This is a genomic window from Kribbella sp. NPDC051718, assembly GCF_040681515.1.
Lineage (GTDB): Bacteria > Actinomycetota > Actinomycetes > Propionibacteriales > Kribbellaceae > Kribbella.
The window spans coordinates 1-57,671 of sequence record NZ_JBFAYZ010000018.1; the positions used below are offsets into that span (position 1 = coordinate 1).

Consider the following 57,671-nt stretch of genomic DNA (forward strand, 5'->3'; position numbering starts at 1 on the left):
GCGCCGATGGTACTGCGACCGGTAGGTCGTGGGAGAGTAGGACGTCGCCGGACATTCACACTGTTAAGGGCCACCCACTCGGGTGGCCCTTAATGCGTTCACAGACCTTTTTGACCTTTGCAGACCCTGCCGGCGCAGGTGTCAGAGGTCGTCGGGGGAGATTCCTACCAGAGCCGCGGCGGCGCAGATGTGGATCGGGGTCAGGTCTGCGGGGGCGACGGGTGCCTGGAGCAGAGTGCCGCGTTCGAATGGGGTCAGGCCGATGTCTATGCCGTGCGCGCCGGCCACCAGGCCGCGGACGTAGGTGAGCCAGCCCATCATCGGGATGCCGCGACGGAAGACGCCGGCGGCTGCTGCCAGTTCGGTGTCGGCGATGCTGGCCCATTCGGGTTCCCAGATCGTGACGACTGCACGGAGCACCTGGGCGAAGCGCTCTGACTGGATCAGGGCGTCCTCGTCACTCCAGTGCAGAGTGAGCTGGTCGGAGACCGTCGTGAGGGTGCCGCCCATGGAGAGATCGAACAGCCAGGGGAGTTCACCGGCGCTCTGCAGGTGCAGGCGGGTGGTACTCGAACCGTTCGAGAGGACCTTCGTGGTCGCCTCGACCATTTCTTGCAGGGGCGTGGAGGCGTCCGCCTCGAGCACGTGGAAACCCCAGCGCTCGTCCTGCGTCCACAGGTGGACCTCCGGGAACGCCACAGCGACCGCGGTCAGGGTGCGCCCGACGCGGAGCGCTCGGTGTTCGACCGATTCGTCTCGGTGAGCCCACTGGGCGCGCAGTAGCCAAGATGCCATCTCACGCCCTCCGATCAGCTGCCGGCTGGACCTGTCCAACGGACGGTACGCCGAACGAGGAGGGGTTGGCCAGAGCTCCGCCTACTCCGTGTGAACAGCGGAACCAGGCCTGAACGCCCATCTGCTGACACGACACCCCTCCAGTGTGAACGAACCACAGGTCACGCCCGACCACCGGGGTCTGTTTTCCGCAGCCTCCCGCCCAAAACCGATCCCTCGGCCGACGCAGAACGCCGGCCGGCCAGACCCCGGACCCGTTCAGCCCACGACTCCGGTTGCTCCGCTGTGGTCGCCCGCCTCGGCATCGGTCGATTGCTTGACCGATTTAGCTGCCTTCCGTCGGCTGACCGGCTTTGCTGCCTTTGCGGGAGCCGGGTCAGCAGTCTCGGTGGTGGAGCCAGCGTCGACGGTCTCAGCTGTAGCGGTTGAGTCGGGTTGCGGGACGTCAGCAGCGTCGAGGGTTTGCTCGGCTAGGTCGAGGGTGGGCCGGGGGCCTCGGTAGGAGTCGAGCCAACCGCGGAGGAGCTCTACCCGGGCGGAGTACTCCTCGTTGCCCTTCACGACCGGTGCCTGGTTGTAGGCCATCGTGTCGGAGGAGCGCCGCAGCTTCACGTAGAGACGGGATGAGGACAGCGCGTAACGCTCCATGTCGTCCTGCAGGGCACCGATGACGGTGATGTTCCGGTCGCGGCCGATCTGCTCGAACAGGGCGACGGCCTCGCGCCGGTGCTGGGAGCCGAGGTTCCGGCCCAGCTCGTCCAGGATCAGGAGCAGCGGACGGTCGCTGCCGCCGGCCAGTGCAGCGGCGCAGACGAGCTTCACTGCCTTCTCGTCCATCTGCGCGGTGTTGCCCTTGACGTTGAACGCCGAGAACGGCCCACCCTCGGACCGACGCCACTTCGGCGTAACCGTCCAGCGCCACGGCTTGTCCGGCTCGGCTGGCGGGTCAGGCTCCGGGTACTCGAGCTTCGCTCCGTAGCCGCCGTACTGCTGGTCGAGCCGGTCGAACTCCGCCGACACCAGTCGCAGCCGCGCCTTGATTCCGTCCGCCAGCGACGAGCGGTGGGCACGCGCAGTGCTCTCCGCTTCGCCGAGTCCCTCGCGGGCCCGCTCCAAAGCTGCATTGCGCTCAGCCCGTTGGCTGGCGATCTGCTGTTGCTGCAGGCTGTCGAACGTCTCGTGCTGCGCGAGGTGGCTTGCCAGCGTCCGTTGCAGGGCCGGTACCAGGGCGACGCGAGCGCCGAGCGTCCCGTTCGACCAGCCGTCGGCGCCGTTGAGGATCTCCCACAGCTCGGACGGGATCTCTTCCCGCGAGCGCGCGTTCGGGAAGCAACGGCGTACGACATCGTCGAGTTGGGTGCAGGCTTGGTGGTTCCAGTCGGCCGTCGTACGGCGCTGAGCCGCGTCATCCGGCAAGGCGACCAGGAACTCAGAGGCCTCCGCGGCGCTGCCGCCCCAGGCGGTGGTCCGGCTGACCAGGTCGAGCCCAGTCTGCTCTTCCAGGAGCACGAGCCGTCGCCCAGCGAGCTCGTCGAGGATGCGGTCGTGATCCCGCCGAGTGGCTTCGAGGTTCTTCAGTCGCTCGTCGCGGACGAGTTGCTGCCCGGCGGCGGCCTCGGCTGATTCCTTGGCTGCTTGCAAGGCGGGCGCGAGGGTCTCGCGATCGGTCTCGTGCTGGTCGTTCGCCTCACGCAGGGCGAGGATCTGCTCTTGTACGTCCGCAGCGGTCCCGAGCGCGCGGGCGGCCGCAGTACGCCGCTCAGCTTGGTCCACTCGTGCGCGAGCCTGCTCCAATGCGGCCGACGCGGCAGACCGTGCCTCGACGGCTGCGTCGAGTCGGCGGCGGGCCGCTTCGATGCGGGCAGTGCGACCGGTAATCGCTTCCTCGAACTGCCCGACGGCGACCACGCCGGCGGGCTCGTCGATGATCTCCTTCGCCGAACGCGCGGCGAGAGCCGCGAAGAACCCGTCCAGCTTGAATCGCTTGTCCGCCGACGCCGGTCCGCCCTTGAAAGCGGCAGCGTCCGGCCGGTTGGCGAGCACGAGCAGGAAGCCCGGATAGCCGGCGTCACTCAGGGCCGACGTTGCGATCGCGACGTCCGACGCGTCGACGACAACGGCTTCCCGGTATGGGGCCAGCCGCGGCTCCCACTCCGCACGGTCGGCCGTCGCGAGCTCGGTGATGTCGGTGAGCGCGCCGCACTCGATGCCGGCGTTCGCCAGCACCTGTTGCTGCGGAGCAGAGACGGTTTGGCCGCTCTCGGCTTCGCGGAGGTCGGCGGTCGCCTGGTCGACGTACGAGCGTGCTGCGTGATCGCGTCCGATGTGCTCCTCGAGGACGGCGCGGGCTTCGTCTTGCTCCTCGGCGGCTGCCGTCAGGTCGCGTCCGTCGGCTGAGCGTCCGGCATCGAGGAGTCTGCGGTGCTCCTGGCCGAGGCGCTCGAGCTGCTCGCGTACTGAGCGTTGTGCAAGGTCGAGTTCGCGGTCGCGGGCGTCGAGTTTGTCGCGCTCTTGACGGGTGAGCTGGACGTCTCGGAGCAGATTCTCTTCGCTGCCGAACGCCTCGATCTCGGTGTCGACGGTCTCGCGTCGCGCCTCCTGCTCGGCGACTCGCTCGTCTAGCACGCCTAGTTCTTGGAGGATCTCGCTGTTGCGGGCGTCGCCGTCGACGAGGTGCCGGGCGCAGCGGGCTCGCCAGGATTCGCGGGCGGAGGCGAGGGCTTCGCGAGCGGCGGCGCGCTGCAGGATCCCTGCCTCGACGGTGGCCATCTCCTGTTCCCAGCGCTGGAGGTCGGCCGCTGCCTGCTTGGTTGCTTCGCGTTGCGTGTGCTCGGCGGAGCGATGGGCCTGCTCTTGCTCCAGCTCGTGGTCGAGGCCGGTAAGGGTGGCGATCGCGTTGAAGATGCGCGCGGGGCCGAGCTCGTTCAGCGGCTCGGCGAGGAGGTTGGCGGTCGGCGATGAGCGGACAGAGGTCGAGAGGAACGACACGCAGCGGACCTGGCCGCCGTACAGGACTGTGGAGAGCTTGTTGGCGTGGAAATCGGTGCGGCCGTTGGAGTGGGGGAGTGCGGCCCAGAGCGCGTCGGCGCCGGCTGCGCGCTCGGCTTCGGTGACGCCGTACGGGACGTGCAGGCCGCTCTTCCAGCGCAGGTCCAGGTATGACGCTTTGCGGTTGATCCTGATCCAGACGGTGATGGCGGCCGCTTCGATCTCGGCCAGCTCGGTCAGGTCCGGGTCGGAGAAGACGCCGACGATGTAGCCGCGGTCGACGTTGGACCAGGTGCCTTCCTGGCCGGCTGCTTCGGCGGTGAAGAGCAGCTCGGCGGCGCCGGGAGCGCCGCTGGTGAGGCGCCATTGGTCGTCGGCGTGGAGGAGCGAGAGGGCGGCGATCCAGGAGGACTTGCCGGCGCCGTTGGAGTCGACCGGGCCTTGGCCGGCGACGGTGACGAGGCCCTGGCCGACCATCGGGATCGGGTGGGTCGACAGCCGGGACAGGTCGACGACCTGGACGCCGAGCAGCACCTTCGAGCCGAGGATGTCGTACGGCCCGTCCTCAGCCGGGGTGGGGGTGCTCATGCCGCTCCTTCTTCTTCGGTGATGCCTTTGCGAGCGCGGATGGCCTCCGCGATCGGGCTCGACGGGGCGGCCGCGAGAATCAGCTGATCCTGCAGGCGACGCCGTGCGGCCGGGGTGAGGCGTTGGAGTTGCGGGCCCGGGATGTAGCTCGGGCCGCCGGAATGGTCGCCGGACAGTTGGATCAAGCCGGCGGCGCGGAGTCGCTGGAGGGCGAGGCGACGCTCCTCGCTGCTGATCTTGGTGGTGCGGAGCTCGTCGACCGTCGTCGGACGGGCGGACTTCCAGCTGTCGCCGGTGAGGATGCCTTCGCTGCGGGGGATCGCTACCGAGTGGACGAGGACCAGTACTAGTACTGCGCGGTCGACCACCGAGAGCGGTTGCCAGCCCTGCGCCGTCAAGGTCTCGGCGATGTCGTCGGCGTATCCGGCGGTCCAGTGGGTGCCGTCGACATGCACCAGCGTGCGCCCGATCAGCTTCAACATCTTCTGCACCTGACGGCGCAACGTCACATCCCGCAGCCCGGCCAGCTGTACCTCAGCCACCGGGTGAGCCGCATATTGCACCGCGCTGAAAGCTGCCAGTACTTCGTCCCTGCTCCGATCACTCAGATCCTGCAACAACTGATCGAAAAGAGCATGCTGCTCGCTCATAGTTCCTCCACAGCCGCAGGTTCTGAAGGAAGTGGGTCCGGCTCTGCCTCAGGCTCTGTCTTTGGAGTCAGTACTGCAGTTGGTGGGTCGGGGAGGATTCGGCAGAGTTCTCTTAGGCCGGTTTGGGAGGAAGGGCCCCAGGTGGTTACTCGGGGGCCCAGGCGGACTTCGCCTGCCTTTTCGTTCCAGAGGAGCCAGCTGGTGGCGTGTAGGCGGCGGAGGCTGCCGATGATGAGGGTTAGGTCGCTGGATTGTTCGGGGCGGCCTCGGAGGCCGGCGTAGACGGCCTTGATTTGGGTGAGGGTGCCGGTGGTGCCGGGCCAGGGGGAGGAGCTTCGGTCTTGCCAGCAGCAGGTTACGCAGATGGCTAGGACTCGGGCCGTCTCGTTGGGCATTTCTACGGCTACCGGAGGCATGCCTAGCTCTTCGAGGACGCCGTGGCCGGCGCCTTCGGGGAGGGTGGGGAGCATCCAGATTGTGCTGCCGTCGGGTTCGGGGGCTCGGGTGAGGCCGGGGACGGCTGGGGTGTCTGGGGAGACTTGGAGGGGGCCGGCGGACTGGACTTTGGCCCACCAGAGGGCGGTGTAGGAGCGGCCGCTCTCGACTGCTTCTGAGGTCATCGGGTCACCCGCCGGAAGGTTCCCTCGGTGGCCCAGGGGGTGCCGGCCGTGGGATCGATTCGCATGCCGTCGCCCCAGACGAGTTCGTAGTCGAGTTCGTCGTGGAGGTGGGCCGCGGTCAGCTCGGCCAGGACTCGGCGGGCGGTGACCCAGTCGCCGGCGTCGTCGACCACATCCACGATGCTTACGCAGGAGCGGCCCGCCAGGATTCGCTCGGCTTCGGCGCGTAGGTCCTCACGGTCGGTTGCAGCGGCGGACTCGGGCGCGTCCGTCTCCGAGGAAGGGCGAGGGGGTGCCATTCGCGCGGTACCGGTTCGGCGGCCGGACTCGACTGCCTCGAGCATGCCCTCTGGTGAGAAGTCGGGCGCGGCCGCGTCGAACAGCAACCCGTCCAAGACACCGGCCAGTACTTCCGTATCGCTGCTCCGCGTAAACGTCAGCCAAGTCTCGATCGGCAGCAACCCCAGCGCCCGCGTAGTACCGGCTCGTTCGACCAATCGCCCGGCCGCCAGCTGAACGGCATCCGCATACGCAGCCAGCGACATCCGCAGCTGCGTGCACACCTGGTGCAACCCGGGCCACCGCTCGAGCACGATCCGGTGGACCTTCTCGGCCTGCTCGATCAGGCGCTCGTTACCCCAGGCGAGCTGCGCGTTCTCCCGCAGCTGAGCAGTCGTGCTCGTCGACACCAGGATGGACAGCTCGTTCCCCAGCAGCCGGAACACCTTCGTCAGCCGCTGGATCGACGCCTGCCCTTGCTCCTCGACAGCCCGCGGATCGCTCACGCTGTGTGCCTCGAGGGTCAGCAGTTGGTGCAGCTCCGCCTGCCCACCCTGCACCGACATCCGCTTGAGGAACATCAGCATCACGTACGGCGCGAAGGCCGCCCGGTGACGCAACTCGTTGGGCCGGTCCACCAGCTTGGTGATCGCACCGTACTGCCGCAGTACTTCGAAACGCCGCACGATCACCTCATGCGGCCACCCACGGCAGGCCAGCGCGGCCTGCTCAACGGTCAGCCCATCGCTGCCCGCCTCCGCGAACGCGTCCAGGATCGCCTGGTCGGCGTCCAGCAGCTCCGGGTCGACGATCATCGCGCCGGCCTCCCGGGCGAGCACGGCGAAGACCTGCCGATAGACGCGCAGGACAGCCGCTTCGGCCTCCGCGTCCAGCAATGTCGCGTCCATGCTTCTCCTCCCGTGGCCGCCCCCGAAGACAGCCAGAGAACGGACTTTATCGACGCCGGCCGACGGATCGAAATCGGCACTCGCCGGGCCTGTGGACAAACTCGTCCGGACAAACCCGGCCAGGCGGGCCGCCCGCCGCAGCTCAGTCCCGCGAGCGGCGGCGGAAGGCCACCAAGGCGAGTGGCGCGAAGACGGCCGTGAACAGGAGTGACCAGGCGATGGACGCGAGCACCGGGTGCTGGAGCGGCCACTGAGCGTCCGGTGAGGGTGCCAGGCCGTTGCCCCACAGCTGGCGGCAGGCCGCGGTCAGCGCGGACACCGGATTCCACTCTGCGATCAGCTGCAGCCAGCGGGGCATGTCCTGGGTCGGCGCGAAGGTGTTGGCGACGAAGGTGAGCGGGAACATCACGGTGAACATGAAGCCGTTCACCGCCTCCACCGAGCGCATCAGCGACCCGACCCAGATGCCCAGCCAGATCATCGAGAAGCCGAAGAGCAGCAGGAGCAGGTACCCGAGCACGCCGTTGAGCAGTCCGTCGCGGATCCGCCAGCCGATCAGCAGGCCGGTCACGCTCATCACCACGATGCCGATACCGGAGTGGATCAGGCTCGACAGGCTCCGCCCGACGAGCACGGACGAGCGGGATATCGGCAGCGACTTCAGCCGGTCGACGATTCCCTTCTCCAGGTCGCTGGTGAGTCCGATGGCCACGATGGCGGAGGAGAAGATGATGGTCTGCGCCATGATCCCCGGCAGCAGGAACTCCCGGTACGACGTACCAGGCACGTCGATCGAGCCGCCGAACACGTAGGCGAACAGCAGGACGAACATCACCGGCTGGATCGTCACGTCCAGCAGCATCTCCGGCATCCGCCTGATGTGCAGGAGATTGCGCCAGACCACGGTCAGCGACTGTTGCAGCAAGGTGCGCTGATGGATCGGCGGCCTGGTCATCACGGCGGTCATCGGACGGCCTCCTGCTCGGTCAGCGTCTCGGTGGTGTCGGTCGACTCGGCGCGGTGACCGGTCAGATGCAGGAAGACGTCGTCGAGGCTCGGTCGTTTCAGGCCGAGGTCGTCGACGTCGATCCCGCTGTCGGCGAAGACGCCCGCGATCCGGGTCATGTCGGCCAGGCCGGCCGCCGGCGCCGTGAGCCGCCGGCTCACCTCCTCGACGTGCACCTCGGGCGCATGTTGTCGCAGGAGCTCGGCGGCGCGTGGAAGGTCCGAAGCCGCCGCGACCGTGACGACCACACTGGCCCGGCCGGCCTCGTCCTTGAGCTGCGTCGGCGTGCCGGCCGCGATCACCTTGCCCTTGTCGATCACGACGATCTCGTCGGCCAGATGGTCGGCCTCCTCCAGATACTGAGTCGTCAGCAGCAAGGTGGTGCCGTCCCGGACCAGGCCGCGCAGTACCTCCCACAGGTCCGCGCGGCTGCGTGGGTCGAGTCCGGTCGTCGGCTCGTCCAGGAACAGCACCGGCGGCGCGGCCACCAGGCTGACCGCGAGGTCCAGCCGTCGACGCATCCCGCCCGAGTAGGTCTTGGCCACCCGGTCGGCCGCGTCCGTCAGCAGGAACCGCTCGAGCAACTCGTCGGACAGCTTGCGCAAGTACTTGGTCGGCAATCCGTAGAGCCTGCCGATCAGCCGGATGTTCTCCCGGCCGGTCAGCAGCTCGTCGATCGTCGCGGACTGACCGGTCAGGCCCATGCTGCGGCGCACTTCCGCGGGTTGCTTGAGCACGTCGTAGCCGGCCACCCGGCCGGTCCCGCTGGTGGGCACGCTGAGCGTCGTCAGCATCCGCACCGTGGTCGTCTTGCCGGCGCCGTTGGGACCGAGCAGGCCCAGCACCGTTCCTTCGGGGACGACGAAACTCACCCCGTCGACGGCACGGTTCGTGCCGAACTGCTTCACCAGATCGATCGCTTCGACTGCGGGTCCGTTGGACATGGGCTCACCCTAGAGCGCCCTACCGACAACCGGCCGACCCTTTTCTGCACGCAGAAAAGCGGATGACGCCGGGCGCTGCGTTCCCTACCATCCGAAGCATGATGAGACTGCTCGGCTAGTGCGTCCCCAAACGCTCTAGCCGACCCCAGCACACCGACCGGTGCGGATGCCCACGAAGGCGTCCCCGGGCGCGGTCTGCTGTTCTCATTCACCGGAGTCACCCCATGGCACCGTCATTTCCCGACGCCTTGCCGATCGGAGCGCAGCACCCGCGTGGCCGCGCCCTGCTCGCCGTTCGCAAGGATTCCGTCCCCGGCCGGATCCTGGTCGAGGGGAGCTGGGAGCACAGCCAGCTGCTCAGTACCCCGACCGTCATCGAAACCTTCTATTACTGTCCGGAATTCTGCGAGCAACCACAGACAGCAGCCCAGATCGCCGCGAGAGCACATGAGGTCTACCGGATCTCACCGAAGATGCTGGCGCGAGTCAGCCGGAGGAGCCGGTCCGACGGTCTCATCTCCATTGCCCGGCTCCCCGAGTGGCGAGCCGAGGAGCTCCGGCTCAACGAGTCTTCGCTGGTACTGGTCGCCGATGGCGTCGAGTACGCCGGCAACCTCGGCACCCTGATCCGTACGGTCGACGCCGCCCGCGCGGACTGCCTGGTCCTCACCAGTCGCCGGGCCCGCCCGAATCATCCCGCTGTATACGCGGCCAGCCGCGGCATGGTGCTCACCACGCCGGTGCTGGAGTTCCAGAGCGTCGTCGAGGCAGCGAGCTGGCTCAGGCGCCACGAGTTCGACGTCCACCTGGCCGACCCCGCGGCAGCCGGGAGCTACAAGGCTCCGGCGTACCAAGGAAGGACAGCGTTTGTGGTTGGGTCGGAAGGCGAGGGGCTGCACCGGAGCTGGCACGAGCAGGGATTCGGAAAGGTGAGCATCCCGATGCTCGGGCAGGCCGATTCGCTCAACGTCGCGCTGTCAGCCGGCATCCTGCTCTTCGAGGCCCGGGCCCGCAAGGAGGGGTGGTGAGGCGGTCGACCCGCGCTCGATCAGCCGGACTTCCAGCGTTATCGGGTCGACGGGATGTTCCTTGCCCTCGATCGTGCCCAGGAGCAGCTGTACTGCGATCGCCGCCTTCCGCGGGATGTCCTGCGCGATCGTGGTCAGCTTGGGCGTGACGTAGGCGCTCAGGTCGAGGTCGTCGAACCCGAGCACGGAAACGTCGGCGGGCACCGAGAAGCCGCTCTCCGCCAGCCCTTCCATGATCCCGATCGCCAGGATGTCGGCGGTCGCGAACACAGCCGTCGCCGCAGGGTGTGAAGCCTTGAGGCCGCGGCCGAGTTCGCGACCGCTGGCATGCGTGGTGGTCGCGGTGACCAGTCGTTCCCGCCAGGTCAGCCCCGCCTCGGCGAAGGCGGCCTGGAATCCAGAGAACCGCTCGTGCACCACGCCGACATCGGAGAACGACGGCCCGGCGAAGACGATCTCCCGATGCCCGAGCTCCAGCAGGTGCCGCGCGGCCAGCAGCGCACCGGTGTAGTCGTCGGACCGTACGCCGGTAGTCAAAGGGTTCGCCGAATAGCTGTCGATCGCCAGCAGCGACACCTTCCCCACCGCGCGAGCAGTGAGCCGGTCGATCTCCTCATCCAGGAACCCGAGTAGCACTGCTCCATCCAGACTCCACGACTGCAGCGCCTCGGCAACCTCCGCCGGCGCAGCGATCCCGCGGAGCAGCAGGTGGTACCCGCCTTTGCGCAGTTCACGCTCGATCTGGCCGACGATCGCCACGTTGTGGGGGCTGATCATCAGGCTGTCCTCGTCGGCGGCCGGCACCAGCAGGCCGATCAGCCGGGACGACTTCGCGGCCAGGCTGCGGGCCGACGCGCTCGGCACGTACCCGCGCTCGGCGACGATCCGCTGGATCCGCTCGATCGTCTCCGGTGAGACCCGGGCGCGCTTGCCGTTCACCACGTTCGAGACCGTCATCATGCTGACCCCGGCCTCGTCGGCGATGTCCTTCAGCGTGACCCGCACAGCGGCTCCTCTCGGTTGTCGCGGCCAGGATACGAGCGCATCCCGCCCCGTGACAGGGCATTGACAGCCGCCCGGAAGCGGCCTTACGGTCCCACCAAGGTGGAGCGCTAAACCTACCATGAGCGAACGGAGTACAAGAGGTGAGCACGCAGCAGTGGTGGCGGGACGCGGCGATCTACCAGATCTACCCGCGCAGCTTCGCCGACGGGAACGGCGACGGCACCGGCGACCTGGCCGGCGTCCGCTCGCGGCTGCCGTACCTGAGCAGCCTCGGGATCGACGCCATCTGGTTCACCCCCTGGTACCTGTCCCCGCTCGCGGACGGCGGGTACGACGTGGCCGACTACCGGGTGATCGATCCGGCCTTCGGTACCGTCGAGGAGGCCGAGCAACTGATCGCGGAAGCCGCCAACCTAGGCATCCGCACGATCATCGACGTCGTCCCCAACCACATCTCCAGTGAGCACGAGTGGTTCAAGGAGGCTTTAACCCAAGGCCCGGGCTCACCGGCGAGGGAACGGTTCTGGTTCAAGGAGAACGAGGAGCAGCCGACCGACTGGGTCTCCAGCTTCTCCGGCGACACCTGGACCAGGACGAAGAACCCGGACGGTACGCCGGGGGAGTGGTATCTCCATCTCTTCACCCCCGAGCAGCCCGACCTCAACTGGAACCACCCCGACGTCCGCCGCGAACACGAGGAGATCCTCAGGTTCTGGTTCGATCGGGGCGTCGCCGGGATCCGGATCGACTCGGCCACCATGCCGGTCAAGGATCCCAGCTTCCCGGAGTACGGCGAGGCCTCCGAGCACCCGTACGTCGATCGCGACGAGCTGCACGACATCTACCGATCCTGGCGCAGCATCGCCGACGAGTACGCCGAACCGCGGGTGCTCGTCGGGGAGATCTGGCTGGCCGATCCCGAGCGGTTCGCCCGCTACCTCAGGCCGGACGAGATGCACACCGCGTTCAACTTCGACCTGATGGGCCGGCCCTGGAAAGCATCCGAACTGCGCGATTCGATCGAGTCGACGTTGGCCGCGCACCGGCCGGTCGATGCGCCGGCCACCTGGGTCCTGTCCAACCACGACGTCACCAGACCGGCCACCCGGTATGGACGGGAGGACAGCTCGTTCTCGTTCCAGGCCAAGCGGTTCGGCGTACCGACTGATCTGGCGCTGGGGCAGCGACGAGCACGGGCGGCCGCGCTGCTGACGGCCGCGTTGCCCGGGTCGCTCTATGTGTACCAGGGTGACGAACTCGGCCTGCCCGAGGTCGAGGACCTTCCGCTCGCCGCCCTGCAGGACCCGATCTTCCACCGCTCCGAAGGCGCCGATCCCGGCCGCGACGGCTGCCGCGTACCGTTGCCTTGGACAACTACCGGACCGAGTTTCGGTTTCAACTCGCAAGGCTTCACCCCCTGGCTACCGCAGCCCGCGGACTGGGGCAGCCACTCCGTCGAGGTGCAGGAACGCGACCCCGGCTCGATGCTCGCCCTGTACCGCGCGGCGCTGCACCTCCGCCGCGAGCTGCCCACCGATTTCGCCTGGCACGACCTCAACACCGACGACGTCATCGCCTTCAGCCGGGGAGAGCGCTTCCGCTGCCTGGTGAACCTGGGCGACGAGCCGATCCAGCTTCCGCCGGACGGCGAAGTCCTGCTCGCCAGCGCCGCCCTCGTTGACGATCGCCTCCCCACCGACGCAGCCGTCTGGCTGACCACGAAGTAGGAGAACCACGCAATGAAGCTCACTCCCATCGCTCTCGTGGTCGCCCTGGCCGCGAGCCTCACCGCCTGCTCCGGCTCCGGCTCCGACACCAAGGCGACGCCCGACGGCCCGGTCACCTTGAAGGTCGCCCGCGATCCGGGCCTCGACAAGGGCGCGATCGCGGCCTTCGACGCCCGGGTCGCGCAGTTCGAGAAGGACAACCCGAAGATCGACGTCGTCCCGCAGGAGTACAACTGGACCGCGACGACGTTCACCGCGCAGCTTGCTGGTGGCACGCTGCCCGACGTCTTCACCGTCCCGTTCACCGACGGCCGCGGCCTGATCCAGCGCAAACAGATCGCCGACATCAGCGGCCTCGTCTCCGCCCTGCCGTACGCGGGCAAGTTCAGCGAGAACGTCGCCAAGGCGGGCAAAGCCGAGGACGGCAAGATGTGGGCCGTCCCGATCGCGGCGTACGGGCAGGCGTTGCACTACAACCGCAGCCTGTTCAAGCAGGCCGGGCTGGACCCCGACAAGCCGCCGGCGACCTGGGACGAGGTCCGTGCGGACGCCAAGCAGATCGCGGACAAGACGGGCAAGGCCGGGTACGCCGAACTGACTACCGACAACACCGGTGGCTGGATCCTCACCACCCTCGACTACGCGTTCGGCGGCCGCACGGAGAAGCTCGACGGCGACACCGCGACTGCACAGCTCGACACACCCGAGATGACGTCCGTACTGCAGCTACTGAAGGACATGCGCTGGACGGACAACAGCATGGGCTCCAACTTCCTCTATGACTGGGGTGGCATCAACCAGGCCTTCGCGTCCGGCCAGATCGGGATGTACGTGTCCGGTGGCGGCAACTACGGCTCACTAGTCACGCAAAACGCGCTCAAGCCGGCCGACTACGGCGTGACGACTATCCCGCTCGCCAGCAACGACCAGGCCGGAGTGCTGGGCGGTGGGACGTTAGCGACGGTCAGTGCCAAGGCCAACGACGGTGTTAAGGCCGCTGCCGTGAAGTGGATCGACTACTTCTACATGAAGAAGCTGGCCGACAAGGACGCCGCAGTACTCGATGCCAAGACTGTTGCGGCCTCCAAGCAACCAGTGGGTGCTCCGCAGCTACCGGTGTTCGACAAGGCGACGTACGACGAGTCACTGGGCTGGGTGAAGGAGTACGTCAACGTCCCGCTCGACCAGATGAAGCCGTACACGGACAAGATGTTCGACCAGCCCCTGCTCACCGAGCCGGTCCGGTCGACGCAGGAGGTCTACAAGCTGCTCGACCCGGTCGTGCAGTCGGTACTGACCAACAAAGACGCCGACATCGCGAAGCTGCTCAAGAACGCCAACGCCGAGGCGCAGACCCTCCTCGACCGGAAGTAGCCCCTGATGAGAAGAGGTCGGGGTAGTGGCCTGAGCACGCTGGTCTTCCTGCTACCGCTGCTACTGGTCTTCGGTGTCTTCTCCTGGATCCCGATCCTCAGGGCTGTGGTGATGAGCTTCCAGGAGACCAACCTGGTCACCCCTGCGACCTTCGTCGGCCTACAGAACTTCAAGGACGTCTTGGCCGACCCACTGCTCTGGACAGCAGTCAAGAACACCCTGTACTTCGCACTGCTGGCCCTGTTGTTCGGCTACCCGGTCCCACTCATCGCTGCAGTCCTGATGAGCGAAGTGCGCCGCTTCAAGGGGCTCTACAGCGCACTGGCCTACCTGCCCGTGGTGATCCCACCGGTAGTCGCAGTGCTGCTCTGGAAGTTCTTCTACGACGCCGGACCCAATGGCGTCTTCAACACCATCCTCGGCGCAGTAGGCATCGGCCCGGTCTCCTGGCTGCAGGACTCGGGCAGTGCGATGCCGGCACTGGTCATCGAGGCGACCTGGGCCGCGGCCGGCGGCACGGTCATCATCTACCTCGCTGCCTTGACCGGTGTCGCCACTGACCTCTACGAAGCAGCCGAGATCGACAGAGCGTCTATCTGGCGCAAGATCTGGCATGTGACGCTGCCGCAGCTCAGAGGCGTCCTGCTGATCACATTCATCCTGCAGGTCGTCGGGACGTCACAGGTCTTCCTGGAGCCGTTCCTGTTCACCGGTGGCGGCCCGGCGAACTCCACGACCACGATCCTGCTACTCATCTACGACTACGCGTTCGCCAACAGTCTCGGTGGCGAGTACGGCGCCGCGACCGCTCTCAGCATCATGCTGGCCGTTGCCCTGGGCATCCTGTCGGCCGTCTACTTCCGCCTGACCCGATCCTGGAGCCGCTCATGAGCAGGGGCATCCTCTCGTCGTCGGACTGGCGCCGCCCCGGCGTACGGCGTACTGCGCGTTCCGTGCACGTGGTCCTTCTAGGACTGCTCTTCCTGGTCGGCCTGGGCCCGATGCTGTGGCTGGCCAAGGCGGCTGTCACTCCAACCCAGGACACCTTGAGAGCGCCGCTCGCGTTGTGGCCGCATGGGATCGACTGGGCCAACCTGTCCACCGCCTGGTCGCGGGTGGAGATCGACAAGTACTTCCTCAACACCGTGGTCCTCGCGGCCGGCTCCTGGTTCGTCCAGTTGCTGGTGGCGACCACGGCCGGCTACGCCTTGTCGGTACTCCGCCCGCGCTACCGCAAGGCCCTGACCGGGATCGTGCTCGCGACGCTCTTCGTCCCGTCCGTCGTGCTGCTCGTCCCGCTGTATCTCACGATCGTCGATCCGCCGTTGCTGAAGACCTCGTTGATCAACACGTTCTGGGCGGTCTGGCTGCCGGCCGGCGCGAACGCGTTCAACATCCTGATCGTGCAACGGTTCTTCGACAACCTGCCCCGGGAGGTCTTCGAGGCCGCCCGGGTCGATGGCGCCGGACCGTACCGGATGTTCTGGTCCGTCGTCCTGCCGATGTCCCGCCCGATCCTCGGCGTGGTCTCGGTGTTCGCGATCATCGCGGCCTGGAAGGACTTCCTCTGGCCGCTGCTGGTCCTGCCCGACCCCGATCTGCAACCCCTGTCCGTCCGGCTCCCCGCGCTGCAGAAGTTCGTCGAACTCGATGTGTTCCTGGCGGCACTCGCGATCTCGACGGTGATTCCGGTGGCGCTGTTCCTGATCTTCCAGCGACTGTTCCTCAAGTCCAACGCACTCAGTGGCGCAGTCAAGGGATAAGTAGTTCCGCCCCCGCTCGACCCTGACAGAAGGGCTCCACAGTCATGCCCAAAAAGACGTTCGTCACGCTCTTAGCCGCATTATTGGCTACCTCGTACCTGCCGGCCTCGGCTGCGGGCTTCACTGCAACAGTGGAGGCGGAGAACGCGTCCCTGGCCGGGGGTGCGGTCGTCGAGACCGACCATGCCGGCTACAGCGGCTCCGGCTTCGTCGGCGGCTTCACCGACTCCCACAAAGGCACTGCAGCGGTCACGGCCGCGGTCACCATCCCTTCGGCCGCTAGCTACGACGTGTCGCTCAGGTACGCGAACGGCACCGGCGCCACCCAGACTCTGTCGCTCTACCGCGCCGGTACGAAGGTCCAGCAACTCACCCTGCCTGCCTCGGCCAACTGGGACAGCTGGAGCGATCTGCACACGACACTGGCGCTCCCAGCGGGCTCCAACCAGCTCAGCTACCGCTTCGACTCGGCGGACTCCGGCAACGTCAATCTGGACAAGCTGGTGGTGACCAGCGCGGCAGCACCCGCCGAGGGCACCCTGGAAGCCGAGTCGGCTGCACTGTCCGGAGGCGCAGTCGTTGCCACCGACCATGCCGGCTACAGCGGTTCCGGCTTCGTCGGCGGCTACACCGACGCCAACAAGGGCAACGCGGCGACGACCTTCTCGGTCTCCGCCGCCACGGCGGGGACCGGCACGGTCGCCCTGCGCTATGCGAACGGCACCGGCGTCGCGATGACGCTGTCGCTCTATGCCAACGCGGTCAAAGTGAGGCAGATCAGCCTCCCGGCCACGGCCAACTGGGACACCTGGGGCACTGCAGGGGAGACGGTCCCGCTGACGGCGGGCGCCAACTCCATCGCCTACAGGTTCGACACCGCCGACACCGGCAACGTGAATCTCGACAACATCACTGTCTCTGCCCCGACCGACCCGCCACCGGCATCCGGTGGTCCGGCGCTGGAGAACGCCTTCTTGTCCGGCGGTACCAGCGTAGGCACGTCGATCTCCGGGTACGCCGGATCCGGCTACGTCACCGGCTTTTCCGCAGTGGGTGCCCGCCTGATCCGCACGGTCAACGTCACCGCCGCTGGCAATGCGTCCACCACCCTCCGCTACAGCAACACGACCGGCTCCACCAAGACCCTCAGCGTCTACGCCAACGGGGTGAAGGCCGGTCAGGTCTCATTGCCCGCGGCAAGTGGTTGGGCAACGGTGCAGCAGTCCCTGTCGCTGCGAGCCGGGCTCAACCTGATCGGGTACCAGTACGACGCAGGTGACAGCGGCAATGTCGCGCTTGACGATCTCGCCGTCGCCGGATCGACGGACCTCGCAGCGCGTGGCGCGACGGTGCCCTATACGGAGTACGAGGCTGAGAACAGCAGTACCAATGGCGTGGTGATCGGGCCCGACCGCACCTATCGGACTGTTGCGTCGGAGTCGTCCGGGCGGCGGGCGGTACGGCTGGACAACGCGGGCAAGTACACGCAGTTCACCCTGACCAAGCCGACCAACTCGATCGTCGTGCGCTACTCGATCCCGGACAACGCGGCCGGTACCGGGATCACGGCGCCGCTCGGTGTGTACGTGGCCGGGGCGAAGGTCAAGGACCTCACGCTGACGTCGGCGTACAGCTGGGTCTACGGCACCTACCCGTTCCCCAATGATCCGGCGCTGGGCAATGGGCATCGGTTCTACGACGAGGTCCGGTCGACGCTGCCGTCGTACCCGGCGGGCACGGTGATCAAGCTGCAGAACGACACCTCGACACCGATCACCGTCGACCTGATCGACACCGAGGTCGTTGCCAACGCTTACACGATCCCCGCCAACTCGATTGATGTGACCGCCTACGGCGCCGTGTCCGGTTCTGGTGACGACACGGCGGCGTTCAACTCGGCGATCAGCGCGGCGAAGTCGGCCGGCAAGACGCTGTGGATCCCATCAGGTGTCTTCGATCTGACCGCTCGGGTGAACGTCGACAACGTCACGATCCGCGGTGCGGGCATGTGGTACTCGACGATCCGTGGCAACGCGGGTCGCGGCGGATTCTTCGCGACCGGCGGCAACGTGCAGCTCGCCGACTTCTACTTCGCCGGTGATGTGCGCTATCGCGACCCGGATGGTTCGGTCACCACGGACGCCGCGCTGGAGGGCAACTTCGGCAGCGGTTCGCTGATCCACAACGTCTGGCTCGAGCACTCGAAGGTCGGTCTGTGGGCCAACAGCGGCACCAACGGCCTGTACGTCGCCGGCGTGCGGATCCGCGACATGTTCGCCGACGGCGTCAATCTCAACACCTTCAGCGGTGACGGCAGCCCGGTCAGCAACAGCCGGGTGGATCAGAGCGTGTTCCGCAACACGGGTGACGACGCGCTGGCGATGTGGTCGTTCAACAGTTCGGTGGCGAACTGCGCGTTCACCTTCAACAACGCGTCGCTGCCGACGCTGGCCAACACAGCCGCGATCTACGGCGGCAATGGCAACCGGATCGAGGACAACTTGTTCTCCGACACCGTCTACACCGCGTCCGGGATCACGATCAGTACGTGGCACTCGGCCCAGCCGTTCAGCGGTACGACGAGCGTCCAGCGCAACACGATCACCCGGGCCGGTGGCTTCAACACCGACTGGAACAGCAGCCAAGGCGGCCTGTGGATCTACGCCGAGGCCCGCGAGATCACCGCCCCGGTGCTGATCAAGGACGTCGACATCATCGACAGCACCTACCAGGGCATCCTGATGAGCTGGCAGAAGAACGTCACCAACCTCACCTTCGACCACGTGAAGATCCAAACCACCGGCACCTACGGCATAGACCTCCAGGTGGCCGGCTCCGCCACCTTCAACTACGTCACGGTCTCCGGCACCCCCTCCGGCGCCCTCAACAACGCCTTCGGCTACACCCTGATCCGAGGCCCAGGCAACTCCGGCTTCTAACCCTCCAACGCTCCCCCCTCCCGTGCCCCTGACCGCCACGGGAGGGCCAGCTCCGTACCTGAGAACAGGACGTCCGCGGGCGAGTGGTGGGGTGCCACGCTCAGCGAGTTGGCGGGTGTGGGCAGATGGGGGACTACTGCCTGTTCTTGCGTACGGGTTTGGGAGGATGAGGTGGTCAGTTGGGCTAGCTGGGAGTGGTGGCGTGGTGTTTGTCGCGGGTGAAGTGGTGGCGCCGGGGGATCCTCGGGTGGTGCTGGAAGGGCAGTGGGGGCATCAGCCGGGGCTGGCGATCACGGTCAACTCCGGGTCGCGGATCTCCTTCACCTTCAACGGGACCGCCGTGCAGGCGTTGTTCGACGTCGGCGGGCTCACCACTGCGCCGCACCTGTGGGTCACGATCGACGACGGCGAACCCACCCTGTACGCCGTACAGCAACCAGTCATCGAATTGACCGCCGAGGTCGGCGTCCACAAGGTCGAGATCGTCGTCAAGGACGTGAACGAACACGCGAACCGCTGGAACCCGCCGTTCGAATGCGCCGTCGTCTTCGCCGGGCTCGTCCTCGACGCCGACACCCGGTTGCGCCTGGCCGGGCGACCGGGTGGGCCGCGACTCGAGTTCTACGGCGACTCGATCACGCAAGGCGTCCGGGCGCTCAGCGCTCACCCCGAGTCGGAGGGTGCGGACGGAACCAAGTCGTTCGCGTATCTGACAGCGCGGGCGCTGGGCGGATCGGCGTACCAGGTCGGGTTCGGTCGGCAGGGTGTCGTGCGGACCGGGAACGGGGAGGTGCCGTCGGGGCTCGAGTCCTTCGGGTGGAACTTCGCCGGGTCGGTGGCCGAGCGGGTCGAGGAGCCGGATCTGGTGGTGCTCAACCTGGGGGTCAACGACGAGACGCTGAGCGCTGCGCAGTACGGGGAGTACCTGCGGGTGGTGCGATCGGCGTACGGGAACAGCGAGATCGTTGCCCTCAGCCCCTTCAGCGGCAAGTACGCCAGCGAGATCGAGGCGGCGGTGAAGACGGCTGACGATCCCAGGATCCGGTACGTCGGTACCGACGGCTGGATCACCGAGGCCGACTGCACGGACGGCGTCCACCCCTCGGTCGACGGGCACGCGAAGATCGCCACCCGCCTGACCGAGGAGCTTCGTCCCCTTCTCTAGCGTCCAGTGATCAGGTTGCCGGCGAGCACGGGGGAGAAGGTGCCGGCGGGGATGCCGCGGACGGAGCCGCAGTCGCCGTCGGAGTCGCCGGGGACCTTCAGCCAGAGCAGGCTGTCGAGCGTTCCGGAGATGTGACTGCCGTCTCTTGAGGTGTCGCCCAGCTTGCGACCGGCCGGGTTGCACCACTGGTTGTCCGCGGTGGGCCCGTTGCCGTTGCGGCTGGTGTCGATCACGAACTGCGCCGGGCTGTTCAGTCCCGCCCGGATCGCGTTGCCCTTGGTGACCGACTGCGCGGTCGTGTAGTAGTTCGACGTGTTCAGCGCGAAGCCGCGGATCTTGTTCACCTCGACCAGGTTCAGCCGCCGCGCCATCTCGCCGGCGTCGATCCAGGTCGCGTTGCCCCCGTCCATGTAGGCCCAGGTGTTCGGGTTCTTGCTCGCGAACTGGTTCACCGCGTACTTCAGCAGATCGAGCCGGGTCTGCTTCACCTCGGCCGGGATGCAGTCCAACTGCGCCAGCGCGTCCGGTTCGATGATCACCACGGCCGGGCGGTTGCCGATGCCGTCCGCGAACTGGCTGATCCAGGCGCGATAGAGCTCCGGCGACCCGGCGCCACCTTTGGAGTCGCCACCGCAGTCGCGACCGGGGATGTTGTACGCGACCAGGATCGGCAACTTGTCAGCGCTGTCCGCAGCACCGACGAAGGCCGACACGGCCTGCTGGATGTTCCCACTCCAGTTGCCGAACCAGCGCCCTCCGGCCTTCTCCGCGATGTTCGTTCGGATACTCGGGGCAGCGGCGTCGGACGGGTGGTCACGCACCCAGATCGCCGGGTTGGAGTTCGGGTCGACATAGAAACCAGTCGTCATCGAGACAGGACTGCCTGCGGGTGTCGCCTGGGCGGTGGTGCAGGTCGCTACGAAGGCCAGCGCGACGGCGGCGCCGATCAGGTGTCGTTTCATGCGGGTTCCTCTGCGGGCGGGGAGGTGGGACGTCCTGAGACTCTGTCAGCCGGATGAAATCTCGCTGACTGACAGAAGGACATCCCATCACTTACATTGGGCGGTTATGCAGATTGCCCCGAGGTGGCCGCGGCCAGGCGGTCTTCGAGCCGGCCGGCCAGCACTGGGTGCACGCCGTCGCTGACTGCTGCCAAGGCCCGGAGCAGCAGCCCGCGGGCTTCGCCTGGCTGCAGTGACTCGTGGCAGTCGGCTAGGCCGACCAGTGCCTGGGCGATGCCAAGTGGGTACTGACGGTCCTCGCAGAGGCGTAGTACGAGCTGGTACTGGTCTTCGGCCTGATCCTGGCAGCCGTGGGTCAGCAGGCTGCGACCTAGGTTCAGGCGGGCGTCTACCTCGTCCAAGTAGGTGCAGTTGTCGACAGCGATCTCCAGTGCCCGGCGGTGGGTCTCCACTGCTTGGGCGTGCCAGCCGAGCTGCCGGTACGCCTCGCCTAGGTGGCAGAGCGCGTAGCTGAGCGGGAACTCGAGGGCGTGGGTCGCTGCGAGCTCCTGCGCCGTACGAGCTGCTTGGAGTGCTGGGTGGGCGTTGCCGGCGTCCAGGTGGCAGCTGGCCATACCGTTGAGGAGGTTGGGCTCGAGCCGCTCATCGCCCAGCGCGCGAGCCATGGAGAGGGCCTGCTCGTAGTACTCGAGGGCTACGGCGAAGTTCCACTGCCTGGCGTGAAGGCCTGCGAGGTGGCCGAGGGTGGAGACCGTCGCGCGCTGGTCGTCGGCCAGTTGAGCCAGCCGGAGCGATTCGCGGAGGAGGTCGGGCCAGTCCGAGTGGAGGTCGAGCGAGCCGACCGTGTAGCCGAGTGAGCCGAGGATGTGCGACTGCAGCGCGGGTGACTCGTCGTTGGCGAGTTCAGCCGCGCGTCGGAGGTCGCACACGCCGTGGGCCGGCCCGCAGCGGAACTGGCCGATGTGGCCGCGCAGATACAGCAGCCGGGCCTCGCCTGTCTTGTCGGCTCCTCGTTGAGCTGCTGCCAGGCCGGCGGTGAGTACTACGTCCAGCTCGTCCTGCCTGGTACGCAGGTGAAGGTAGGGGGCGACCGCTATGGTCAGGGGCACGGTCAGGTCGTCATGCCCTTCGCGCTCTGACAGTTGAACGGCGGCGACCAGGTTGGTCCGCTCGGCGTCGGCCCAGGCGAGGTCTTGGCTCACTTCGGGGTCGTCGAGGTCCGTGCGGTCGCAGTCATCGGGCAGTAGGTCGTGGTGGTGCGCTGCGGATCGGCGGGCGGTGCGTACGTAGTACTGGAGGAGGCTGTTGATCGCCTCGGCGCTCTGGTCGTCAGTGGTCATCACCTGGGCGGAGTACTTGCGCAGTAGATCGTGGAACTCGAACCGGCCGGGCCTGGGCTGCAGTAGCAGGCTTGCGTCGACCAGGCTCTCCAGTACGTCCTCGGCAGCGGTCGCTGTCAGACCGGCCAATGCTGCGGCTCCGTAGTGGTCGATGTCCTTGCCCGGCATCAGGCTCAGCCGCCGGAACATCAGCTGCTGGTCGGCATTCAGCTGCTCGTAGGAGACAGCGAATGCCGGCCCGACGCCATCGGTCTCGCCACTGAGCTCTATCAGCAAGCGGGCTCGCAGCCGCTCGTTGAGATGCGCGACCGGCCAGGACGGCCGATGCCTCAGCCGCGAACCGGCGATCCGCAGCGCCAACGGCAGCCGCCCACACAACTCGATCAGCTCATCCACGGCATCGACGGCGGCGACTCGTTCCGCGCCGACCAGCTCGGTCAGCAGCGCTGCAGCCTCGTCGTCGGCGAGCAGGTCGAGTCCGAGCCGCAGACTGCTGCCGAGGCTTGTCAATTGCCGGCGGCTCGTCACCAGCACCGCGCAGGTCGGTGCCCCAGGCAACAAAGGCAGGATTGCGCGGGTGTCGGGCGCGTTGTCGAGCACGATCAGCAACCGCAGACCGGCCGTCTCCGATCGCCACAGCGCTTCACGTTCCGCGGGATCACACGGCAGCTTCTCCGCCGGTACGCCGATGCCGCGGAGCAAGTGGTCGACCGCGTGATCGACACCAAGCGGCTCGCGCCCGGGAGTGTGGCCGTGCAGATCTACGAACAACTGCCCATCCGGGTACTGCGCCGCAACCCGGCGTCCAGCCTGGACAGCGAGCGCGGTCTTCCCGAGCCCCGCCATCCCGTCGATGGCGACGACCGGCGGCGCGCCACGCGTATCAGGGGCCAGCGCCTTGACGACTGCGTCGAGCTCCGCCGTACGGCCAATGAAAGTCGCGCCGCTGTAGGGCAGTTCATCGCGGCCGCTGGCCGGCTCTGCGAGGTCCCGGAGCAGAAGTTGATGGACGGCCTGCAGACCTTGCCCCGGCTCGACGCCCAGCTCGTCCACCAGCAACGACCGCGTCCGCGCATAAGTCTCCAGCGCCTCGGCTCGCCGCCCGCTGTGGAACAGCGCCGTCATCAGCTGCGCGGCAAACCGCTCATCGAGCGGCCGCTCGGCAACCAGAGCCGACAACTCCGGTACTACGTCCGCGAAGCGGCCCGCGCCGAGCTCCAGGCCAAGCCGCCCGCTGAGGGCATCGTCGCGCCGCTCGGTGAGTCTCCGGCGCTGACCGGCCAGATAGTTGCCGGGCAACCCGCTCAGCGGCTCGCCACGGAACAGGGCCAGCGCATCGCGGTACAGGGATGGATCTTCGGCCTGCTCGGCAGCCTTCATCGCCGACTCGAAGCGATCGATGTCGAGGGCACCTGGTGGCAGGCGGAGTACGTAGCCGCCCGTCGTGCGCTCGAGCGCGACCTCGGGTGGCAGCGTCTGGCGGATCCGGTAGACGTACGTCGGGATGACACGCAGGCCGCTGGACGGGGGATTCTCGTCCCAGACCAGGTCCAGCAACTGTTCCGCAGAGGTGACCTGATTGGCGTGCAGCGCCAGCACGGCCAGCATCGCCTGCTGCCTGATCGGCCCCGGGCTGAGCGGCACCCGGTCGTGCCGGACCGTCAACGGCCCGAGCAGATCGATACAGAACCCATCGGCCATACCAGAGTCTGCGCTGATCCCCCCGCCTCCCGTCAAACAGCCGCTACCTTTTCGACCCAGACGGCAAGGCTTGGCGATTGCCCCGCTGTGTGCTAGCGGTCACGATGACTGCATGGCGTCCACGGATTATCAGAGTGTCGACGAGTACATCGCGACGTTCCCGGCCGAGGTCCAGGAGATCCTGGAGCAGGTACGACGGACGATCCACGGCGTGGTGTCCGGGGCCGGTGAGAAGATCAGCTACCAGATCCCGGCGATCACCCTGGACGGAAAGTCCCTGCTGTACTTCAGCGGCTGGAAGAAACACATCTCCCTCTACCCGATCCCACCTGTCTCATGAGCGGCCGAGTAGCTCTGCCGGGTCCGGGGATGGCGGTGCGCTCAGCATCCAGTCATTGAACTGCTTGGTGAACAAGTACCAGAGCCCGTCCGGCCCGAGCCGCAGCTGAGCCCGCTCCGCCGTAATCCAGTTCCCCTCAACCACACCATCGAGCATCGTCAACCCCTCGGCCATAAGCGCAGTTGCAGCCGGGGCGATGGTGGTTGGTGGGGTGGTTGCTATCGCGAGGCCGCCGGCGCCGGCCTCGCGCCAGGCGACTGCCCAGGTTGTCAGTTGGCGGGCCGTGAGGCCGGCTCGGTGTGCTAGGTCGGCCAGTGCGGGCGTACCGAGTAGGGCGGAGGCTCTCCGGGCGAGGTCTTGATCGCGCGTGAGGCTGAGCCCGCCGTCGCCGTCGCCGACGGCCAACTCCCAGGCCCGTCTTGCTGCGTCGGTGGCCAGCGCGACGAGGTCCTTGCCATCGACACCTGATTGCCGTGGCGGCTCGAGCACCTGTACAGCGGTTGGCGCGCCTGGTTGGTTCAACGGGCGTACAGGGATCGGGATCGGTCCGGGCGCTCTGGCGAAAGCGGCCTTCGCGACGACGCCGACTGGCTTGGGTTTGATGGCAGGTGGCTCGCCGGCCGGTGTCGAGCGGCGAGCTCTCAGCGCCGAAAGCAACTCGTCCTTCTGCTTGCCGCGCAGGAGAAGCAGCTCGAACGGATCTTCGTCCAGCGCATCGGCGATCAGATAGCAGACGGCCGCAGAATGCTTGCAGGGCACAGCAAAATCCGGGCAGTTGCAATCCGTCCGTACCTCACCAGCATCCGGCAACAGCTCGAGCCCCGCCGCCTGCGCGTCATCCACCAACTCCGGCGGCAACTCCCCGTCGAGCAGCGCAGCAACCCGCCCGATTTGCGCCGACACGACCTCAAGCACCGCATCCCACTCGCCCTCATCGAACGCCCGGATCTTCACCGTCACCACATACGGCGTAACCCGGCTGCCCTGTACCGACGCCCGCACCACCCCCGGATCAACCACCATCTCCAGCACGCTCCCGCGCCGCGCGTACGACCGTCCCCGCCCCAACCGGTTCGGATCAAGCTGAGCCTGCCGCTCCAACGCAGCCAACCACGCCTTGCCCCACCAGGTCCCCCCGAACGGCCGCCGAGCCCCAGCCCCCTTAGCCGCCGGCAACCCAGCATTCTCCCGATCCCTGTCCCGCCACCCCTGCCAAGGCGTCCGGTCACTCATCGGCCACCGCCGAGGGTGTACGTCCCACCGCTGAAGGGTTGTAGGCGCTGGCGGCGCCCGACTTTGCTGGGGTGGTCGACAGCTCGACCAGCTCTGTCAGTTCGGTGTCGGAGAGTTCGCTGAGCCACGCTTCGCCGGAGCCGACTACTGCGTCGGCCAGTTGGCGTTTGGTGGCTATGACTGTGGAGATGCGGTCTTCCAGAGTGTTTTCGGTGACTAAGCGGTGGACTTGGACTGGTTTGTCTTGGCCTATCCGGTAGGCGCGGTCTGTTGCCTGGTCTTCGACGGCTGGGTTCCACCAGCGGTCGTAGTGGACGACGTGGGTCGCCTTCGTAAGCGTCAGGCCCACCCCGCCGGCCTTCAACGACAGAAGGAAGACCTGAGCCTCGCCGGCTTGGAACTGCTCGACCAGCTGCTCTCGTTTCCGGACGCCGATGCCGCCGTGGAGGAACAGGGTGCGCACCTGCCGCGCGGCCAGATGCGCCTCGATCAGGCGGCACATTTCGACGTACTGGCTGAAGATCAGGACCGACTCGCCCTCGGCGAGGATGACGTCGAGTAGCTCGTCGAGGGCCGCGAGTTTGCCGGAGCGGCGCGGTAGCGGGCCGGGCTCGTGGAGGAACTGTGCGGGGTGGTTGCAGACCTGCTTGAGTTGGGTGAGCAGACTCAGGACGAGGCCGCGGCGCGCGATGCCTTCGGCTTCCTCGATCTTGGCCAGGGTTTCCTTGGCGACCGCTTGATAAAGGGTCGCCTGCTCGGCGGTCAGCGGTACGACGACGTCGTGCTCGGTCTTCTGCGGCAGCTCGGGCGCGATCCCGGGATCGCTCTTCTTCCGCCGCAGCAGGAACGGTCGCGTCACCCGCGCCAGCCGGGCCGTCGCCTCTTCGTCGTGGTATCGCTCGACCGGTACTGCGACGTCGTGCCGGAACCGGTCCAGCGTCCCGAGCAACCCCGGCGCCGCCCAGTCGAGGATCGACCAGAGCTCCGACAGGCGGTTCTCCACCGGCGTTCCGGTCAGCGCCAACCTGGTTGCTGCGGGCAACGTTCGCAAGGCACGAGCCGTGCGGGACAACGGGTTCTTCGCATGCTGCGCCTCGTCCGCGACGGCGAGTCCCCAGAAGATCTCACCCAGGACGTGATGGTCCTGACGCACCACCCCGTACGTCGTGAGCACCACCTCGTCGTGCGCCAGGTCGGACAAGGACCGGCCGGCTCCGTGGTACCGGCGTACCGGAACGCCGGGCGCGAACTTCGTCAGCTCCCGCTCCCACGTTCCGAGCAGCGTCGATGGACAGACGACGAGCGTCGGCCCGCGGCCGCGTTGAGACAGCTGGAGGTGCAGGGCGATCACCTGGATCGTCTTGCCCAGCCCCATGTCGTCCGCGAGGCAGCCGCCGAACCCGAGCTCTGCCAGCTGCGCCATCCACGCGACCCCTCGCCGCTGGTAGTCGCGCAACGTCGCCCGCAGCCCGATCGGCTCAGCCATCGGCTCTGGTTGTTCGGCGGTTCGCAATCGCTCGACCATCGTCAGCAGTGAGCCGTCGGCGTCGAACGCGACCAATTCACCGTCGATCTCCAGCGAACCGGTCAACGCGGCACCCAGCGCCTCGGCTCCGGAAAGCTTGCGCGACCCGCCCTGCCGCAGCTTGCGAACCAGCTCCTGATCGATTCGCACCCACCGCCCACGCATCCGGATCATCGGCCGCTTCGCTTCGGCCAGCGCGGCGACCTCCGCCTCTGTCAGCTCCTGCCCGTCCAGCGTCGGCCGCCATCTGAAAGCAAGCAGATCGGTCAAGCTGAAGTCTGGACCAGTCACCGCGCCCGGAGTCGGTGTTGCTTGGACGGCGCCCCGCAGCGCCAACTCGCCCGCGAACAACTCAGCCGGCCACAACACCTCGATCCCAGCACCGTCGAGCGCATCGCTGTCCCCAGCCAACTCATCCAGCGCCTCGTCCCCAACCGGTACCTCCGAAGGCGCCGCATCCCGCAACGCAGCCCCCAGCGGCGGCCACACCCGAGCCCCCCGACGTAAAGCCAGCAGGAGATCCGTCTCAGCCCGCTCACCCAAAGCCGCCAACACCGCCGGGGGTGCGTTCCACACCTCGGCCACATCCACCAACAGACTGGGATCCACCCCACTCCGCAGCTGCAACACAGCCCTGAACTCGTCGTCGCCCGCGGCCGACTCGGTGGTTGTGGGTGGTTCGATTCGTAGTACTAGGCGTGCGCCGGCTGCTTCGCTCCGAGCTGTCTCCTCGAGCCAAGCCGTCGACCCGGTCAGTTCGATCGGCTCAACGTCGGCAAAGGCGGCAGTACCAGCCCGTACTGCGAGCGCCGCCGCGGGCGTCCGCACCAACGTGTCGGCCAGCGCATCCCAAAAGGCCCGAACCAGCTGCTCAGGATCCACCAACCGAAGCGGCCGCGACCCCTCGATCGCCAACGCGTGGCCCGTCGCCGGCATCGCCGCCGCCAGATTCCGCAACCACCCATGATCCGCCGGATCCAACGGCGCCACCCGCCAAGCCCCGAACCCGGATGGACTCACATCCGGCACCAACCGCCCCCGCCCAATCAACCCAACCCCAGCCAATGCAGCAGCCGCCCACGCCCGCAAGCTAGCCGACCCGTCACCCACACCGACACCGCCGCCCCCGGAGCCGTAGCCGACGCCGCTGGCGCTGGCGCCTTCGTCGCTGTGGCGTTGGAGGAAGGCCAGGCCTTCGGCCACTCCGATGGTCAGCGCGGGGACCTGGGTGCGGCGGATTCCGTCTCCTCGGGGGACGACGAGTTCGACTTTCTCCTGGGGGATCAGGCCGGCGGTCGTCAGGTCGCCGTACAGGACCAAGCGCCCCGCGCGGGGCGGGTCGGCGGGCTTGAACGTGACCTCTAACACCTCACGAACCCTACCCATCGCCACCGACAGCCCGCGCTCGCTTGACCTGAACTGATGTTGAGGTTGCAGGCTCAGCGCCGACAGCAGGTAAGAGACGGCGACGGGATGGGGCCAGGCAGATGCGGGCAGCGGTAGTGACGGAGTTCGGTGGGGTCGAGGTCATCGAAGTTCAGGATTGGCCGGAGCCGATCGCGGGTGCGGGGCAGGTGCTTGTCGAGATCGAGCTGACCGATCTGATCTTCGTCGAGACGGCCATTCGGAAGGGGGAGCACGGGGGATTCTTCGATGTGAAGCCGCCGTACGTGCCTGGCAACTCGTTCGGTGGAACGGTCCGCGAGGTCGGGCCGGAGGTTGACGAGCGATGGGTCGGACGCCGAGTGGCCGGTCGGACCGTCGACTTCGGCGCGCATGCGGAGGTTGGGGTCGCTGCGGACGAGGAGCTTGTCGAAGTACCGGATGAACTGGATCTCGAGACCGCTGTGGCGGTGTTCGGTGATGGGTTCACCACGTTGCTGCTTGAGCGGCTTTCGCCTGATCTGCAAGGGAAAGAGGTGCTGATCACGGCCGCGGCCGGCGGCATGGGGGTGCTGCTGGTGCAGGTTGCGCACAAGGCCGGCGCGCACGTCATCGGGGCAGCGCGAGGCCAGGCCAAGCTCGACCTCGTCAAGGCTCAGGGCGCCGACGTGGTGATCGACTACAGCGTCGAGGGCTGGCAGAAGTTGGTGCTGGAGGCAACCAATGGCGATGGCGTAGACGTCGTCTTCGAGGGCGCCGGGGGAGAGCTCGGCGCGGCCGCGTTCAGCACCGTGAAGGACGGCGGCTGGTTCTCCGCGCACGGCGCCGCGAGCGGCGGCTTCGCACCATACGACCCGGCCGAAGCCGAGCGCCGCGACATCACCGTCAAGGGCATCATGGATCTGCGGCTCGACAACCTCGACACCACCATCACCGGCGCCGACGTCCTGAAGCGGGCCGGCCAGGGCGATCTGATCCCGGTCATCGACCGGACCTTCGCTCTCGATCAGCTCGGCGAGGCGCACACCGCAGTCGAGTCGCGGTCACTGCTCGGTAAGGCTTTGATCAGGATTCGATGACCACGCGTTAGACCAATCCCTCCTCGGGGCACTGGCTAGACACCAGCGCCTTGAGGAGGGCGGACCCATGTCGCTGCGTGAGGCGGTACTACGCTCAGTCGCCGACCGGTTGGTCGGAGCGCTCGCCGACGGCAGGCGGGAGTGGACGCGCGGTGACGATCGTGTTGCGGCCCGCTCGCTTCGCAGTCAGCAGCGCGTTGTCGGCGGCCAGGATCAATTGGTCCATCGTCGCCGCCACCTCCGGGTAGACGGCAGCACCGAACGATGCCGGTACGCCGGTGATGATCGTCTTCTGCGTTCCCGTCGTACTGACCGAGACGGTCAGGGTGGCCAGCCGGTCCCTGATCCGCTCCGCGACCTCCAGCACCTCGGTCTCCGAGGCACCGGGCAGCAGCACCGCCAACTCGTCGCCACCGACGCGCGCGACCAGGTCACCCTGGCGCACCTCGGCCCGGACGCTCTCACCGACCGCCTTGAGCGCCTGGTCACCCGCTGGGTGCCCGTAGGTGTCGTTGATCTCCTTGAACTTGTCCAGGTCGAGCATGAGCAGCCCGACCGTGCTGCGCAGCGTCTCGGCCCGGGCGAGCTCCACCGGGACCGCACTGGCCCAGTACGACGGGTTGGCGAGGCCGGTCTTGACGTCCGTGCCGGCCGCGCGCTGGTACTGGGGGAGCAGCAGGTCGCGGTGCAGCGCGAGCACCGTCACCATCAGCACGGGGACGACCCATGGGTATGACGACTGCATCGCGGCGATCGCCACACCGAGGCCCAGGCCGGCGCAGACCACCAGTTGGTCGGACAGCTCGCCCAGCGCTTGGCGGGCGGTCGCCTCCGGGGAGGCCAGCAGGATCGCGCCGATCACCAGCGCGTAGTTGACCAGCCACCAGGTCGCCGCGGCGGCGATCACGACTAGCAGGGTCCAGAAACTGGTCGGGACACGAGGCTCGGCGATCAGCCCACCCGCCCGCAGGACGGCGGCAGCGGCGGCGCTGGCCAGGACGTAGGTGGACGTGGAGAAGATCTTGCGGTGGGCAACGGTGCGGCCGTACACCCGGAACCACGAGTACAGGTACGACCAGACGATCAGCGGGACGACCAGCGACAGCGGCAGCAACAGCAGGCTGGCGAAGACCCACAGGCACTTCAGGTTCGTGTGCGGGGACGTGTTGGCGGCCATCTCCCGGCGCCGCTCGATCCCGCGGGCGGACTCCAGGTGCAGCGTCGAGGCGGCCGCCAGCACGGCGAAGGCGGCCCATTCTGACGAAGTAACACCGGCATGTGGTCCGGTCAGTGTCGCGCGCACGGCCACTGTGGTAATCGTGACCGCGATCAAATCAATCGCAATCACATATCCCAGCGCGGCGGCCGGCAACGACCAGAGCTTCCATTGCCGGGGTGGCACCCAGCTGCTCCGACCGATCAGAATCATCATGAGCCTCACAGTTCGACCTGAACGGTTATGCGTTCATCGTAACGGCCTGTTCACGGCAGGTCACCCCTGAATCCGGATTCATTCTACCGAACCACCTCTTCGAAGGGTCGAGAAATCATGAGCAAGGCAGCGCGTACGACCGGTACCGGCAACGACTGGTTCACCGGCGGCAACGACTGGTTCCACGGGGGAAACGACTGGTTCACGGGCGGTAACGACTGGTTCACCGGCGGCGGGAACGATTGGTTCGCCGGTGGCAACGACTGGTTCGTCCCGGCGGCCGGCGGCGGTAACGACTGGTGACGAAAAGTAAATCTTTACCGTCCCTTTACGGATGGCCGGACTGATTTCCGGTCCGGGGTTTCAGGAATCGATTTACATCGATTTTACGGAGTCGGCCGGAATTCGGCGGGCACGCCGCCAGGCGGCGCCCGCCGCGACCGCCGCCAATGCACCCACGGCGCCCATCGTCGCCAATGCGGTGGACGGGCTGAATCGCTCGCCCAAGAGCCCGGCGAGCAGGATTCCGAGGCCCTGACTGGTCCGCAGAGCGGTGCTCGCGACGCCGAAGGCCTGCCCGCGCTGGTTGTCGGGCACGGCCTGGACGAAGCTCGCGCTGGCCGGCAGATGGTACGCCGATGCGGCGCCGGACAGCGCCCAGAGCACCATCGTGACGAGCAGGCCTGGCTGGAGCGCGCAGAACACCAACGGAACGCAGGCGAGGATGGCCAGCGGTCCCAGGAATCGCATGCGGCGTTCAGGCACCCACAGGGTGATGAGCCACATCCCCAGGACGGCACCGGCCGGCTGGGCGGCCAGCAGGAGCCCGGCCGCCTCTGGCCCGCCACCGATCTCGGCTGCGTAGGGCACGGCCAGGCCCTCCACCGTGACGTAGAACCCGGCAACAGTGGCCAGCGCGACCAAAGACCGCAAGGACGGCGTACGGGCGACCAGAGATGCTCCGGCGGCTAGGTCCTTCAGGTAGCTGCGCCTGGGCTCGTCCTCGGAGGTCTGGGTGGGCGCGGGGCGCGACCGTACGCCGAAAGCGATGAAGGCTGCAGACAATAGGAAGGTCGCGGAGTCCACCAGCAGGCCTCCGGAGGTCCCCACCGCGACCACTGCGAGACCGCCTGTTCCGAAGCCGAGCACCTGGCTGAACTGGACGACCATGTCGTTCGCGGCCTTGCCCAGGACGTAGTGGTCGTCTGGCAGTACCACCGGGAGGGTTGCGGCCCGTGCGGCGTTGAACGGCGAGCCGAACGCTTGCAGTGCGACCAGCAGCAGGATGACGACCAGTAGCGGCAGCGCGTTGATGGCCATCAAGGCCACGAGCACTGCGCGGGCCAGGTCCGTGACGATCATCACCCGTCGCCGCGGGTAGCGGTCGGCGAATCCGGCCAGTAGCGGCCCGAAGAGCAGATCCGGAACGTACGTCAAGGCATAGGCGAGAGCTGTCAGCCCGGCCGACGCGGTCCGGTCGAAGACGAGCACCGACAGGGCGACGCGGGCGAGCTGGTCGCCGATGACGGACAGTACGCCGGCCATGAACAGCGCCCGGAACTCGGCGTGACCGAACACGTCCCGCCACCGAGCCTTCGCCACCGCCGCATCCGCCACACCTTCGAACATAACCACTATCCGTAGCCCGACACCTCCGTGCCGTGAGACCTAGGGTTTTCCCGCGCGGTCGGTTGATCGCGGTGAGCGAGCACCCGGTCACTGGTAAGTACCACCGTTGGCACTGGTGTGCAGAATTCAAGGGTTTGAAGGGGCAGATCAGTGTCAAAAGTGGCAGCCGGTGCAGCACTCCTTGTCCGGCACCTCTATCCTGGAGTTGTCTGGTACCGGGGTCTGGGCGGGGCGGCCCCGACCCTGGTGCCGGACCTCTTTCGTCTCCGGTGACGTTCTTCCCGGAAGGTTCAGCCAAAACTGTCGGTGGGGCCCGGTAGCGTTCTGATTGCCAGGGGCGGCTCCTGGACGTGCTTCCTTCTCCTTCACCAGGCATGTAGCGCGTTCGCTCTCCGCCCCTGGCGCTCATGTCCGTGACGCTTTCGCCCGCCGTTCGGGCACCCTCGGGGAGGCCGCCATGCAAGAGCGGGGTGGTGGGGTGGGAAATGAATCAAGCAGAGCTTTGGCCGCGTTGCTGTTGCGCCGCCGACGGCTGGTCGACGCCACCCGCCTCACGCCGCCGGTACGCCGATCCGCCTGGCACTGGCTCCGCCACCCGATGAGCACCCAGGCCGGACTGACCGCGCTGCAGGCCGACCTCATCCAGCGCGGGCTGCTGCTGTCCGCCGACCTCTACCGCCACTGCGCGGGTCTGAGTCCGCTCGTCCTGGCCGGTCTCGGCAAGGCCGTGCTCGAGTTGCTCGACGAGGAGTCGGGCGCGAGCGCCTCCCACGTGCCGCTCTTCCGTGGCTTCCCCGAGAGCGTGTCGGGCAACACCGAGACCTTCTACATCGATCGTGTCTTCGCCCGGCTGCTGCAGGAGCCGGAGCAGCCATGTGTTCTCTGTGGCGAGGCGAAGACGGTCCATCCGGTATCGCCGTGCGCGCATCTGGTCTGCTGGTCGTGCTGGGACGGCGCCGACTTCAGCGCCTGCCCGCTGTGCCTGCGACGCATCGACCTCGACGATCCGTTCCTCGAGCCTCCGTTCGACGAGACGTCGGCGTCAGCGTCGGGCTCGGCGTCGGGGTCGGGGTCGGCGCGGGCTGGCCGGCTGCGGTTGCTGTCGCTCGCGCCGGCGGATGCGGTCCGGAGTACGGCGGCCGAGTTGCTTGGCCGGCGGGCGCCGTTGTCGGCACGCGACCGGGCGGATCTTGTCGTGTTGCTTGCCGAGGCGGATCCGGGGTGGTTGCCGGACGTGATTCCGGTGCGCGAGACCCGGGCGGTCGTGCTGGCCGAGTTGATGCCGCGATTTCCTTCGCTGGTCGACGAGTTGGTGCAGACGGCGACGGACGCGCTGCGGTTGCTGTACGTGCTGATGGGGGCGGATCCTGGGTTGCGGACGCCGCCGGTGCGACGGCGCTCGTTGCCTCGGGCAATTCGGCGTACGGTGCTGGGGAGGCTCGATCGGCTGCCGGTGGAGTTGCTGGTCGAGGACATGTTGCGGCATGAGCGGGCGTGGAAGCGGGTCGCGGAAAACCTGCACCCGTTCGAGTTCGCTGCCCGCTATCCAGTTGCAGCGCTGGCGTTCGCGGTAGTGCGCAAGACGAAGCTTGACGCGACGACTCCAGCGGGTCGGGCGGTCTTTAGTGAGAGTGCCCGTCATCCGCTGATCCGGCTCGAAGACAGCAAGCTCGTGATGAGCACCTTCGCGAGTCGGGTTGAGGGGGCGTTCGCGGATGGGCGGCCTGAGTTGGCGTTGGAGTTGTTGCGTCGGCGTCCGGGGGAGTTGGTGCGGCGGTTGGTGCAGCTGGCTCGGGCGGTGCCAGCGGATTCGCAGGCGACGTTGGTCGAGGCTGTGGCGACTGCGGTGTCCGATGTTTCGCCAGTGGTGTTGACGGCGGCGCTCGGGCAGGTCCGTACGCCGCCGGGCGATCTGCGGCTGTTCTTTCCACGTGGGGGAACGACGCGGATCTGGACGGTGGTCGACGAGCGGGAGCCGTTGCCGGCCGACTTGGCGGCGGCGCTGGGCACAGTACTGGTGGGAGAGTTGTTGCGGCGGGCAACGGCTTTGCCTCGGGTGCGGCGGGCGTTCCTGGATGAGGAGTTGTCCCGGCTCACGGCGCCGGGGTCGGAGCGGAGTACGTCCTCGTCGTTGCTGCGGATGACCCGGGGGAGTTCACAACCGATCCCGGAAGACGACCTGCTGCGGCTCTTCCTGCATTGGGTCGAGCCCGAGGGGCGGCGGGTCGATCTCGATCTGTCGGTCGCGGTGTTCGACGAGGACTGGGCGTTCGTCGGGTTGTGCGACTACACGCGGTACCGGTTCGATCAGGACGCGCTGGTGCACTCGGGTGATCTGACGTCGGCGCCGTTGCCGCTGGGAGCGACCGAGTTCGTCGACCTGGATCTTGTCGCGGTGCAGCGGGTCGGCGGGCGGTACGTGTTGCCGGTGGTGTTCAGCTACAACGACGTCGCCTTCGAGCATCTGGAGCGTGGTTTCGTCGGGGTGATGCGGCAGCCGGCGGGGTTGTTCGATCCGTCGGCGGTGGAGGAGCGATTCGATCTGACCGGCCCGGCGAAGATCCTGCTGCCGTTCGGCATCGACCTGCGTACGAAAGAACTCCGCTGGTACGACGTCAACCTCAGCGCCGCCGGGTACGGGCACAACGTCGCGCGCTACGGCGGCCACATCGCTTTGATGGCGGCGGCGATGGAGGAAGTGCACGGCGCCGGCGATCGGGTCAGCCTGTGGGAGCTGTCCTGCTGGCACGCGGCCGCTCGTACCAACGAGGTGGTCGTGCGCTGCGCCGACAACTCGATCGTCGGCTGCCTGCGCGGTGACACCGAGGAGGTCGCCGACTTCGCCCGCCGCTTGACCGCACGCCTCGAGCCCGACCGTCACTGGGATCTCGACGCCGCCAACCGGGCCGACTTCGCCGCGGTCGTCAACGGCGACATCGACCCCAAGTCAGGCGCCGAGGTCTACGCCCTCCACCCCCACCTGCTCGACCCAGCCAACCTCAACCTCATCGACGCCCCCCACCTCCTCGCCACGCTCGCCCCAGACACCCGAGCCACCCTCCCGACCCACTAGCCAGGCTTAACAAGGTTGCGACATCGGGGAAATGTGGCGACTCATATGTCGTGACATAACAAGTCTGCAGGTTTCCGCCGCAGACTTGAGGAGTACTCCGGTGACGTTGAGCCAACCCACGGACGCCGAGCTGGACGTGCTGATCCGCGCGCGTCTCGCCTCCCTCGGCATCGATCTCGATCAACTCCCGCCCGGCACCCAGCCGGACCCCGAGACGGGCAGCCCCGGCCGCGACACCGCGCTCGCCGGCCTCCGCAGCTTCGTCCGGACGACCGTCGTGCCGCTCGCCGCGTACCAATTCGCAGTACCGGGCCTCGACGGTGACGAGGACCGCGCCGCACTGGCCCAGCAACTCTCACCGCCGTCCCTCTACCCGTCCATCGACATCAAGCGGCAGTCCTGATGGACGACGCCCCGCAGGACACCCGAGTCGACCGCCGGTCCTTCCTCCACCGAGCCAGCGCACTGGCCGCGGTCGCAGCCGTCGGCACCGTCGCGCTTCCAGAGATCGCGTACGCCGGTCCGACCACCACGCCACTACAGGACACCGCCACCGCCCCAGTCCGCCCGGAGGCGCAACTAGACGTCACCGAGTTGACCATCGCCGAGGCCGCCACCCTCATCCGCAACGGCCAGCTCAAGCCCGAGAAGCTGCTCGAGGCCTACCTCGCCCGCATCGGCTCGTACGACGGGATCTACCAAGCGTTCAACCTCGTCCTCGCCGACGAAGCCTTCGCCCGCGCCAAGCAGCTCGGTCGCAGCAGAGGCGGCGCGCTCCACGGCATCCCGCTCGCGATCAAGGACAACTACTACACGCGCGGCATCCCGACGACGGCCAACTCCTACCTGTTCGAGAAGTTCGTCCCACCCTTCGATGCCACCGCAGTCCGCAAACTCACAGCAGCCGGTGGCATCGTCATCGGAAAGACCCAGATGGGCCCACTCGCCACCACCCGCGCGACCACCCCGGACGGCCGGATCACCACGGTCAACGCGTGGACGCCGCAGGATCCCAGCACCGACCCAGGTGGCTCGTCATCCGGATCCGCCACCGCCGTGGCCTCGCGGATGGCGACCTCGAGTGTCGGCACGCAGACCGGCGGCTCGATCATCGCGCCCTCGAACGCACAGAATCTGACCGGTCTCAAACCCACGATGGGCCGGGTCTCCCTGCACGGCATCGTGCCGCTCAGCTACACCCGCGACCACCCCGGCCCGCTCGCCAGAGACGCCAAGGACGCGGCGATCATGCTGACCACGATGGCCGGCGAGGACCCGAACGACCCCCGCACCCAAGGCCTCCCGCCGGTCCCCGACCTGATCACCGCAGCCACCCCCGTACTCCGAAACCGCAAGGTCCGCGTCCGTTGGAAGACCAGGGTCGGCGTCATCCCCGGTTTCACGGCCGGCACCACCGAGGTGGCAGCAGCCCGCCGAGCCGCCCTCGACACCCTGGCCGACGTCCAGGACCTCCGCGTCGTCGACGTCACCCTGCCCGACGAGTGGGACGTCCTCACCAACGCCGCCTTCAACAACGTCCGGCTCCCCGAACGCAGCGAGCCGTTCCTCCCCACGCTGCGAGCCGACCTTCGTGGCTTCGGCGTCTCGGTGACGGGCTGGTTGCAGGGCGCGTTGCTCGGCGCCGACGAGTACCTGATCGGCCAGCGCGCGAAGGTGCTGCTGCTGCGACGGGTGCTCGACGACCTCTTCGAGCAGTGCGATGTCGTGGTGCAGACCAGTCCCAACCCGTTCGACTCGATCGGCCTCCCGGAGCTGGCCCTGCCGATCGGCTTCAGCGCCAAGGGAGTCCCGATCGGCACGATTCTGGGTGGCAAGCCGTTCGGCGAGGAGCGGTTGCTGGCCGTCGCCGCTGCTTACCAGGCGCTGACCGACTGGCACCAGCGGCGACCCAAGGACCCGCAGGCCGGAGCGGCGGACTCGCAGGGTGGCGACGTACGGACGAGGACGGCCGGAAGGACGGCCGGCCAGGACCGCGGCCGGATCCGCGCGGAGGAGGTACCGGAACTCATGCAGTAAACGGCCTGGATATCGATTGCCCACGGCTGCCCTTTCAGCCACGGTGGAATGTGATGCGCGCCGGCCCGCGCCCATCTAGCGTCCTCTCCGGCGATGGCTGTCGGGGTGACAGCCCGCCGTGACTGGAGGGGTGGGCCGTGGGTCCGTTGCAGGGATATCTGGGCAAGCGCGTCGCGGGAGCGATCACCGTGGCGATGCTGGCAGCGCTGTTGCCGCTGGCACCGATCGTCCGAACCGCCGACGCGGCGACGGCGCCGCGGCCGAAGGCGGTCGCCGGCGCGCCCGACGTACAGGGCGCCCGGTCGGCCGCGCGCAGGCAGGGTTCCAAGGTCGAGGTCACCAACCTCCGGACCGAGAAGCAGACCGTCTTCGCGGACCCGACCGGCGCGATGAACCTCGAGCTCTCGCCGGTCCCCGTCCGGGTCAAGCGGGGCGACTCCTGGGTCGGCGTCGAGACCGACCTGGTACGCCGTACCGACGGCTCGGTCGGTCCCAAGGCCACGACCCTGGACGTCAGCTTCTCCGGCGGCGGCAAGACGGCCCCGCTGGTGGCCTTCGGCAAGGACGGCAAGCGACTCGCGCTGACCTGGCCGGGCACCCTGCCGACGCCAGACCTCGCGGGTGCCACTGCGACATACAAGGAAGTCCGCCCGGGCGTCGACCTCGTGATGACCGCCGAGGCCTCCGGCTACACCCAGCACCTCGTCGTCAAGAACACTGCGGCGGCCAAGAAGCTGACCCGGGTCGAGCTCGGTCTGCAGACCACCGGCCTGACCGTCGCGACGACGAAGACCGGTGGGCTGGAGGCCAAGGACGCCAAGGGACAGATCGCGTTCACCGCACCGCCGTCGGCGATGTGGGACGCGGGCACGAAGCGGTCGCTGGCAACCGTCCAGATCACCGGCAAGAAGCTCACGCTCACCCCTGACCAGAAGCTGCTGAGCGACCCGACGGCGAAGTTCCCGATCACGGTCGACCCGAACTGGGCCACCTACGACAAGAACTTCTGGACCTCGGTCGTCTCCGGCAAGCCGGGCACCGCCTACCCGAACACCAGTCCCGGCGGCAACACCGTCGCCCAGGTCGGAAAGTGCGACTTCAGTGACTGCAACGGCATCGGCACAGCTCGCTCGTACTTCCAGTTCGACACCGGCGCGGGGGGAATCCTGCAGGGCAAGGCGATCATGGGCGTGTGGCTCGACACCGCCGTGGTGCACAGCGGCAACTGCACCGACAGCTGGCATACGCTGCACGTCAGCGGCCAGGTGAACGGCGGTACGACCTGGAACAACATGCCGCAGGGTCCGGAGATCGCCGGCGCCGACGCGCCCCGGGCCAACGACAAGGGCGGTTGTGGCGGCTGGAAGCCGTTCTCCTTCGGAGTCCCCACGAACCAGATCAACCCGGGCGGCCCGACCACGTACTACATCCAGGCCGGCAACGAGGGAAACTCGGTGTTCTGGCGTAAGTACGACCCCGCGTCGACCAAGCTGCGGATCAGGTTCAACGCGTCCCCGAACACGCCCGGCTCGGTCCGTACCGACCCCGCGCTGCCCAGCCCCTGCAAGTGGTGTGCGGGCAAGCAGTACTTCGCCGGCAACTCGATCCGGCTGATCGCCGGCCTGTCCGACCCGGACGGCAACAGCGTGCTGCCGCAGTGGGACATCTACACCAACGGCGCCCTCGAGACGCGGTACGGAAGCCTGCAGGCCAACGGCGCGATGCATGACACCACGGTGAACCTGACCGACGGCAAGACGATGGAGTGGTACGTCCGCGGCTGGGACACCAACGAGGACAACGGCGAGCGCCTCGCGTCCAGCGCCTTCGTGCATGGGCCGGGCCCGTTCATCGTCGACAAGACGGCGCCGTCCTCTGGGCCGAAGGTCAGCGCCGGGCTCTATCGCCAGGACAACCGCTGGCACGGCGGCGTCGGCGTACCGGACACGCTGACCTTCGAGCGCACGTCGCTGCCCCTGCCCGACGCGGGTACTGCGGACGTCGACCACTACCTGTGGGGAACGGTCAACCCGCCGAACAACTCGGTCGATGCAACCGGCGCCCTGGGTGGACCGGCGACCGCGACGTTCACTCCGGACTTCGACGGTCCGCAGGACATCTTCGTGCAGAGCGTCGACCGGGCCGGCAACAAGAGCCCCATCACGACCCACCACATCTACGTCCGGGCCGGCAACGGCGCGTACTCGCAGTACCCGTTCGACGGCAACGCGGACGACACGGCGTTCCTCGGTGACCACGACGGGACGCTGTCCGGCGGACCGACGTACGGTACCGGCGCGCTCGGCAACGCGATCAGACTGGACGGGCTAGACGACTCGGTCTCCGCGCCGAGCGCGGTCCGTACCGATCAGAGCTTCTCCGTCTCGGCGTGGGTCAAGCCGGAGTCGCTGCCCGTCACCGACGGGGTGGCCGCAATCGCCACCCAGGAAGGCGATCGGGTCAGCTCGTTCTACCTGAACTACCGCGCTGAGGGCGAGAAGACGACCTTCCAGCTGACCAGCGAGGACAAGGACAGCCCGAACGCGGTCTGGGCCCAGGGGCCGGCCCTGCCGGTCGGGAGCTGGAGCCAGGTGACCGGCGTCTACGACAAGCAGAACAACAAAATCAAGCTGTACATCAACGGCGCCAAGGTCAGCGAAGCAGCCGTGCCGGCCAACTACGCCTGGCATGCGAGCGGTCCGCTGACGATCGGCCGGGACAAATGGAACGGCAACTTCGGCGACTGGTTCAAGGGCTCGATCGACGAGGTGCAGGTCTTCGACCGCGCGCTGACCGACGCCGACGTCCGCGCCTCGGTCGGCCGCGACAACGTCCGTACCGGCCAGTGGAAGTTCGACGACCTGCCCGGTACGACCGCCCGCAACGACGTGGACGGCGGCTCCGACCTGGTGCTCAACGGCCACGCGACGCTGACCGGCCCGACGAGTGGCGGTGCCGTGGGCGGCGCAGTACAGCTGGATGGCGACATCAACAGCTTCGCCGCGACCAACGGACCGGTCATGCGGACCGACCAGAGCTACACGGTCGGCGGCTGGGTGAAGCTGACCCAGGCGCCGCCGGAGGGCCAGGCCCTGGTGGCGATGTCGGCCGAGGGGACTGTGAACAGCGCGTTTTTCCTCAGCTATCGCACCGTGGGCGGCGTCGGCAAGTGGGAGTTCCTCTCCCCGTCGGCGGACACCGGCACTCCGCGTGCCGCTGATGCCCAGATCGTGTCCAACGTTGCTGCCAAGCTCAACGTCTGGACCCACCTGGCCGGTGTCTACGACGCCCAGGCCCACCAGATCAAGCTGTACGTCGACGGCAAGCTGGCCGGTACGGTCGCCCAGCCCGCCGGCTTCAACGCGACCGGCCCGCTGACCGTAGGCCGGGGCAAGTGGGGTGGCACCCTGACCGGTCCGTGGGTGGGCTCGGTCGACGACCTGCGCGCCTACAACCGCGAGCTGTCCGAGTCCGAGCTCCAGGGCATCGTTGCCCGCAGCAACGTCACGGCCGGCAGCTGGAAGCTGGACGGCAATGCGAACGACACCTCCGGCCGGACCCCGGCGCTGAACGGAACCCTCGGCGACGGCGTCGCCTGGACCGGCGGCCAGACCGCCAACCCCGCGCCGAGCGACCTGTCGCTCAAGCTGAACGGCACGACCGCTCACGTCTCCGCGCCGGCCGCTCTGGACCTGAAGCAGAGCTTCTCGGCCACGGCGTGGGTGCGACTCGACTCCGATGCCCACGGCGCCGCGGTGGTCTCGCAGGACGCCGGCCGGATCAGCGCCTTCAACATGCACCTTGCCTGGGACAAGAAGTGGGTGGTCGCGATGCGCAGTTGCGACGCCAGCTGGAACTGCACCGAGACCCGAGCGACCGGACCGGCCCCGCAGTTGGGTGCGTGGACCCATCTGGCTGGTGTTTACGATGCGTCAGCCGGGCTGATCTCGATCTACGTGAACGGCGTGCTCGCCGGCACCCAGGCGTACAAGCACACCTGGGACTACGCGGCCGGACCGATCCAGATCGGTCGGGCGACGTGGGGCAACGGGGACAAGGTCGACTTCTTCCCGGGCGCCATCGACGACGTCAACGTCTACAGCCGGGTGCTGTTCGCCGACGAGATCCGCGCGATGGCCGGTCGTGATCTGACCCTGGCGCACAACTGGCGCCTGGACGAGCCGAGCGGCACCGCTGCGGCCGACTCGGTCGGTGCCCGCGCCGGAACACTGGCCGGAGCAAGCCACGTGGTCGGGCACCTGGGCAACGCGCTCGACTTCGACGGAGTGGACGACACGGCCACCACGACCGGTGTGGACGTCGACACCTCCAAGAGCTTCACCGTCTCGGCGTTCGTCAAGCTCCGCAAGATCTGCGACCCCGGCGGCGAGTTCCAGTGCCGGCTCACCGCGGTCAGCCTCGACGGCGGCGCGACCAGCAAGTTCCGGCTCGGCCATGTGACCGACGTCGACAACAACCTGTTCGGCGCTTGGACGTTCGAGATGCCGGAGGCCGACGGCTCGGTGACGAAGGCGGCTGTCTCGGCGGTGCAGTCGGACATCAACAGCTGGGTGCATCTGGTCGGCGTGTACGACGCGAAGGCGCAGCAGATCTGGCTGTACGTCAACGCGACCCGGCAGGGCGACGGCACGCTGAATCAGCCGTGGGCGGCTACGGGCGGGCTGCAGCTCGGTCGGGGCCGGGTGGACGGCGCAGCCGCGGAGTACTGGCCGGGGCAGATCGACGACGTCCGGGTCTACACCGGCGGGCTGGACAAGTCCCGGATCGAGGCGTTGTACGCGTCGTACCCGGTGGTCGGTGGCGAGACGCCGACCGCGCCGAAGGACCCGGCGGCGTACTGGAAGTTCGACGAGGGCACCGGTACGACCATCGCCGATGCCTCGGGCAACGGTAGGACGGCGACCATGAAGGGTGGCACGGGCTGGACCGGCGGCCGGACCGGCACGAGCGCCTGGCTCGACGGGACCAGCGGGTACGCCGAAACCGCGGCGCCGGTGCTCAACACGGCGCAGAGCTTCTCCGTCTCGTCGTGGGTCTACCTGACCCTGCCCGGACAGGGCAACCGGACGATCGTCGCGCAGGACGGGAACCGCGTCAGCAGCTTCCTGCTGCAGTACAACAGCCAGTTCAACCGGTGGGCGGTCATCGTCCCGACGGCTGATCAGGACAACCCGGCCAACGTGCTGCTGACGTCGGCTCAGGAAGTATCGAATGGACTGTGGACCCACGTGGGCCTCGTCTACGACGCCGGGCTCAAGCAACTCAAGCTGTACGTCAACGGAGCGCTGTCCGCGGCGCAGGTCGGCGTCACGCCCCTTGCCTCGACCGGTGTAACGACCATCGGACGCGGCAAGTGGAACGGTGGGCCGGTCGACTACTTCCCGCGTGGTATCGACGAGGTTCAGCTGTACAACCGGGCTCTGTCCGATGGGGAGATGCGCAAGGTGCACGATGCGCCGGCCGCCGCAATGATGGGCTTCTGGCGGTTCGACGACGGGACCGTCCGGGACTGGTCGTTCCGCGCCAACCCCACGACGGCGAGCGGCACGCCGACCTACCCGGTCGGCCAGGTCGGTGGCCAGGCGCTGCAACTCGACGGCGCGAGCGCTGCGACCGCGCAGTACTGGAACGCTCCGCCCCGGGACAGCTACACCGTCTCGGCCTGGGCCAAGCTGACCCGTGCCGACAAGGTCGCCACGGTGCTGGCCCAGGACGGTGACCGGATGAGCGGGTTCGTCCTGCAGTACCGGCCGGGTCAGGCGCGCTGGGTCTTCGGTACCCCGGATCAGGATGCGGACGGCGCGGCATCGAAGTACGCGGTGGCGACGAAGCCGGCGGTACTGAACCAGTGGACGCATCTCGTCGCGGTGAACGACTACGCGGCGCACCAGTTGCGCCTCTACGTCAACGGCGAGCTGGCAGGCACGAAGAACGACGTGACCGTGGTGAACTCCTGGGGCGGGCTGACGATCGGGCGGGCCGAGGTCAACGGCAATCCGGCCGACTACTTCACCGGGCTGATCGACGAAGTACGGACCGAGCAGGGGATCGCGACCGATGACGAGATCGCCTTGCGGGCGGCGTATCCGCAGCCGCCCGGTGGTCAGATCGCCCGGTTCCTGAACGCGGCCGGGGATCGCTACACGGGGAGTACCGATGCTCCGATCCGGGCCGGCTACCACTTCGAGCGGTCGCTCGGAGCGCCGGTGGCGGCGGGGGACAACACCAAGGTGCTGGACTTCGGCCGGGTGTACACGGTCAAGCCGACCAACCTGTCGACGCTGCCGCTGTACCACTGCAGCTCGGGCATCGACTCCCTCCAGTCCGACTGCGAGGGGCTCGGGACACAGACCGAGGTACTCGGCTACACGCTCGCCTATGGGCGGCTGGCCAGGTACAACAGCCCGACCGCTGTCGATCACCTGAGCACGACATTCGACGCCAACCCGGGCTATCGCAACGAAGGGCCGCAAGGTTGGTTGGCCAAGGCAACCACCGCTGGCACGCAGCCGCTGATGGCCTGCCGGGACGGGGTCGACAACTTCCTGTCCGACCAGGCCGACTGCGAGGGCAAGACCGTACTGGGTGCCACCGGCAACATCTGGACGACGGCTCCGGCCGGGCTGACCAGCCAGCCGATCTACCGGTGCGCGATCAACGGCGAGAAGTTCGTCTCCCTCCAGCAGAACTGTGAGGGATTCACGCTCGAACGCCAGCTCGGTTTCGTTCTCACCACGCTGCCCGCCACTGCCCCGATCTTCGCCTGACCAGCGCCTCGCCGGAAGGAAAATCATGCGCCGTATCAGACTGTCGCGCGCCCAGAAAACGGTCGCGCTGACGATGGCCTCGATCATGGTGGCGGTCGGGGTGACCCAGGCCGCCGGTCCGTCGATCGCCGCGGCGGCCACCGGACCGACCGTGCCGTTGACCAATGTCCCGTCCGTACCGGCCGGCAAGCAGTCGATGGCACCGCGGCCGGTGGACGAAGCGACCAGCCGCCAACTGCACGGCGATCAGCCCGCGGCTGGGAGCGCGAAGGAGGGTGGCAGCACCTCGGGTGCGACGCCGTTGGCTCCTTCGGCGACCTGGGACGTCGCCGCGCAGACCGGTGACTTCAGCTGGAACTACCCGTTGCGGGTACCGCCCGCGCCGGGTGGTCTGGAGCCGAACCTCGCCTTGAGCTACGCCTCATCGGCGGTCGACGGCCGGACGAGCGCGACCAACAACCAGGCGTCCTGGGTCGGGGACGGCTGGTCGCTCGACCCCGGCTTCGTCGAGCGCTCGTACGGCGGTTGCGCCGACGACAAGGAAGGCAGCACCAAGGGGCAGAACACCCCGGACCTGTGCTGGCGATCGGACAACGCGACCGCGTCGTACGGCGGCGGTGGCGGAACCCTGATCCTGGGCAAGGAGGGCTGGCGCAACAAGCGCGACGACGGCGCCCGGATCGAGCGGCTGAACGGCGCTTCCAACAACGACGCCGACGGCGAGTACTGGCGGATCACCGGGACCGACGGGACGCAGTACTACTTCGGCTCCCGGTCCGACTCCAAGGCGACCTGGACGGTCCCGGTCTACGGCGACGACACCGACGAGCCCTGTCACCAGGCCACCTTCGACAAGTCGTCCTGCAAGCAGGCGTGGCGCTGGAACCTCGACAAGGTCGTCGACCCGCACGGCAACGTGATGCTCTACAACTACGAGACCGAGACGAACAAGTACGGCCAGAACCTGAAGGACCCGGGCGTCGAGTACGTCCGCGGCGGCTGGCTGAAGAACATCGAGTACGGCCTGCACACCAGCGCGTCGAGCCAGCCGACCGGGCGGGTCGACTTCGCGACGGCGTACCGGTGTGTCCCGGGCAGCACCTGCACGCTGGACAAGCCGGAGAACTTCCCGGACGTCGCGGTCGAGGACCGTTGCGACGCGGACACCTGCAAGGACAAGTACTGGCCGACCTTCTGGACGACGCAGCGGCTGTCGACGATCACCACGTCGGTCTGGCGGGGCTCGTCGTGGGGCGAGGTCGATCGCTGGACGCTTGATCAGCAGTTCCCCGACCCCGGTGACGGTGGCAAGGCGGCCCTCTGGCTGAAGTCGATCAAGCACACCGGTCTCGCCGGGGCGACCCCGGTCGAGCTGCCGCCCGTCACCTTCGAGGGCGCCAAGATGGCCAACCGCGTCTACCAGGCCGACGATCTCGCTCCGATCATCCGCTACCGGATCACCGGCATCGTCTCCGAGACCGGTGGCGTGACCTCGATCAACTACGCGGCGCCGGACTGCCTGGCGCCGCCCACCAACGCGGAGACGAACACCCTGCGGTGCTTCCCGGTCCGGTGGACGAAGAGGAACCACGCCGAACGGACGGACTACTTCAACAAGTACGTCGTGGCGTCGGTGACCGAGTCGGACCGGATCAGCTCCAACCCGATGCAGATCACCAGCTACGAGTACCTCGACGGCGCCGCCTGGCACTACGACGACTCGGAGTTCGTGCCCGCCGACAAGAAGACCTGGAACGAGTTCCGCGGCTTCGGGCGGGTCAAGATCCGCAAGGGCATCACCAACGACCCGTCCGGACCGCACGTCGTCACCGAGCAGCGGTTCTACCGCGGCATGAACGGCGACCACCTCGCCACTGGCACCCGCACTGTGGACGTCAAGGACTCCGAGAACGGCGCGCACCACGACGAGGACTGGCTGCAGGGCTTCCTGCTGGAGACGATCAGCTACCTCGGCGACACCGACCAGGTGGTCAGCAAGACGATCAACGAGCCGGCCTGGCAGGGTCCGACGGCGGTACGCGGCGACTTCAAGTCGTACATCGTCGACTCGGCGTCGTCTCGCACGATGACAGCGCTCGACAACGATCGCGGCTGGCTGACGACCAGGACGGAGACGAAGTACGACGACCTCGGTGTCCCGATCGAGGTCAACGACCTGGGCGACGTCACCAAGGCCGACGACGACAAATGCGTCCGTACGACGTACGTCCGCAACCGCGACCTCTGGCTGATGGACCTGCCGTCGCGGGCCGAGACGGTCTCGGTCGCCTGCGACAAGAGGCCGGTCTTCCCGGACAACGCGGTCTCCGACGTCTACACCAGCTATGACGACCACGCACGTGGCGCAGTACCGACGGTCGGTAACGCGACCAAGGTCGAGCGGCTCGTGGACCGGCCGGCCACCGGGGCGGCGTCGTACTCGACCACGACGACCTCCTATGACGCGTACGGCCGGGAGACGGCGAAGTCCGACGCACTCGATCGGGTGACCACGACCGCCTACACCCCGGCGACCGGCGGCCCGGTGACCAAGACGGTGATCACCGACCCGGCCGGATTCGCGACGACGACCACGCTGGACCCAGCCTGGGGCCTGGGCGTGCTCACGGTGAACGCGAACCAGCGCAAGACCGAGACCAGTGTGGACGCGCTCGGCCGGGTGACCGCGATCTGGCCGGCCAACCGGCCGCGGTCGAACTTCCCGGCCAGCCAGACCTATAGCTACCAGTACCGCAACGACGGGCCCACCGTCGTCACCGAGACGACGCTCGGCCCGAACAATCGCTTTGTCACCACCAACCAGCTCTACGACGGGCTGCTGCGACTGCGGCAGACCCAGGCGCCGGCCGTGGGTGGCGGTCGCCTGATCACGGACACCCGGTACGACTCGCAGGGGCGGATCTGGAAGCAGACCCAGCCGTACTACAACGACGGCGCGGTCGACGCGGACCTGTGGACGTCGAGTGACGCCGATGTGCCGGGGCTCTCGGTCACGGAGTACGACGGTGCCGGCCGCACGGTCGCACGGATCTACCAGGCCGGTGTGCAGGAGAAGTGGCGGACCACCACGAAGTACGAGGGTGATGGCGTCAGCGTGACGCCACCGCAGGGGGACACTCCGACCACCTCGATCTTCGACGCTCGCGGGCAGACGGTGGAGTACCGGCAGCACAAGACGGCGACCACCTTCGACACGACGAAGTTCGCCTACACGCGGACGGGCAAGCTCAGCACGGTCCAGGACTCGGCCGGCAACACGTGGCGGTACAAGTACGACCTGCAGGGCAACCAGGTCTGGACGGACGACCCGGACAAGGGCGCGTCGACGATGGTCTACGACGCGGCCGGTCAGCTCACCCAGCTGACCGATGCCAAGGGCAACAAGTTGTTCACCAGCTATGACCCGCTCGGTCGCCGGCTGGCGGTCCGGTCGGGTAGTGCCGACGGGACGGTGCTGTCGAAGTGGACCTACGACACGGCGCTGTACGGCAAGGGACAACTGGCGACGGCGACCCGGTACGACAAGGGACAGCCGTACTCCGTCTCCGTCGATGCCTACACCGCTCTGGATCAGCCCTCGACGACCACCATCACGATCCCCGAGGCAGAGGGGCAACTGGCCGGGTCGTACGCCAGCACGAGCAAGTACAACGCTGATGGGTCGCTGGCGAGTTCGACGTACCCGGCTGCGGGTGATCTGCCGGCGGAGACGCTGAACCACACGTACGACGACCTCGGCCATCCGCTGCGGACGTACGGCGGAACGACCGGCTCGACTGTGGAGTACGCGCAGAACACGGAGTACACCCGGTACGGCGAGCTGCAGCGGATGCAGCTCGGCGAAGGGGACAAGCGGGCCTGGCTGTCGAACTACTACGACGACAGCAGCCGCCGGCTCAACCGGACGATCGTCGACGCCGAGGTCACCCAGCCCATGCAGGCTGACGTGAACTACACGCGTGACCCGGCCGGGAACATCACGTCCATTTCGGACACCGCAATGGACAAGCCGGCCGACGTGCAGTGTTTCCGGTACGACTACCTTCGGAGACTCACTGAGGCCTGGACCCCGGGGGGTGGCTGCAGTGGTGACCCCTCGACGGCCACGCTCGCCGGGCCGGCGCCGTACTGGCAGTCGTTCAGCTACGACGCGATCGGCAACCGCAAGACCAAGACCTCGCACGCTTCGGGCGGGGACACGACCCAGACCTACGCCTACCCGGCTGCAGGCGGCGATCGGCCGCATGGACTCGACTCGGTCACCACCGCCGGGCCGAGCGGGAACCGGACCGACGACTACGGATACGACGTCGCCGGGAACACCACCTCGCGGAAGGTGGCCGGTACCAGCCAGACGCTCGAGTGGGACGTCGAAGGCCACCTGGCCAAGGCGACCCAGGCAGGGAAGAGCAGCACCTTCCTGTACGACCCGGACGGCAACCGGCTGATCCGCCGCGACCCGGGAGCGCGGACGCTCTACCTGAACGGCGAGGAGCTGCGGCTCGACGAGTCGACCGGGCAAGTACGGGCGACCAGGTACTACAGCCACGCCGGTGAAGCGATCGCCGTCCGGACGGGGGCCGGCCTGACGTGGACGGCTTCCGACCACCAGGGCACCGGGACGATCGCGATCGGCGCCGACTCGCAGGCAGTCGTCCGGCGTTGGCAGACACCGTTCGGCGAGACCCGGGGGAGCGAGGTCGACCTCCCGGGGAGCAAGGGCTTCGTCGGCGGTACGGAGGACGACAGCACCGACCTGACCCATCTGGGCGCCCGGGAGTACGAGGCCTCGACCGGCCGCTTCATCACGGTCGATCCGGTGATGGACCTGGCCGATCCCCAGCAGATGCAGGGGTACGCGTACTCCAACAACAACCCGGTCACCTACTCGGATCCGAGCGGTCGCAGCTTCTGCATCTGCGGTCACGCCGGCCCGCCGCCACCTCCGCCGACGCCGGCCACGGTCATCGAGATCCCGGACATCCAGCAGAAGCCGAAGGCGCCGAAGCCCACTGTCACCAATCAGAAGCTGCAGAACCACCTCAACCACATCTACGCCGAGGTGACCGACAAGAACTGGATCGGCAGCGGCAGGAGCGCGGACGCGTTGCGCAACGAGCTGCTGACCGGCCGGGCGACGCACGGCATCTACCACGACGTGTCGGTCGCGCAGGACTTCGCCGGTCTGGTCGACCTGATCGACGAGGACGACATCGCCCGCGGCAAGGGTGGCTCGCTGCTGAGCGGGGAGGAACGCAAGATCGCGATCGACGAGGCCAAGGAACTGTGGGGCGCCCTCAACCAGCCTGACAACCGCGGCGTCGTGACCCGGACGACGAACTCGCAGCCGGGTCGCAAGGACCAGTTCGAGCAGCCGCTGAAGAAAGCGTCCGAGAAGATGGCGTACACCAAGGTCACGGACGCGCAGTACTACAAGCCCGAGAATCCGGTCGGCCGGAGTCCGGTCTACAAGAACAAGGGCGCGACGACCCGTGGGTTCCTGCGGGGAATGGGCTTCCTGTCCGTGGTACCGATAGCCATCGACATCTTCCGGGGCCCGACGCCCGGGGCGAGTCCGAAGCAGCAGATGATGGAAGGGTTCTGTGTGTTCGACATGGCCGGTATCTGTGACCAGTACCTGAACCCGCAGGTCGGAGGGGTGGCTTGACCGACGCCCGGATGGCGCTGAGCCTCGGCTCGGACCTCGCCGATCGGCTCTGGATGGCTGTACCGGAGGCGCGTCCGTTCCTCGCCGGCTTGCTGGCGAAGGAAGTGGAGGACGCCATCCGGTACAGCCGGGAGCTGATGCCGCCCGGGTACGCCGAGGTGGCCGACGCGCTCTATTTGGAGCTGCTGCGGCCGTCGCTGCCTGAGCCTGGGGCGGCGGACCTCGTACGGCGCTGCCTGGGGGTGCTGGGAAGGCTGGTGCGCGAGGCGGACGGGGACTGGCGCTGGGAGACGATCGACCGCAATATCGTCCGGATGCTGGAGCAGGACGGCTTCGGACCGGCGCTGGCCGCGCTGGATCCGGACTTCGTGAAGCTGGTCCTGGCGACCCGGAAGCGGCTCGGCCAGGACCGGTGAGTATGAGAGTTCCGTGACTTTTCTGTCGCGAACCCGGCGATCATGCCTGCGGATGTTGGCGCGCGGGGTTACAAAGGAAGAGGCGAAGGGAGCCACGCATGACGTACGACGTGGTGGTGCTCATCGAACGTGAGATGAGCGAGGGCGACGCAAGAAGGGTCGCCGCCCTGCATGCAAGGAACGAGGAGACGGTGGACTATCACGTCCTCGTCTCCAGTCACCCGACCGAGGGAATCGGCGGTCCGATGGCGTTGCTGGGCTCCAGCTTCGCCGCCGTCGCCGGCCTCGGTTCCAGTCCAGGCCGCACGACGACCGCAACCGCCCTGGCCGACCCCCAGTTCGACCTGGCCTCGGTGATCGAACACAGCTCCAGAAGACTCCGGGCGCACAACAACTGCCGAGTCAACGTCTCCATCACCCACGGCGAGGTCCTGCTAGCCCTGAAAACCCTCGTCAACAGCACCAAGAGCCAAGAAGTAGTAGTAGTCGCCTGGCCCGAAACGGTCGCCCGCTTCCTCTGCTCGGACTGGCCCACCAACGCCCGCCGCGAGCTGAAGATCCCGCGAATCCGCGTCCTAGAGCACGCCGACTAAGTAGCTACTGGCACTTTTTGCTACGGCTGGCGTGATGTTTCACGCCAGCGGCAGCAAGAACAGCGTTCGTCCACAGGTGTTGAACTGGTTCGTCTGCAGGTCCGGGGCGACGGCATGTTCTGTGTATGAACAGAAACCTGGTGACGAGGTCCGCGAGTCGAGGCGGCTGGTTCGATCGCACCGACGCCCTCGCGGCCGGCTACAGCGACAACGACATTCGGGCGCGAGTCAGCGCCGGCCGGTGGATTCGCCTTTGTCAGGGCGCATACGCCGAGCTGCGCGACGATCACGACTCAGCGCCCGAGTGGGAGCAGACGAGGTGGTTGCACGTTCGGGCCGCCAAGGCCGTCTATCACCGCCTTGGCGGACGCGCAGTGCTCAGCCACCAGTCGGCCGTACTGCTGCACGGGATCGAGGTGACGGATCTCGACCTGGGATGCGTACACCTCACCCGGCGTACCGGCCCCGGCAGATCCGGTACTGGGGTATGCCAACACGCCGCGCGCCCACCTGTAGTGGAGCCGGTCGAACTGGATGGCGTGCAATTGACGCCAGGCCCGCGCGCCGTGGTCGAGGCGATTCGATATACCTCGTACCCGATAGCGGTGTCGGTGGTCGACGAATCGTTGAGGCTTGGCGTGGCGACGGCATCGCAACTCGAGGACGCGTTGGAGCTGTTCCAAGGCAGGGCCGGCATCGGTACGGCGATCCGTGCGGTGCAGTTCGGTGATGGCTCGGCAGAGTCCGTCGGCGAATCCCGGCTGCGGGTACTGATGGCGGATATCGGTCTGCCCGCCCCCGTTCCGCAGGCTGAGATCTATGACGCCGCGGGTGGGCTGGTCGGGCGAGTCGATTTTCTCCTCGCCGAATGGGGCGTGATCGTGGAGTTCGACGGTGCCCTCAAGTACGCCGGCAAGGGCGCCCTGCCGCTGGTCCGGGAGAAGCGCCGCGAGGATGCCCTCCGCGATCTCGGCTACGAGGTGGTCCGCGCAACCTGGTCCGACCTCACCAAACCCGACGGGCTCGCCCGGCGCATCCATGCGGCGGTACGGCGGGCCGCGGACCGGCGTACCCGGCTGGCAGGTTTTGTTACCACTCGCGTGATGCATCAGGCCAGTGGCACGAAAAGCCGCTAGTCAGTCGTCGATCAAGGCCCGGAGGGGGTCACGCTCCGGCACCGGGACGTAGGTGGCGTAGTAGGCGTAGAGGTTTTGGCGGGTTAGGCGGGCGGCGGCGTGGCCGTTGCCGGTTCGGATGGCCTCGACGACCTCGGTGTGGTGGCGTAGGGACTCCAGCATCAGGGCGCGGCTGTTGGTCGCGTGGGCGATCTTGTCCGAGATCAGGCTCAGTACTACGCCGCGGACGACCTCGTTGCAGGTCTGCAGCAGGGAGTTGCGGCTGACCCGCGCGACTGCCTCGTGGAAGGCGACGTCGGCCTCGCTGAACGCGGCGAAGTCGACGTCGATCGCTGCCCGCATGGCGACCAGCGTCTGTTCCATCTCGACGAGCTGCTCGTCGGTGCGCAGCCGGGAGGCGAGCTGGATCGCCGCGCCGTCCATGATCATCCGGAAGGCGATCAATTCGCTCAGCGTCAGTTCGTCGACGCGGGCCAGCCGGGTCATCTGCTTGCGCAGCGGGCCCTGGGAGACCGGCAGGATCTCCGGGCCGTTCGGATCGCCCGGCCGTGAGCGGACCACGCCGTTGCTCTCGAGGACTCTGAGTGCCTCACGCACGGTCGACCGGCTGACCGCGAACTGCGCCATCAGCTCCCGCTCGCTGGGCAACCGCTGACCGGGAGCCAGCGACCCGTCGGCCAGCGCGTCCTCGATCTGCTCGACGATGCGCTGGTAGGCGCGAACCGTCTGCACCGGCTGGAACCGCGGCCGGTCTTCGGCAGATTTCGCCATTCGCACCTCCATTGCCTTGACAGTCCGTTCGGTAGCGACAAACCTAGTGGCCTATTGATACCTAGTCCACTGGTCGGACCAGTTACGGGTGCGGTGGTCACCGGCGATCCGCCGAGGTCCGTCACCCCGTGGGCAGGCAAAATGCGCGCATGACGGTCAGAGGAGTTCGCGTGAAGTCGTATTCCACCCGGGCGATCGCGTTGCTCGGCGCCGCCCTGCTGGCCGCATCGGCCGCAGCCTGCTCCGCGGGCTCTGGTACCTCTGGCTCTGGGGCGTCGCCTGGTGGGGATCAGTCGCTCACCGTCGGCCTGGTCGCGGAGCCGGCCAGCCTGGACTTCACCACGACCGACGGCGCCGCGATCCCGCAGGTGCTGCTCGGCAACGTCTACAACGGGCTCGTCAAACAGGACGAGACCGGCAAGATCGTGCCGGACCTGGCCAAGTCGTGGACCGTCTCGCCGGACCGCAAGACCTACACCTTCTCGTTGGTCGACAACGCCAAGTTCACCAACGGCGCCGCCTTCACCGCGGCCGACGCGGTGTTCAGCATCAACCGGGTCAAGACGGCGTGGACCACCTCACTGAAGTCGGCGATGGATGTCGTCGCTTCGGCCAAGGCCGTGTCGCCGACCGAGTTGCAGGTGACGCTGAGCGCGCCGAGCAACGGCTGGCTGTTCCGGATGACGACCCGGGTCGGCGCGATGTTCTCCCAGACCGGCATCGACAAGCTGGCCACCGACCCGGTCGGTACCGGACCGTACAAGTTCGGCAGCTGGAAGCGCGGCGACTCGATCGTGCTGCAGCGCAACGACGGCTACTGGGGCACCAAGCCGTTCTTCAACCAGGTCACGCTCAAGTACTTCAAGGACCCGACGGCGCTCAACAACGCGCTGCTCACGGGCACGATCAACGTCATCGGCACGGTGCAGGCGCCCGAGGCACTCACCCAGTTCACCAGCAACAGCAAGTACCAGGTGATCGAGGGAACGACGAACGGCGAGGTCGTGCTGTCGTTCAACAACTCCCGGCCGGTGTTCAAGGACCTCCGGGTCCGGCAGGCGATCCGGCAGGCGATCGACCACAAGGCCTTGCTGGACACGTGTTTCGCGGGCCGCGGCAAGCTGATCGGCAGCATGGTCCCGCCGACCGACCCGTGGTACGAGGATCTGACCGGCGTGGCGCCCTACGACAAGGCGAAGGCGACCGCTGAGCTGAAGGCGGCCGGCGCGGCCGGTGCGACGCTCCGGCTCCGGCTCCCGACGTTGCCTTATGCAACCTCTTGCGGCCAGGTGGTGAAGAGCCAGCTGGAGCAGGTCGGGCTGAAGGTGACGATCGACCAGCTCGAGTTCCCGGCCGCGTGGCTGACCACGGTGTTCAAGAACGCCGACTACGACATGTCGATCATCGCGCACGTCGAGCCGCGCGACCTGGGCGCCGTCTTCAACGCGAAGTACTACACCCGGTACGACGACCCGACGCTGGTTTCGCTGCTCGCCGCGGCGGACTCCGGTGACGAGGCGGTGCAGGTCGACAACATGAAGAAGGCCGCGCGACGGATCTCCGAGCAGGCCGCCGCCGACTGGCTGTTCCTGCTGCCGAACCTGGTCGTCGCCGACAAGTTCCTGACCGGCCTGCCCACCAACGCGATCACCGAGTCCTTCGACCTGTCGCGGCTCGCCCGTTCCTGATGATCCTTCGTTTAGTCGAGCGCGCCGCGGTGCTGGTCATCAGCCTCGCGGTGGCCTCGGTGCTCGTCTTTGGATTCATGGCGGTACTCCCGGGCGACCCGGCCCGGGTCGCTCTCGGCGTCAACGCGTCGGACGAGGCTGTCGCCGCATTGCGTCAGCAGTTCGGGCTGGATCGGCCGTTGACCACACAGTACTTCGATTGGCTCGGTGGACTGTTGCATGGCGACTTCGGGACGTCGTACGTGTCGAAGGTCGCCATCGGCCCGCAGGTCGCCGACCGCTTCCAGGTGACGCTGTGGCTGGTCGTGGTCGGCATGGTCGTCGCGCTGGTGCTGGCTGCTCCGGCGGGAACGGTGATGGCCGCGCGTCATCGCCGGCTCTCTGGGTTGGCGCTTTCTGCTCTCTCTCAACTGGGAGTTGCGATCCCGGCGTTTCTCGCGGGGATCTTGCTGATCATGGTGTTCGCGGTGAAGCTCGGCTGGCTGCCCGCGAACGGGTGGACGCCGCCGGCTTCCGATCCGGGGATGTTTCTGAAGCAGCTGATCCTGCCGGCGCTGTCGCTCGGGTTGGTACAAGGTGCGGTGCTGACACGCTATGTGCGGAGCGCTGTGCTCGATGTCTTGCGTGAGGACTATCTGCGGACCGCGCGGGCGAAGGGGTTGCGGCCGTTTCCAGCGTTGTGGCGGCATGGGTTGCGCAATGCGGCTGTACCTGTGGTCACCGTGCTCGGATTGCAGTTGGCGACGTTGCTGATCGGGGCGGTTGTGGTCGAGCGGGTCTTCGTGATCCCGGGGCTCGGCAGCCTGCTGCTCGACGGGGTGTCCAATCGCGATCTGCTGCTCGTCCAGGATGTGGTGATGGTGCTCGTCGTCGCCGTCCTGGTGGTCAACTTCCTCGTCGATCTCCTGTACGTCGCGCTGGATCCCCGGTTGCGGGTGGCCCGATGAGACGGCTGAATCCGAGTCTCGTCGTCGGCGCCGTGATCGTCGGGTTGATCGTGCTGACCGCTTTGGTGTCCTTCGTCTGGACTCCGTACGACGCGACGTTCGTCGACCCTTCTGTCCGCCTGGCTTCGCCGTCTTGGGCGCATTGGTTCGGGACGGACAAGTTCGGGCGGGATGTGCTGAGCCAGCTGATGGTCGGGTCGCGGACGACGCTCTTCGTCGGGTTGGTGGCGGTTGGGGTCGCGGCCGTCATCGGCGTACCGGTTGGGGTTTTTGCCGCTATGAGTCCTCGGTGGGTCTCGGAAGTGGTGATGCGGGGGAACGACTTGTTGCTGGCGTTTCCGGCGTTGCTGCTGGCGATCATGTTCGGGGCTGTGTTCGGGGCCAGTACGTTGACGGCGATGGTTGCCATCGGCATCGCTACGGTGCCTTCGTTCGCCCGCGTCATTCGGAGTGGGGCGTTGCAGGTGATGCGGACGGAGTACGTGCTCGCGGCTCGGGCTGCTGGGCGGCGGCCGTTTCCCGTTGCTCTCCGACATGTGTTGCCCAACGTGACGAGTCTGATCACGGTGCAGGCTTCGGTGTCGTTTGCGATCGCGGTACTGGCCGAGGCGGCGCTGTCGTTCCTTGGGTATGGGACGCCGCCGCCGACTCCCTCGTGGGGGCGGATGTTGCAGGAGAGCCAGGAGTTCTTGTTCAGCGCGCCGCGGCTGGCGGTGTTCCCGGGGGTGGCGATCGCTCTGGCCGTGCTGGGGTTCAACCTGCTCGGGGATGGTTTGCGGGACCGGTTCGATCCGAAGCTGGAGGACCGGCGATGACCGAGGTGCTTCGCGATGAGGCTCAGGCTGATGTGCTTTCGGTGCAGGGACTGACCGTGACGGTGCGGGACAAGACGCTCGTTGCCGATGTGAATCTGACCGTCGGGCCGGGGGAGCGGGTCGGGCTGATCGGCGAGTCGGGGTCGGGCAAGTCGCTGACGGCCTTGAGCATCATCGGGTTGCTACCGGAGGACGTGCACGCTGCTGGATCGGTACGGCTGGCAGGCGTCTCACACGAACTGCTGGGCGCCGACGAGCGGCAGATGTCTCGCGTGCGAGGCAGTTCGCTGGCAATGGTCTTCCAGGAACCGATGACCGCACTCAACCCGACCATGCGAGTGGGCGACCAGGTCGCCGAGGCCATGCTCATCCACCACACCGTCTCCGGACGTCGCGCCGGCCGCCTCGCCGCCGCCGAACTCCTGGACCGAGTCGGCCTACCTGATACCGGGAAGTCCTACCCCCACCAGTTGTCGGGTGGTCAACGGCAACGAGTGGTCGTAGCCCTTGCCCTGGCCAACGACCCCGCCCTGCTGATCTGCGACGAGCCCACCACAGCCCTGGACGTCACCGTCCAAGCGATGATCCTCGACCTCATCATGAAGGGCGTCGCCGCCCGCTCTTCCGCGCTCCTGTTCATCACCCACGACCTGGCGGTGGTAGCGACCGTCTGCCAACGAGTCCTCGTCATGTACGGCGGACGAGTAGTCGAGTCCGGCCCGGTCGCCGAAATCTTTACCAACCCGCGCCACCGCTACACCCAAGGCTTGCTGGCAGCCTCCGACCTGGAATCCGCCGAAGCCCGCCTGCCGACCATCCCCGGCAACGTCCCGGCGGCCGGCCAGTTCCCGTCCGGCTGCGTCTTCCGCACTCGCTGCTCCTTCGCCACCGATATCTGCGCCGAGGCCCCACTCTGGGAAGGCACTTCCTCCCGCGGCTACGCCTGCCACCACCCCGCCATGGCACCGGAGCCCACCAATGTCTGACCCGCGACAGGACTCTCCACGCTCGACAACTGAGGCTGCGATTCGTGTCGTTGACGTCCACCGCGACTACCCCAGCGCCCGCACTTCGTTGCTCAAGGCAACGCCGCCGGTCCACGCCCTCCGCGGCGTCAGTCTCGAAGTACAGGCTGGCGAACGGTTCGGAATCGTCGGCGAATCAGGCTGCGGCAAATCCACCCTGCTCCGCATCATCGCCGCCCTCGACCGCGCCACCTCCGGTCAGGTAGTTGTCGAGGGCACCGACATCACCAGACTCCCGGAACGCCGACTCAAGTTCCTCCGGTCGAGTCTGCAGCTGGTCTTCCAGGACC

38 protein-coding genes (1 of these 38 running past the window's edge) are annotated in these 57,671 nt (G+C 67.5%); 23 read left to right on the forward strand and 15 right to left on the reverse strand.

What is annotated here, in order from left to right; all coding sequences use genetic code 11:
* Positions 1–141: 141 nt before the first annotated feature.
* The 7 genes from AB0M15_RS40130 to AB0M15_RS40160 form a co-directional block, all read right to left on the reverse strand.
* Positions 142–795, reverse strand: coding sequence for a hypothetical protein (locus tag AB0M15_RS40130; protein ID WP_363831943.1), 654 nt, complete (start codon positions 793–795; stop codon positions 142–144).
* A gap of 258 nt (positions 796–1,053) precedes the next feature.
* A complete protein-coding gene (locus tag AB0M15_RS40135) occupies positions 1,054–4,371 on the reverse strand; it encodes a chromosome segregation ATPase (RefSeq protein WP_363831946.1) in 3,318 nt (1,105 codons plus the stop codon).
* Entirely contained in the window at positions 4,368–5,021 is a 654-nt protein-coding gene (locus AB0M15_RS40140) for a hypothetical protein (protein ID WP_363831950.1), read from the reverse strand. The genes AB0M15_RS40135 and AB0M15_RS40140 overlap by 4 nt, the downstream gene beginning before the upstream one ends.
* A complete protein-coding gene (locus AB0M15_RS40145; RefSeq protein WP_363831953.1) occupies positions 5,018–5,641 on the reverse strand; it encodes a hypothetical protein in 624 nt (207 codons plus the stop codon). Before AB0M15_RS40145 ends, AB0M15_RS40140 begins: the two co-directional genes overlap by 4 nt.
* On the reverse strand, positions 5,638–6,828 hold the full coding sequence (locus AB0M15_RS40150; RefSeq protein ID WP_363831956.1) for a hypothetical protein: 1,191 nt from the start codon (positions 6,826–6,828) through the stop codon (positions 5,638–5,640). The genes AB0M15_RS40145 and AB0M15_RS40150 overlap by 4 nt, the downstream gene beginning before the upstream one ends.
* Before the next feature lie 142 nt (positions 6,829–6,970).
* Positions 6,971–7,795 (reverse strand): ABC transporter permease, encoded by an 825-nt coding sequence (locus AB0M15_RS40155; protein ID WP_363831960.1) that lies wholly within the window; start codon positions 7,793–7,795, stop codon positions 6,971–6,973.
* Positions 7,792–8,778, reverse strand: a complete 987-nt coding sequence (locus AB0M15_RS40160; protein ID WP_363831963.1) for an ATP-binding cassette domain-containing protein — start codon at positions 8,776–8,778, stop codon at positions 7,792–7,794. Before AB0M15_RS40160 ends, AB0M15_RS40155 begins: the two co-directional genes overlap by 4 nt.
* A gap of 224 nt (positions 8,779–9,002) precedes the next feature.
* Between AB0M15_RS40160 and AB0M15_RS40165 the strand changes: the two genes are divergently transcribed.
* Complete coding sequence (locus AB0M15_RS40165; protein WP_363831966.1) at positions 9,003–9,806, forward strand: TrmH family RNA methyltransferase; 804 nt, start codon at positions 9,003–9,005, stop codon at positions 9,804–9,806.
* Here the strand turns inward: AB0M15_RS40165 and AB0M15_RS40170 are convergent.
* Positions 9,756–10,811, reverse strand: coding sequence for a LacI family DNA-binding transcriptional regulator (locus AB0M15_RS40170; protein WP_363831969.1), 1,056 nt, complete (start codon positions 10,809–10,811; stop codon positions 9,756–9,758). The genes AB0M15_RS40165 and AB0M15_RS40170 overlap by 51 nt on opposite strands.
* Positions 10,812–10,951: 140 nt before the next feature.
* On the opposite strand from AB0M15_RS40170, the gene AB0M15_RS40175 reads away from it, so the two are divergent.
* The 6 genes from AB0M15_RS40175 to AB0M15_RS40200 all read left to right on the forward strand — a co-directional run bounded on the left by AB0M15_RS40175 (position 10,952) and on the right by AB0M15_RS40200 (position 19,779).
* A complete protein-coding gene (locus AB0M15_RS40175) occupies positions 10,952–12,538 on the forward strand; it encodes a glycoside hydrolase family 13 protein (protein WP_363831973.1) in 1,587 nt (528 codons plus the stop codon).
* Between the two features lie 12 nt (positions 12,539–12,550).
* Entirely contained in the window at positions 12,551–13,912 is a 1,362-nt protein-coding gene (locus AB0M15_RS40180) for a sugar ABC transporter substrate-binding protein (protein ID WP_363831976.1), read from the forward strand.
* A 6-nt stretch (positions 13,913–13,918) separates the two neighbouring features.
* Positions 13,919–14,803, forward strand: a complete 885-nt coding sequence (locus AB0M15_RS40185) for a sugar ABC transporter permease (RefSeq protein ID WP_363831979.1) — start codon at positions 13,919–13,921, stop codon at positions 14,801–14,803.
* Positions 14,800–15,675 carry a carbohydrate ABC transporter permease gene (locus tag AB0M15_RS40190; protein WP_363831983.1) on the forward strand — a complete coding sequence of 292 codons (876 nt, stop codon included), beginning with the start codon at positions 14,800–14,802 and terminating at the stop codon, positions 15,673–15,675. The genes AB0M15_RS40185 and AB0M15_RS40190 overlap by 4 nt, the downstream gene beginning before the upstream one ends.
* Before the next feature lie 44 nt (positions 15,676–15,719).
* Entirely contained in the window at positions 15,720–18,614 is a 2,895-nt protein-coding gene (locus AB0M15_RS40195; RefSeq protein ID WP_363831985.1) for a CBM35 domain-containing protein, read from the forward strand.
* A gap of 202 nt (positions 18,615–18,816) precedes the next feature.
* Complete coding sequence (locus tag AB0M15_RS40200) at positions 18,817–19,779, forward strand: GDSL-type esterase/lipase family protein (RefSeq protein ID WP_363831989.1); 963 nt, start codon at positions 18,817–18,819, stop codon at positions 19,777–19,779.
* Here the strand turns inward: AB0M15_RS40200 and AB0M15_RS40205 are convergent.
* Positions 19,776–20,741, reverse strand: coding sequence for a glycoside hydrolase family 6 protein (locus AB0M15_RS40205; RefSeq protein WP_363831992.1), 966 nt, complete (start codon positions 20,739–20,741; stop codon positions 19,776–19,778). The genes AB0M15_RS40200 and AB0M15_RS40205 overlap by 4 nt on opposite strands.
* A gap of 104 nt (positions 20,742–20,845) precedes the next feature.
* Positions 20,846–23,782, reverse strand: coding sequence for a BTAD domain-containing putative transcriptional regulator (locus tag AB0M15_RS40210; protein WP_363831997.1), 2,937 nt, complete (start codon positions 23,780–23,782; stop codon positions 20,846–20,848).
* Between the two features lie 112 nt (positions 23,783–23,894).
* Here AB0M15_RS40210 and AB0M15_RS40215 point away from each other — a divergent pair, with 112 nt between their 5' ends.
* Positions 23,895–24,122, forward strand: a complete 228-nt coding sequence (locus tag AB0M15_RS40215) for a DUF1801 domain-containing protein (RefSeq protein ID WP_363832002.1) — start codon at positions 23,895–23,897, stop codon at positions 24,120–24,122.
* Here AB0M15_RS40215 and AB0M15_RS40220 read toward each other — a convergent pair.
* Positions 24,117–25,355 carry an SWIM zinc finger family protein gene (locus tag AB0M15_RS40220; protein ID WP_363832007.1) on the reverse strand — a complete coding sequence of 413 codons (1,239 nt, stop codon included), beginning with the start codon at positions 25,353–25,355 and terminating at the stop codon, positions 24,117–24,119. The genes AB0M15_RS40215 and AB0M15_RS40220 overlap by 6 nt on opposite strands.
* A complete protein-coding gene (locus AB0M15_RS40225; protein ID WP_363832010.1) occupies positions 25,348–28,248 on the reverse strand; it encodes a DEAD/DEAH box helicase in 2,901 nt (966 codons plus the stop codon). The genes AB0M15_RS40220 and AB0M15_RS40225 overlap by 8 nt, the downstream gene beginning before the upstream one ends.
* A gap of 119 nt (positions 28,249–28,367) precedes the next feature.
* Here AB0M15_RS40225 and AB0M15_RS40230 point away from each other — a divergent pair, with 119 nt between their 5' ends.
* Positions 28,368–29,342 (forward strand): zinc-binding dehydrogenase, encoded by a 975-nt coding sequence (locus AB0M15_RS40230; protein WP_363832013.1) that lies wholly within the window; start codon positions 28,368–28,370, stop codon positions 29,340–29,342.
* Positions 29,343–29,436: 94 nt separating this feature from the next.
* On the opposite strand, the gene AB0M15_RS40235 is transcribed toward AB0M15_RS40230, so the two are convergent.
* On the reverse strand, positions 29,437–30,774 hold the full coding sequence (locus AB0M15_RS40235) for a GGDEF domain-containing protein (RefSeq protein ID WP_363832016.1): 1,338 nt from the start codon (positions 30,772–30,774) through the stop codon (positions 29,437–29,439).
* 117 nt (positions 30,775–30,891) lie between these two features.
* Between AB0M15_RS40235 and AB0M15_RS40240 the strand changes: the two genes are divergently transcribed.
* Positions 30,892–31,077 carry a DEAD/DEAH box helicase gene (locus AB0M15_RS40240; protein ID WP_363832020.1) on the forward strand — a complete coding sequence of 62 codons (186 nt, stop codon included), beginning with the start codon at positions 30,892–30,894 and terminating at the stop codon, positions 31,075–31,077.
* Between the two features lie 72 nt (positions 31,078–31,149).
* On the opposite strand, the gene AB0M15_RS40245 is transcribed toward AB0M15_RS40240, so the two are convergent.
* A complete protein-coding gene (locus AB0M15_RS40245; RefSeq protein ID WP_363832024.1) occupies positions 31,150–32,403 on the reverse strand; it encodes an MFS transporter in 1,254 nt (417 codons plus the stop codon).
* A gap of 478 nt (positions 32,404–32,881) precedes the next feature.
* Between AB0M15_RS40245 and AB0M15_RS40250 the strand changes: the two genes are divergently transcribed.
* The 8 genes from AB0M15_RS40250 to AB0M15_RS40285 all read left to right on the forward strand — a co-directional run bounded on the left by AB0M15_RS40250 (position 32,882) and on the right by AB0M15_RS40285 (position 52,135).
* Positions 32,882–35,476, forward strand: coding sequence for an MXAN_6230/SCO0854 family RING domain-containing protein (locus AB0M15_RS40250; RefSeq protein WP_363832027.1), 2,595 nt, complete (start codon positions 32,882–32,884; stop codon positions 35,474–35,476).
* A 100-nt stretch (positions 35,477–35,576) separates the two neighbouring features.
* On the forward strand, positions 35,577–35,879 hold the full coding sequence (locus AB0M15_RS40255; protein ID WP_363832030.1) for a hypothetical protein: 303 nt from the start codon (positions 35,577–35,579) through the stop codon (positions 35,877–35,879).
* Entirely contained in the window at positions 35,879–37,513 is a 1,635-nt protein-coding gene (locus AB0M15_RS40260) for an amidase (protein WP_363832033.1), read from the forward strand. Before AB0M15_RS40255 ends, AB0M15_RS40260 begins: the two co-directional genes overlap by 1 nt.
* 137 nt (positions 37,514–37,650) lie before the next feature.
* Positions 37,651–44,301 (forward strand): LamG domain-containing protein, encoded by a 6,651-nt coding sequence (locus AB0M15_RS40265; RefSeq protein ID WP_363832036.1) that lies wholly within the window; start codon positions 37,651–37,653, stop codon positions 44,299–44,301.
* Positions 44,302–44,326: 25 nt separating this feature from the next.
* Complete coding sequence (locus AB0M15_RS40270; protein WP_363832039.1) at positions 44,327–49,990, forward strand: RHS repeat-associated core domain-containing protein; 5,664 nt, start codon at positions 44,327–44,329, stop codon at positions 49,988–49,990.
* On the forward strand, positions 49,987–50,406 hold the full coding sequence (locus tag AB0M15_RS40275; RefSeq protein WP_363832042.1) for a hypothetical protein: 420 nt from the start codon (positions 49,987–49,989) through the stop codon (positions 50,404–50,406). The genes AB0M15_RS40270 and AB0M15_RS40275 overlap by 4 nt, the downstream gene beginning before the upstream one ends.
* Positions 50,407–50,504: 98 nt before the next feature.
* Positions 50,505–50,999 (forward strand): hypothetical protein, encoded by a 495-nt coding sequence (locus AB0M15_RS40280; protein ID WP_363832045.1) that lies wholly within the window; start codon positions 50,505–50,507, stop codon positions 50,997–50,999.
* 125 nt (positions 51,000–51,124) lie between these two features.
* Positions 51,125–52,135, forward strand: coding sequence for a type IV toxin-antitoxin system AbiEi family antitoxin domain-containing protein (locus AB0M15_RS40285; protein WP_363832048.1), 1,011 nt, complete (start codon positions 51,125–51,127; stop codon positions 52,133–52,135).
* Here the strand turns inward: AB0M15_RS40285 and AB0M15_RS40290 are convergent, their stop codons facing one another.
* The gene (locus tag AB0M15_RS40290; RefSeq protein ID WP_363832051.1) at positions 52,136–52,906 is read right to left on the reverse strand and encodes a FadR/GntR family transcriptional regulator; all 771 of its coding nucleotides are present in this window, start codon (positions 52,904–52,906) and stop codon (positions 52,136–52,138) included.
* A gap of 170 nt (positions 52,907–53,076) precedes the next feature.
* Here AB0M15_RS40290 and AB0M15_RS40295 point away from each other — a divergent pair, with 170 nt between their 5' ends.
* The 5 genes in view from AB0M15_RS40295 to AB0M15_RS40315 are tightly spaced (each overlapping or abutting the next) and all read left to right on the forward strand, a layout consistent with a single transcriptional unit that may run on beyond the window.
* The gene (locus tag AB0M15_RS40295) at positions 53,077–54,594 is read left to right on the forward strand and encodes an ABC transporter substrate-binding protein (RefSeq protein ID WP_363832054.1); all 1,518 of its coding nucleotides are present in this window, start codon (positions 53,077–53,079) and stop codon (positions 54,592–54,594) included.
* On the forward strand, positions 54,594–55,541 hold the full coding sequence (locus AB0M15_RS40300) for an ABC transporter permease (protein ID WP_343966497.1): 948 nt from the start codon (positions 54,594–54,596) through the stop codon (positions 55,539–55,541). The genes AB0M15_RS40295 and AB0M15_RS40300 overlap by 1 nt, the downstream gene beginning before the upstream one ends.
* A complete protein-coding gene (locus tag AB0M15_RS40305; protein WP_363832059.1) occupies positions 55,538–56,356 on the forward strand; it encodes an ABC transporter permease in 819 nt (272 codons plus the stop codon). Before AB0M15_RS40300 ends, AB0M15_RS40305 begins: the two co-directional genes overlap by 4 nt.
* Positions 56,353–57,342, forward strand: coding sequence for an ABC transporter ATP-binding protein (locus AB0M15_RS40310; protein ID WP_363832063.1), 990 nt, complete (start codon positions 56,353–56,355; stop codon positions 57,340–57,342). The genes AB0M15_RS40305 and AB0M15_RS40310 overlap by 4 nt, the downstream gene beginning before the upstream one ends.
* Positions 57,335–57,671, forward strand: the 5' portion of a protein-coding gene (locus AB0M15_RS40315) for an ATP-binding cassette domain-containing protein (RefSeq protein ID WP_363832068.1). 530 nt of this gene lie beyond the right edge of the window; 337 of the gene's 867 nt are visible here — the first part of the coding sequence; its start codon is at positions 57,335–57,337; its stop codon lies beyond the right edge, outside the window. Before AB0M15_RS40310 ends, AB0M15_RS40315 begins: the two co-directional genes overlap by 8 nt.

Excerpts from the sequence above, each read along its gene's own strand:
- AB0M15_RS40130 (WP_363831943.1), bottom strand. The coding sequence starts at position 795 with ATGGCATCTTGGCTACTGCGCGCCCAGTGGGCTCACCGAGACGAATCG.
- AB0M15_RS40135 (WP_363831946.1), bottom strand. The coding sequence starts at position 4,371 with ATGAGCACCCCCACCCCGGCTGAGGACGGGCCGTACGACATCCTCGGC.
- AB0M15_RS40140 (WP_363831950.1), bottom strand. The coding sequence starts at position 5,021 with ATGAGCGAGCAGCATGCTCTTTTCGATCAGTTGTTGCAGGATCTGAGT.
- AB0M15_RS40145 (WP_363831953.1), bottom strand. The coding sequence starts at position 5,641 with ATGACCTCAGAAGCAGTCGAGAGCGGCCGCTCCTACACCGCCCTCTGG.
- AB0M15_RS40150 (WP_363831956.1), bottom strand. The coding sequence starts at position 6,828 with ATGGACGCGACATTGCTGGACGCGGAGGCCGAAGCGGCTGTCCTGCGC.
- AB0M15_RS40155 (WP_363831960.1), bottom strand. The coding sequence starts at position 7,795 with ATGACCGCCGTGATGACCAGGCCGCCGATCCATCAGCGCACCTTGCTG.
- AB0M15_RS40160 (WP_363831963.1), bottom strand. The coding sequence starts at position 8,778 with ATGTCCAACGGACCCGCAGTCGAAGCGATCGATCTGGTGAAGCAGTTC.
- AB0M15_RS40165 (WP_363831966.1), top strand. The coding sequence starts at position 9,003 with ATGGCACCGTCATTTCCCGACGCCTTGCCGATCGGAGCGCAGCACCCG.
- AB0M15_RS40180 (WP_363831976.1), top strand. The coding sequence starts at position 12,551 with ATGAAGCTCACTCCCATCGCTCTCGTGGTCGCCCTGGCCGCGAGCCTC.
- AB0M15_RS40185 (WP_363831979.1), top strand. The coding sequence starts at position 13,919 with ATGAGAAGAGGTCGGGGTAGTGGCCTGAGCACGCTGGTCTTCCTGCTA.
- AB0M15_RS40190 (WP_363831983.1), top strand. The coding sequence starts at position 14,800 with ATGAGCAGGGGCATCCTCTCGTCGTCGGACTGGCGCCGCCCCGGCGTA.
- AB0M15_RS40195 (WP_363831985.1), top strand. The coding sequence starts at position 15,720 with ATGCCCAAAAAGACGTTCGTCACGCTCTTAGCCGCATTATTGGCTACC.
- AB0M15_RS40205 (WP_363831992.1), bottom strand. The coding sequence starts at position 20,741 with ATGAAACGACACCTGATCGGCGCCGCCGTCGCGCTGGCCTTCGTAGCG.
- AB0M15_RS40210 (WP_363831997.1), bottom strand. The coding sequence starts at position 23,782 with ATGGCCGATGGGTTCTGTATCGATCTGCTCGGGCCGTTGACGGTCCGG.
- AB0M15_RS40215 (WP_363832002.1), top strand. The coding sequence starts at position 23,895 with ATGGCGTCCACGGATTATCAGAGTGTCGACGAGTACATCGCGACGTTC.
- AB0M15_RS40220 (WP_363832007.1), bottom strand. The coding sequence starts at position 25,355 with ATGAGTGACCGGACGCCTTGGCAGGGGTGGCGGGACAGGGATCGGGAG.
- AB0M15_RS40230 (WP_363832013.1), top strand. The coding sequence starts at position 28,368 with ATGCGGGCAGCGGTAGTGACGGAGTTCGGTGGGGTCGAGGTCATCGAA.
- AB0M15_RS40235 (WP_363832016.1), bottom strand. The coding sequence starts at position 30,774 with ATGATGATTCTGATCGGTCGGAGCAGCTGGGTGCCACCCCGGCAATGG.
- AB0M15_RS40240 (WP_363832020.1), top strand. The coding sequence starts at position 30,892 with ATGAGCAAGGCAGCGCGTACGACCGGTACCGGCAACGACTGGTTCACC.
- AB0M15_RS40245 (WP_363832024.1), bottom strand. The coding sequence starts at position 32,403 with ATGTTCGAAGGTGTGGCGGATGCGGCGGTGGCGAAGGCTCGGTGGCGG.
- AB0M15_RS40260 (WP_363832033.1), top strand. The coding sequence starts at position 35,879 with ATGGACGACGCCCCGCAGGACACCCGAGTCGACCGCCGGTCCTTCCTC.
- AB0M15_RS40270 (WP_363832039.1), top strand. The coding sequence starts at position 44,327 with ATGCGCCGTATCAGACTGTCGCGCGCCCAGAAAACGGTCGCGCTGACG.
- AB0M15_RS40280 (WP_363832045.1), top strand. The coding sequence starts at position 50,505 with ATGACGTACGACGTGGTGGTGCTCATCGAACGTGAGATGAGCGAGGGC.
- AB0M15_RS40285 (WP_363832048.1), top strand. The coding sequence starts at position 51,125 with ATGAACAGAAACCTGGTGACGAGGTCCGCGAGTCGAGGCGGCTGGTTC.
- AB0M15_RS40290 (WP_363832051.1), bottom strand. The coding sequence starts at position 52,906 with ATGGCGAAATCTGCCGAAGACCGGCCGCGGTTCCAGCCGGTGCAGACG.
- AB0M15_RS40300 (WP_343966497.1), top strand. The coding sequence starts at position 54,594 with ATGATCCTTCGTTTAGTCGAGCGCGCCGCGGTGCTGGTCATCAGCCTC.
- AB0M15_RS40305 (WP_363832059.1), top strand. The coding sequence starts at position 55,538 with ATGAGACGGCTGAATCCGAGTCTCGTCGTCGGCGCCGTGATCGTCGGG.
- AB0M15_RS40310 (WP_363832063.1), top strand. The coding sequence starts at position 56,353 with ATGACCGAGGTGCTTCGCGATGAGGCTCAGGCTGATGTGCTTTCGGTG.